This window comes from Constrictibacter sp. MBR-5, assembly GCF_040549485.1.
Lineage (GTDB): Bacteria > Pseudomonadota > Alphaproteobacteria > JAJUGE01 > JAJUGE01 > Constrictibacter.
In genome coordinates this window covers 109,646-164,678 of sequence record NZ_JBEPTK010000012.1, presented here as the reverse complement: position 1 = coordinate 164,678, position 55,033 = coordinate 109,646, and the positions used below count along the sequence as shown (strand labels likewise).

Annotated in this window: 53 protein-coding genes (2 of these 53 cut by a window edge); 21 read left to right on the top strand and 32 right to left on the bottom strand. The window is 70.2% G+C overall.

From position 1 onward, the window contains the following. Window positions 1-811, bottom strand: partial view of a TRAP transporter substrate-binding protein gene (locus tag ABIE65_RS21275; RefSeq protein WP_354080509.1) — the 5' portion only. It extends 242 nt beyond the left edge of the window; only the first 811 of its 1,053 coding nucleotides appear in the window; the start codon lies at window positions 809-811; the stop codon falls past the left edge of the window. 166 nt (window positions 812-977) lie between these two features. Here ABIE65_RS21275 and ABIE65_RS21270 point away from each other — a divergent pair, with 166 nt between their 5' ends. From ABIE65_RS21270 to ABIE65_RS21260, 3 genes are all read left to right on the top strand, one after another. Further along, the gene (locus ABIE65_RS21270) at window positions 978-2,231 is read left to right on the top strand and encodes a tetratricopeptide repeat protein (RefSeq protein ID WP_354080508.1); all 1,254 of its coding nucleotides are present in this window, start codon (window positions 978-980) and stop codon (window positions 2,229-2,231) included. Window positions 2,232-2,305: 74 nt separating this feature from the next. Beyond that, on the top strand, window positions 2,306-3,220 hold the full coding sequence (locus ABIE65_RS21265) for a dihydroneopterin aldolase (RefSeq protein WP_354080507.1): 915 nt from the start codon (window positions 2,306-2,308) through the stop codon (window positions 3,218-3,220). A gap of 284 nt (window positions 3,221-3,504) precedes the next feature. Next, entirely contained in the window at window positions 3,505-4,173 is a 669-nt protein-coding gene (locus ABIE65_RS21260; RefSeq protein WP_354080506.1) for an extensin-like domain-containing protein, read from the top strand. A 25-nt stretch (window positions 4,174-4,198) separates the two neighbouring features. Here the strand turns inward: ABIE65_RS21260 and ABIE65_RS21255 are convergent, their stop codons facing one another. Together ABIE65_RS21255 and ABIE65_RS21250 are read right to left on the bottom strand one after the other, a co-directional pair. Next, window positions 4,199-5,380: a vWA domain-containing protein gene (locus ABIE65_RS21255; protein ID WP_354080505.1), complete on the bottom strand. Its 1,182-nt coding sequence runs from the start codon at window positions 5,378-5,380 to the stop codon at window positions 4,199-4,201. A gap of 89 nt (window positions 5,381-5,469) precedes the next feature. After that, on the bottom strand, window positions 5,470-6,315 hold the full coding sequence (locus ABIE65_RS21250; RefSeq protein ID WP_354080504.1) for an AAA family ATPase: 846 nt from the start codon (window positions 6,313-6,315) through the stop codon (window positions 5,470-5,472). 91 nt (window positions 6,316-6,406) lie between these two features. Between ABIE65_RS21250 and ABIE65_RS21245 the strand changes: the two genes are divergently transcribed. From ABIE65_RS21245 to ABIE65_RS21230, 4 genes are all read left to right on the top strand, one after another. Then, a complete protein-coding gene (locus ABIE65_RS21245) occupies window positions 6,407-7,174 on the top strand; it encodes an SDR family NAD(P)-dependent oxidoreductase (RefSeq protein ID WP_354080502.1) in 768 nt (255 codons plus the stop codon). A 17-nt stretch (window positions 7,175-7,191) separates the two neighbouring features. After that, window positions 7,192-7,806, top strand: a complete 615-nt coding sequence (locus tag ABIE65_RS21240; RefSeq protein WP_354080501.1) for a glutathione S-transferase N-terminal domain-containing protein — start codon at window positions 7,192-7,194, stop codon at window positions 7,804-7,806. A 61-nt stretch (window positions 7,807-7,867) separates the two neighbouring features. Beyond that, window positions 7,868-8,695, top strand: a complete 828-nt coding sequence (locus ABIE65_RS21235) for a hypothetical protein (protein WP_354080500.1) — start codon at window positions 7,868-7,870, stop codon at window positions 8,693-8,695. A 90-nt stretch (window positions 8,696-8,785) separates the two neighbouring features. Next, on the top strand, window positions 8,786-9,370 hold the full coding sequence (locus ABIE65_RS21230; protein WP_354080499.1) for a YceI family protein: 585 nt from the start codon (window positions 8,786-8,788) through the stop codon (window positions 9,368-9,370). Between the two features lie 88 nt (window positions 9,371-9,458). Here ABIE65_RS21230 and ABIE65_RS21225 read toward each other — a convergent pair whose 3' ends face one another. Continuing rightward, the gene (locus tag ABIE65_RS21225) at window positions 9,459-10,001 is read right to left on the bottom strand and encodes a hypothetical protein (RefSeq protein WP_354080498.1); all 543 of its coding nucleotides are present in this window, start codon (window positions 9,999-10,001) and stop codon (window positions 9,459-9,461) included. Window positions 10,002-10,236: 235 nt separating this feature from the next. Here ABIE65_RS21225 and ABIE65_RS21220 point away from each other — a divergent pair, with 235 nt between their 5' ends. The 3 genes from ABIE65_RS21220 (at window position 10,237) to hydA (ending at window position 13,075) form a co-directional block, all read left to right on the top strand. After that, the gene (locus ABIE65_RS21220; RefSeq protein ID WP_354080497.1) at window positions 10,237-11,076 is read left to right on the top strand and encodes an SDR family oxidoreductase; all 840 of its coding nucleotides are present in this window, start codon (window positions 10,237-10,239) and stop codon (window positions 11,074-11,076) included. 21 nt (window positions 11,077-11,097) lie between these two features. Then, complete coding sequence (locus ABIE65_RS21215; RefSeq protein ID WP_354080495.1) at window positions 11,098-11,559, top strand: dihydroneopterin aldolase; 462 nt, start codon at window positions 11,098-11,100, stop codon at window positions 11,557-11,559. A gap of 61 nt (window positions 11,560-11,620) precedes the next feature. Beyond that, window positions 11,621-13,075 (top strand): dihydropyrimidinase, encoded by a 1,455-nt coding sequence (hydA, locus tag ABIE65_RS21210; RefSeq protein WP_354080494.1) that lies wholly within the window; start codon window positions 11,621-11,623, stop codon window positions 13,073-13,075. Window positions 13,076-13,214: 139 nt separating this feature from the next. Here the strand turns inward: hydA and ABIE65_RS21205 are convergent, their stop codons facing one another. The 6 genes from ABIE65_RS21205 to ABIE65_RS21180 form a co-directional block, all read right to left on the bottom strand. Then, window positions 13,215-13,718: a F0F1 ATP synthase subunit B family protein gene (locus ABIE65_RS21205; RefSeq protein ID WP_354080493.1), complete on the bottom strand. Its 504-nt coding sequence runs from the start codon at window positions 13,716-13,718 to the stop codon at window positions 13,215-13,217. Beyond that, on the bottom strand, window positions 13,718-14,314 hold the full coding sequence (locus ABIE65_RS21200; RefSeq protein WP_354080492.1) for a F0F1 ATP synthase subunit B family protein: 597 nt from the start codon (window positions 14,312-14,314) through the stop codon (window positions 13,718-13,720). The genes ABIE65_RS21205 and ABIE65_RS21200 overlap by 1 nt, the downstream gene beginning before the upstream one ends. Window positions 14,315-14,355: 41 nt before the next feature. Beyond that, complete coding sequence (locus ABIE65_RS21195; RefSeq protein WP_354080491.1) at window positions 14,356-14,589, bottom strand: ATP synthase subunit C family protein; 234 nt, start codon at window positions 14,587-14,589, stop codon at window positions 14,356-14,358. 65 nt (window positions 14,590-14,654) lie between these two features. Then, window positions 14,655-15,377: a F0F1 ATP synthase subunit A gene (locus ABIE65_RS21190; protein ID WP_354080490.1), complete on the bottom strand. Its 723-nt coding sequence runs from the start codon at window positions 15,375-15,377 to the stop codon at window positions 14,655-14,657. Between the two features lie 46 nt (window positions 15,378-15,423). Then, window positions 15,424-15,744: an AtpZ/AtpI family protein gene (locus ABIE65_RS21185; protein WP_354080489.1), complete on the bottom strand. Its 321-nt coding sequence runs from the start codon at window positions 15,742-15,744 to the stop codon at window positions 15,424-15,426. A gap of 151 nt (window positions 15,745-15,895) precedes the next feature. Beyond that, window positions 15,896-16,486 carry an NAD(P)H-dependent oxidoreductase gene (locus ABIE65_RS21180; protein ID WP_354080488.1) on the bottom strand — a complete coding sequence of 197 codons (591 nt, stop codon included), beginning with the start codon at window positions 16,484-16,486 and terminating at the stop codon, window positions 15,896-15,898. A gap of 96 nt (window positions 16,487-16,582) precedes the next feature. Here ABIE65_RS21180 and ABIE65_RS21175 point away from each other — a divergent pair, with 96 nt between their 5' ends. Beyond that, a complete protein-coding gene (locus tag ABIE65_RS21175; RefSeq protein ID WP_354080487.1) occupies window positions 16,583-17,812 on the top strand; it encodes an adenylate/guanylate cyclase domain-containing protein in 1,230 nt (409 codons plus the stop codon). 6 nt (window positions 17,813-17,818) lie between these two features. On the opposite strand, the gene ABIE65_RS21170 is transcribed toward ABIE65_RS21175, so the two are convergent. Beyond that, a complete protein-coding gene (locus ABIE65_RS21170) occupies window positions 17,819-19,303 on the bottom strand; it encodes a pyruvate kinase (protein ID WP_354080485.1) in 1,485 nt (494 codons plus the stop codon). Between the two features lie 142 nt (window positions 19,304-19,445). Next, the gene (locus tag ABIE65_RS21165; protein ID WP_354080484.1) at window positions 19,446-21,038 is read right to left on the bottom strand and encodes a winged helix-turn-helix domain-containing tetratricopeptide repeat protein; all 1,593 of its coding nucleotides are present in this window, start codon (window positions 21,036-21,038) and stop codon (window positions 19,446-19,448) included. A gap of 213 nt (window positions 21,039-21,251) precedes the next feature. Here ABIE65_RS21165 and ABIE65_RS21160 point away from each other — a divergent pair, with 213 nt between their 5' ends. Further along, on the top strand, window positions 21,252-21,473 hold the full coding sequence (locus tag ABIE65_RS21160) for a tautomerase family protein (protein WP_354080483.1): 222 nt from the start codon (window positions 21,252-21,254) through the stop codon (window positions 21,471-21,473). A 55-nt stretch (window positions 21,474-21,528) separates the two neighbouring features. Here the strand turns inward: ABIE65_RS21160 and ABIE65_RS21155 are convergent, their stop codons facing one another. The 4 genes from ABIE65_RS21155 to ABIE65_RS21140 form a co-directional block, all read right to left on the bottom strand. After that, the gene (locus ABIE65_RS21155; protein WP_354080482.1) at window positions 21,529-22,491 is read right to left on the bottom strand and encodes a 2-hydroxyacid dehydrogenase; all 963 of its coding nucleotides are present in this window, start codon (window positions 22,489-22,491) and stop codon (window positions 21,529-21,531) included. 33 nt (window positions 22,492-22,524) lie between these two features. After that, window positions 22,525-22,845, bottom strand: a complete 321-nt coding sequence (locus ABIE65_RS21150; RefSeq protein ID WP_354080481.1) for a hypothetical protein — start codon at window positions 22,843-22,845, stop codon at window positions 22,525-22,527. A gap of 147 nt (window positions 22,846-22,992) precedes the next feature. Continuing rightward, entirely contained in the window at window positions 22,993-23,853 is an 861-nt protein-coding gene (locus ABIE65_RS21145; protein WP_354080479.1) for an HTD2 family dehydratase, read from the bottom strand. Next, window positions 23,850-24,977, bottom strand: coding sequence for a CaiB/BaiF CoA transferase family protein (locus ABIE65_RS21140; RefSeq protein WP_354080478.1), 1,128 nt, complete (start codon window positions 24,975-24,977; stop codon window positions 23,850-23,852). The genes ABIE65_RS21145 and ABIE65_RS21140 overlap by 4 nt, the downstream gene beginning before the upstream one ends. A 306-nt stretch (window positions 24,978-25,283) precedes the next feature. On the opposite strand from ABIE65_RS21140, the gene acnA reads away from it, so the two are divergent. Continuing rightward, window positions 25,284-27,956, top strand: coding sequence for an aconitate hydratase AcnA (gene acnA, locus ABIE65_RS21135; RefSeq protein WP_354080477.1), 2,673 nt, complete (start codon window positions 25,284-25,286; stop codon window positions 27,954-27,956). Between the two features lie 79 nt (window positions 27,957-28,035). On the opposite strand, the gene scpB is transcribed toward acnA, so the two are convergent. From scpB to recA, 9 genes are all read right to left on the bottom strand, one after another. Continuing rightward, window positions 28,036-28,701 (bottom strand): SMC-Scp complex subunit ScpB, encoded by a 666-nt coding sequence (gene scpB, locus ABIE65_RS21130; RefSeq protein WP_354080476.1) that lies wholly within the window; start codon window positions 28,699-28,701, stop codon window positions 28,036-28,038. 3 nt (window positions 28,702-28,704) lie between these two features. Then, window positions 28,705-29,595: a segregation and condensation protein A gene (locus ABIE65_RS21125; protein ID WP_354080475.1), complete on the bottom strand. Its 891-nt coding sequence runs from the start codon at window positions 29,593-29,595 to the stop codon at window positions 28,705-28,707. Continuing rightward, window positions 29,592-30,290: a site-2 protease family protein gene (locus tag ABIE65_RS21120; RefSeq protein WP_354080473.1), complete on the bottom strand. Its 699-nt coding sequence runs from the start codon at window positions 30,288-30,290 to the stop codon at window positions 29,592-29,594. The genes ABIE65_RS21125 and ABIE65_RS21120 overlap by 4 nt, the downstream gene beginning before the upstream one ends. After that, the gene (gene nagZ, locus ABIE65_RS21115; protein ID WP_354080471.1) at window positions 30,287-31,378 is read right to left on the bottom strand and encodes a beta-N-acetylhexosaminidase; all 1,092 of its coding nucleotides are present in this window, start codon (window positions 31,376-31,378) and stop codon (window positions 30,287-30,289) included. Before nagZ ends, ABIE65_RS21120 begins: the two co-directional genes overlap by 4 nt. Continuing rightward, window positions 31,350-32,183, bottom strand: a complete 834-nt coding sequence (locus ABIE65_RS21110; RefSeq protein WP_354080470.1) for an SPOR domain-containing protein — start codon at window positions 32,181-32,183, stop codon at window positions 31,350-31,352. Before ABIE65_RS21110 ends, nagZ begins: the two co-directional genes overlap by 29 nt. Beyond that, the gene (gene argS, locus ABIE65_RS21105; RefSeq protein WP_354080469.1) at window positions 32,183-33,937 is read right to left on the bottom strand and encodes an arginine--tRNA ligase; all 1,755 of its coding nucleotides are present in this window, start codon (window positions 33,935-33,937) and stop codon (window positions 32,183-32,185) included. Before argS ends, ABIE65_RS21110 begins: the two co-directional genes overlap by 1 nt. Then, window positions 33,937-35,121, bottom strand: coding sequence for a deoxyguanosinetriphosphate triphosphohydrolase (locus tag ABIE65_RS21100; protein WP_354080529.1), 1,185 nt, complete (start codon window positions 35,119-35,121; stop codon window positions 33,937-33,939). Before ABIE65_RS21100 ends, argS begins: the two co-directional genes overlap by 1 nt. 71 nt (window positions 35,122-35,192) lie before the next feature. Then, window positions 35,193-35,996, bottom strand: coding sequence for an SDR family NAD(P)-dependent oxidoreductase (locus ABIE65_RS21095; RefSeq protein WP_354080468.1), 804 nt, complete (start codon window positions 35,994-35,996; stop codon window positions 35,193-35,195). 98 nt (window positions 35,997-36,094) lie between these two features. Beyond that, window positions 36,095-37,162 (bottom strand): recombinase RecA, encoded by a 1,068-nt coding sequence (recA, locus tag ABIE65_RS21090; RefSeq protein ID WP_354080467.1) that lies wholly within the window; start codon window positions 37,160-37,162, stop codon window positions 36,095-36,097. 337 nt (window positions 37,163-37,499) lie between these two features. Here recA and ABIE65_RS21085 point away from each other — a divergent pair, with 337 nt between their 5' ends. Together ABIE65_RS21085 and ABIE65_RS21080 are read left to right on the top strand one after the other, a co-directional pair. Beyond that, window positions 37,500-38,669 carry a pyridoxal-phosphate-dependent aminotransferase family protein gene (locus ABIE65_RS21085; protein ID WP_354080466.1) on the top strand — a complete coding sequence of 390 codons (1,170 nt, stop codon included), beginning with the start codon at window positions 37,500-37,502 and terminating at the stop codon, window positions 38,667-38,669. Between the two features lie 151 nt (window positions 38,670-38,820). After that, window positions 38,821-40,680, top strand: a complete 1,860-nt coding sequence (locus tag ABIE65_RS21080; protein WP_354080464.1) for a glycoside hydrolase family 15 protein — start codon at window positions 38,821-38,823, stop codon at window positions 40,678-40,680. A gap of 22 nt (window positions 40,681-40,702) precedes the next feature. Here the strand turns inward: ABIE65_RS21080 and ABIE65_RS21075 are convergent, their stop codons facing one another. After that, window positions 40,703-44,122 (bottom strand): carboxyl transferase domain-containing protein, encoded by a 3,420-nt coding sequence (locus ABIE65_RS21075; RefSeq protein ID WP_354080463.1) that lies wholly within the window; start codon window positions 44,120-44,122, stop codon window positions 40,703-40,705. Window positions 44,123-44,242: 120 nt separating this feature from the next. Beyond that, window positions 44,243-45,382 (bottom strand): AI-2E family transporter, encoded by a 1,140-nt coding sequence (locus tag ABIE65_RS21070; protein ID WP_354080461.1) that lies wholly within the window; start codon window positions 45,380-45,382, stop codon window positions 44,243-44,245. Window positions 45,383-45,572: 190 nt separating this feature from the next. On the opposite strand from ABIE65_RS21070, the gene ABIE65_RS21065 reads away from it, so the two are divergent. From ABIE65_RS21065 to ABIE65_RS21055, 3 genes are all read left to right on the top strand, one after another. Then, entirely contained in the window at window positions 45,573-46,865 is a 1,293-nt protein-coding gene (locus ABIE65_RS21065) for an aspartate aminotransferase family protein (RefSeq protein WP_354080460.1), read from the top strand. Window positions 46,866-46,980: 115 nt separating this feature from the next. Next, window positions 46,981-47,787, top strand: a complete 807-nt coding sequence (locus tag ABIE65_RS21060) for a TIGR02587 family membrane protein (RefSeq protein ID WP_354080459.1) — start codon at window positions 46,981-46,983, stop codon at window positions 47,785-47,787. Window positions 47,788-47,794: 7 nt separating this feature from the next. Next, a complete protein-coding gene (locus ABIE65_RS21055) occupies window positions 47,795-48,244 on the top strand; it encodes a TIGR02588 family protein (RefSeq protein ID WP_354080458.1) in 450 nt (149 codons plus the stop codon). On the opposite strand, the gene ABIE65_RS21050 is transcribed toward ABIE65_RS21055, so the two are convergent. Both ABIE65_RS21050 and ABIE65_RS21045 read right to left on the bottom strand, forming a co-directional pair. Next, a complete protein-coding gene (locus tag ABIE65_RS21050; RefSeq protein WP_354080457.1) occupies window positions 48,241-49,320 on the bottom strand; it encodes an amidohydrolase family protein in 1,080 nt (359 codons plus the stop codon). The genes ABIE65_RS21055 and ABIE65_RS21050 overlap by 4 nt on opposite strands. Window positions 49,321-49,336: 16 nt before the next feature. Further along, window positions 49,337-50,218, bottom strand: a complete 882-nt coding sequence (locus ABIE65_RS21045) for a TauD/TfdA dioxygenase family protein (RefSeq protein ID WP_354080455.1) — start codon at window positions 50,216-50,218, stop codon at window positions 49,337-49,339. A 177-nt stretch (window positions 50,219-50,395) separates the two neighbouring features. On the opposite strand from ABIE65_RS21045, the gene ABIE65_RS21040 reads away from it, so the two are divergent. Then, entirely contained in the window at window positions 50,396-50,911 is a 516-nt protein-coding gene (locus ABIE65_RS21040; protein WP_354080454.1) for a DUF421 domain-containing protein, read from the top strand. 25 nt (window positions 50,912-50,936) lie between these two features. Here ABIE65_RS21040 and ABIE65_RS21035 read toward each other — a convergent pair whose 3' ends face one another. Then, entirely contained in the window at window positions 50,937-51,566 is a 630-nt protein-coding gene (locus ABIE65_RS21035; protein WP_354080453.1) for a TIGR04282 family arsenosugar biosynthesis glycosyltransferase, read from the bottom strand. Then, on the bottom strand, window positions 51,559-52,248 hold the full coding sequence (locus ABIE65_RS21030; RefSeq protein WP_354080451.1) for a TIGR04283 family arsenosugar biosynthesis glycosyltransferase: 690 nt from the start codon (window positions 52,246-52,248) through the stop codon (window positions 51,559-51,561). Before ABIE65_RS21030 ends, ABIE65_RS21035 begins: the two co-directional genes overlap by 8 nt. A gap of 121 nt (window positions 52,249-52,369) precedes the next feature. On the opposite strand from ABIE65_RS21030, the gene ABIE65_RS21025 reads away from it, so the two are divergent. Continuing rightward, entirely contained in the window at window positions 52,370-53,338 is a 969-nt protein-coding gene (locus ABIE65_RS21025) for a radical SAM protein (RefSeq protein ID WP_354080450.1), read from the top strand. Window positions 53,339-53,366: 28 nt separating this feature from the next. Here the strand turns inward: ABIE65_RS21025 and ABIE65_RS21020 are convergent, their stop codons facing one another. Beyond that, window positions 53,367-53,729: a response regulator transcription factor gene (locus tag ABIE65_RS21020; protein WP_354080449.1), complete on the bottom strand. Its 363-nt coding sequence runs from the start codon at window positions 53,727-53,729 to the stop codon at window positions 53,367-53,369. Window positions 53,730-54,057: 328 nt separating this feature from the next. On the opposite strand from ABIE65_RS21020, the gene ABIE65_RS21015 reads away from it, so the two are divergent. After that, window positions 54,058-55,033, top strand: the 5' portion of a protein-coding gene (locus ABIE65_RS21015; RefSeq protein ID WP_354080448.1) for a PAS domain S-box protein. Its footprint extends 2,297 nt past the window's final position; the window shows 976 of its 3,273 coding nt (coding positions 1-976); the start codon lies at window positions 54,058-54,060; its stop codon lies beyond the right edge, outside the window.

Sequence of the window (55,033 nt, the reverse complement as noted above, 5' to 3'; positions counted from 1 at the left end):
AGCCCTTGTCCTCGAACTCCTTCGAGGCCTTCAGCAGGGCCTGCTGCTGCTTCTCGCTCAGCTTCTTCCAGCTGTTCTCGTTGATCGCCGTGAAGGTGATCGTATAGCCGACCGGCAGGGCGAAGAGGTGGGTCGCGACCTCGTACCACTTCGCCTTATAGCCCGGCATGGTGCCGGTGATGCCGCAGTCGACGACGCCCTTCTGCATGGCGGGCACCACCTCGGCGAACGCGATGGTGACGGGCGAACCGCCGACCGCTTCGACGAAATCGCCCTGGCTGGCGCCCTGCACGCGGATCTTCTTGCCCTTCAGGTCGCCGATGCCGGTGATCGGCGACTTGCAGTAGAAGACCTGGGCCGGGAACGGATAGTGGTTGAGCAGTCGGGCGCCGTAGTTCTTCTGCAGCGCCTCGGCGAGAACGTCGCGATAGGCGTCGGCCACGGCGCGCGACGTCTTGAAGTCGGATGCGACGCCGGCGAGGTCGATGCCCTCGATCACCGCGTCCTCGGCGACGTAGATCGGCAGGGCGTGCGCCACGTCGAAGACGCCGAGCTTCAGCAGGCGCATGACCTCGAAGCCCTTGACGCCCAGTTCCGTCTGCGGCTTGGCCTCGCCCGTCAGGATGCCGCCGCTCGACGCGGCGAGCTCGGTCTCCCAGAACGGCTTCTCGAGCTTCTGCCAGTTGGAGAGATTGCCCCAGGTGCCGACAGCCTTGAGCTGAACCGGCTTGTCCTGCGCCCCCGCAGGACCGGTCGCGAGCATCGCCGCGGCCGCAAGAGCGAGAATGGTCGCCTTACCGTAATCCCTCATGAACCCCACCTCCCGTTATGCATTGCCGCGCAAGATACAGGGAGCGGGGGCCGCGGGCAAATGCGATGGCGGCGACCGTGCCCGTGCCCGTGCCCGTGCTGAACCCTTCGTTAACCCTCCGGGCTCTATCCTTGCGGTTGAAGACGCGCGGAGGAACAGCAGCCCCATGTCGCACAAGCCGGGATACAGCCGTCGGTCACGCATGCTCGCCCTCGCACTGGCGCTGCCTGTGGTGGCGGGCGGATGCAGCACGCTCGGTGCGGGCAAGGAAGCGGCGGCGCCGTCTTCCGTGGGGCCCGTCGCGGCGGCGAGCGCCCGGTCCGACAACCTGATGCGCATCGCGCGCAGCACCGAGGCGGCCGGCGACGCCGCCACGGCGGCGGGGCTCTACCAGCGCGCGCACCAGATGGATCCCGCGCAGACCGAGCCGCTGATCGCGCTGGCCGGGGCGCTGCGCAGCCAGGGCATGAACGTCGAGGCGGCGGAAGCCTATCGCGGTGCGCTGGCGCTCGACGCCAACAACCTGCCGGCGCTGCACGGCCTCGGGCTGGCGCTGATCGGCGCGGGCCAGCCGTCGGCGGCGCTCGACATCTTCGACACGGCACTGCACATCGACAGCCGCGACGCCAAGCTGTGGAACGGCCGCGGCGTCGCCCTCGACATGCTGGGCCAGCACGGCGCGGCGCAGACCGCCTATCGCACCGGCATCGACATCGCCCCGCACGACACGGGGCTGCGCAACAATCTCGGCCTGTCGCTGGCCCTCGCCGGCAACAGCCAGGATGCCATCACCGTGCTGGAGCAGATCGCCGAAAGCCCGGAGGCGTCGGCCCGCAATCGCCAGAACCTGGCGCTGGCCTACGGCCTCGCCGGCCAGTCGGGCCGTGCCGGCGTGATCGCGCAGCGCGACCTGCCCCCCGAGGCGGTGCGCAGCAACCTGTCCTATTACAACGAACTTCGCGGCCGGAAGGGCGACCTGACGAAGCTGGTCTCCGTCGAGGTCGCCAAGCCGGTGCCGCCGGCCATGTCGCTGGCGACGGTGTCGGCCGAACGCCGCTCGCAGATGTCCGAGGTCAGGACCGCCGAGGCGATGGCCGCGACGACTGCGGCCGTCCGCCCGGCGAGGCCCGGTGCCGCGAGCACCTCGATCGCTTCGGCACTGGGCATGGCGCCCACGTCCGCTTCGCCGATCCGGCCGCGCCGGATGTCCGACGAAGAGGCGCTGAAGGCGGCGGTGCCGGCGATGCCGATCCGCCCGATGCCGCAGCCGGCCGTCGTCGACGTACCGGTGGCCTCCGTGGTCGTCCCCGCGGCGGAGCTGCCGCCGCGCCCGGCGCCGACCCAGATCAGTCTCGGTAGGAACGCCGCGGCGGCTCCCGCGCCCGCATCCGCGGGCGGCTGGACGCTGGTCGGGCGCTGACCCAGCCGCCGGACCGGTAACAGCGGCATCCCCCGCGGCTTGCCGTCCCCGCCGCCGCCCGCCATCTTTGGGCGATGGATACAGCGACAGCCTCCGCCCCCGATCGGATCGTCGACGACATCGACCGGCAGATCGAGTTCCGGGGCGGGCATCATCCGTCGGCCGCCGCCGTCCGGCGGGCGCTGACGGCCATCGCGCCCGGGGACCGGACGGCCGGCGCAGACCAGGCCGCCTTTCCCGCGATCGTCGACGCCACGCCGCTGGCCGCCGCGGATGCGGACCGCGCGCTTCAGGCGCTCGGCGATGCCGCCGGGCTGCTCGGCACCGCACCTGTCGGGGCCGGCGGGCCGGGAAGCGTCGTCTTCCTGCTGCCGGCCGCGGTCGACGGACCGGGCGCCGCGGCCGCGGTACGGCGGCTGGCACGCCAGGCGGCACCGCACTGGCGGCTGAACGCGGTGCGCATCGGCCGCTCGGCCGAGGATGCGGCACGCACCGTCGCCTTCGCTCTCTCCTGCCGGTCCTTCACCGGGCAGCTCGTCGCCCTCGACCAGCCGCTCCAGGCGTCGATTCCGGCGCAGCCCGACCTGCGGCCTTCGGGTCCGGGAGCCGGCGCGGCGGCGCGGGAGGTGGCGACCCGCGAGGTAATGATCCGCGACCTCGTCCTGCCCTGCCGCGTCGGGGTGCGCCGGCACGAGCGCGACGCGCCGCAGCGCGTGCGCGTCAACCTGAAGCTGGTCGTCGACGAAACGCCGCTGCACGACCGTCTGGAGGACGTCGTCTGCTACGACGAGATCGTCGACCACATCCGCCGGATCGCCACCGGCGGTCACGTCAACCTGGTCGAGACGCTGGCCCAGCGGATCGCCGACGGCTGTTTCGACGACCGCCGCGTACGCTCGGCGCGGGTGGCCGTGGAGAAGCTCGACGTCTATTCCGACGCGACCGCGGCGGGTGTGAGAATCATCCGGCATCGTCCTGATTCGCCTTGACGAACCGCTTCGGTATGGCCGGCCGTGCGAGTTTTGCACAATCGGCACCCCGAATCCGGCCGGACTCCCGCGAATCCCTGTCGAGAGGAACTTATCCCGGTTGACGGGAATGTTACATCGGAAAATCAGTAGGTTAGCTAGGTTGCCTATTTTTTAGGCATAGCGGCGGGACTCTAGGGAAGCTAATGGACTCCGGCTTCTGTCTCCGGTTTGTCGACAGGTTTATCCACAGGGTTGGGGGATTATCGACAAGTGGCGTTGTCGTCGTGGTGCAGAGTCCGGACATGACCGCGCGCGGCATCGACAGGAGCCCGCGACCGCGGCGGATTCCACTGCTCCTGCCGGCGGCGATGCTCGTGGCGTCACTCTGTGGAGGCGGCCAGGCTACGGCCGGAACGGGCGCGGGGACGGGGCGCGACGAACTGTCCTGCCGGGCGGGACTGGCGGCGCGCGGGGCGAGGACGGCGGCGCTGCCGGCGATCGCCGACGGCGATTGCGGCAGCGCGCTGCCCCTGCGCCTGACGGGGGTGCGGGGCGTGGCGATCCGGCGCCCGGCGACGACGACCTGCGCCATGGCGGACGCGCTGGACCGCTGGACCTTGGAGGTGGTGGTGCCGGAGGCCAGGCGCTTCCTGGGGGCGGTCCCCGAGGCCGTCCTCGTCGGCACGTCCTACCAGTGCCGCACGCGCAACCGCATCGCGGGGGCGCAGCTGAGCGAGCACGCCTATGCCAACGCGGTCGACGTGCACGGCTTCGTCTTCGCCGGCCGCGGCGAGGTGGCGATGAAGCCGCACCGGCGCGGCTCGCCCGAGGCGCTCTTCCTGGCCGCGGTGCGGCGCAGGGCCTGCGATTATTTTACGACGGTGCTGGGCCCCGGCACGGATGCGACGCACGCCGACCATCTGCACCTGGACATGCGCGCGCGGTCGGGCGGCTACCGCATCTGCCAGTAGGCGCGGGCGGGCCGGGCTCGGCCGGTCAGCCCTGCAGCCGGCGCAGGCCGCGGTCGAGGCCGTCGACCGACAGCGGGTACATCCGGTTGGCCATGATGTCCTTGATGATCTTGGTCGAGGGCGTGTGCTCCCAGCGCTGTTCCGGGCGCGGGTTCAGCCAGATCGCGCTCGGCCAGTGGTCGAGCATCCGGTTCAGCCAGACGGTCGCCGGCTCCTCGTTCCAGTGCTCGACCGAGCCGCCCTTGTAGGTGACCTCGTAGGGGCTCATGAAGGCGTCGCCGACGAAGATCGCCTTGTAGTCGGGGCCGTAGGTGTTGATGACGTCGAAGGTCGACGTCTTCTCGTTATGGCGCCGGCTGTTGTCCTTCCACAGGCCTTCGTAGATGCAGTTGTGGAAGTAGAAGAACTCCAGGTGTTTGAACTCCAGCCGGGCGGCGGAGAACAGCTCCTCGCAGACGCGGATGTGGTCGTCCATCGACCCGCCGACGTCGAAGAACATCAGGACCTTGATGCGGTTGCGGCGCTCCGGCCGCATGACGATGTCGAGCATTCCGCCATTGTGGGCGGTCTGCCGGATGGTGCCGTCCAGGTCCAGTTCGTCGGCCTCGCCCTGGCGCGCGAACTCGCGCAGCCGGCGCAGGCCGATCTGGATGTTGCGGATGCCGATCTGCAGGTTGTCGTCGTAGTTCTTGTATTCGCGCTTGTCCCAGACCTTCAGCGCGCGGCCCTGGCGGCGGCGGCGCTGGCCGATCGCCACACCCTCGGGATTGTAGCCGCCGGTGCCGAACGGCGAGGTGCCGTTGGTGCCGATCCACTTGTTGCCGCCCTGGTGCCGCTCCTTCTGCTCCTCGAGGCGCTTCTTCAGCTCCTCCATGACCTTTTCCCAGCCGCCCATGGCCTCGATCTGCTTGCGCTCCTCGTCGGAGAAGAAGCGCTCGGCCTGCTGGCGCAGCCACTCCTCGGGGATCTCCTGCCCGAAGAGCTTGTCGGACATCTCCTGCACGCCCTTGAAGTAGGCGCCGAAGACGCGGTCGAAGCGGTCGAAATGCTTTTCGTCCTTCACCAGGCAGGCGCGTGAGAGATAGTAGAAGTCGTCCAGGCCGAAGACGACCAGCCGCTTCTGCAGCGCCTCTAGCAGCATGAGATATTCCCGGATCGTCGCCGGGATCTTGGCCGCCTTCACCTGGAAGAAGAAGTCGATCAGCATGTGCGCGCTCTCAGAAAGCGGGCGGGGCGAGCCCCGCCCCTACGGTAGGCGGGTCGGCCGGGCCGGAACGGGCCCGGCCCGGACCGGCGTCAGGTGCGGCCTTCGCGCCGCGCCATGAACACCAGCCGCTCGAACAGGTGGACGTCCTGCTCGTTCTTCAGCAGGGCGCCGTAGAGCGGCGGGATCGAGGCCTTGCCGTCGCCCTTCAGCGCCTCCGGCGGGATGTCCTCGGCCATCAGAAGCTTCAGCCAGTCGAGGAGTTCCGAGGTCGACGGCTTCTTCTTGATTCCCGGCACCTCGCGGATCTGGAAGAAGACCTCCATGGCCTCCTTGATCAGCTCCTTCTTCAGGCCCGGGAAGTGGACGTCGACGATGTCCTGCATCGTCTCCTTGTCCGGGAACTTGATGAAGTGGAAGAAGCAGCGGCGCAGGAAGGCGTCCGGCAGCTCCTTCTCATTGTTCGAGGTGATGATGACGATCGGGCGCACCTTCGCCTTCACGCGCTCACCGGTCTCGTAGACGAAGAACTCCATGCGGTCGAGTTCGAGCAGCAGGTCGTTCGGGAACTCGATATCGGCCTTGTCGATCTCGTCGATCAGCAGGACCAGCTTGCCGTCGGCCGTGAAGGCCTCCCACAGCTTGCCCTTCTCGATGTAGTTGCGGATGTCGCGCACCTTCTCGTCGCCGAGCTGGCTGTCGCGCAGGCGCGAGACCGCGTCGTACTCGTAGAGGCCGTGCTGGGCCTTGGTCGTCGACTTGATGTGCCAGCTGATGATCTCGAGCCCGAGCGCACGCGCCACTTCCTCGGCCAGCATGGTCTTGCCGGTGCCGGGCTCCCCCTTGACGAGAAGGGGACGTTCCAGCGTGATGGCCGCGTTGACGGCGAGCATGAGGTCGTCGGTCGCGACGTACTTGTCCGTGCCGGTGAATTTCATGGGTGTCGGGCCGTTCTCGTTCTTGGATGAAGGACGAAGCTGCGGCACGTTACCGGCGGCGCATGGGCTAAGCAAGCGAGGTTGACCGGACATGGATCCGAAGGGTATGGCGGCGGTGGTCACCGGCGGGGCTTCCGGCCTCGGCCGGGCGACGGCGATAAAGCTGATCGAGGCGGGCGCCAAGGTGGCGCTGTTCGACCGGAATGTGGAACTCGCCGAGAAGACGGCGAAGGAGATCGGCGCGCTCGCGGTGGAGTGCGAGGTGACCAGCGAGGAGAGCGCGGTTGCCGCCTTCGCCAAGGCCCGCGATGCGCACGGCATCGCGCGCATCTGCATCAACTGCGCCGGCCTGGGCGGCTCCCGTCGCATCGTCGACAAGGAGCACAAGCCGATGGTGCTCGAGCATTTCCGGCGGGTCGTCGAGATTTGCCTGATCGGCACGTTCAACACGCTGCGGCTGGCGGCGGCCGACATGTCGACGCTGGAGCCGGTGAACGACGAGGGCCAGCGCGGCGTGGTGGTCAATACCGCGTCGGTGGCCGGCTACGAGGGCCAGATCGGCCAGTCGCCCTATGCCTCGGCCAAGGGCGGCGTGATCGGCCTGACCCTGCCGGCGGCGCGCGACCTCGCCTCCTGGGGCATCCGCGTCTGCACCATAGCACCGGGCATCTTCTACACGCCGCTGCTGATGGGCCTGCCGCAGGACACGCTCGACATGCTGGGCAAGCAGGTGCCGTTCCCCAAGCGGACGGGCCACGACTACGAATTCGGCTCGCTGGCGCTGGAGATCGTGCGCAACGACTATCTCAACGGCGAGACCATCCGCCTCGACGGCGCCATCCGCATGGGACCGCGCTGAACCAGGAGCCTGCCACGATGAAGCTGCATTATTCCAAGACCTCGCCCTATGTGCGCAAGGTGATGGTCGTCGCGACGGAGAAGGGGCTGGCCGACCGGTTCGAGAAGATCGAGGGACCGGTCACGCCGATCAGCGTCAACGACGAGGTCAACCAGGACAATCCGCTCGGCAAGGTACCCTGCCTCGTCACCGACGACGGCATGGCGCTGTTCGATTCGCGGGTGATCTGCGAGTACCTGGACAGCATCGGCAGCGGCCCCACGCTGTTCCCGGCGTCGGGTGCGGCGCGCTGGACCGCGCTGCGCCGCCAGGCGCAGGGCGACGGCCTGCTCGACGCGGCCCTGCTCGCCCGCTACGAGACGGCGATGCGGCCGGCCGACAAGCTGTGGCCGGAATGGCGGGACGGCCAGAAGGCCAAGATGGCGCGCGCGCTCGACGCCTTCGAAGCCGAAGCGGATAAGCTGGGCGACACGCTCGACATCGGCACGATCGCCGTCGCCTGTGCCCTCGGCTACATGGACTTCCGCTACGACGCCGATGGCTGGCGCAGCACGCGGCCGAAGCTGGCGGCGTGGTTCGAGACCTTCGCCAAGCGGCCGTCGATGACGTCGACCGAACCGCCGAAGGGATGAGGCGGACGGACTGCCCCGGCGGCGCGACCGCCGGGGGGGCGGACGGGGCAGCGGACGGCGCATGAACGCCCTTCTGCAGGATCCCATCGTCCGCGGCGTCGGGCTGCCCTTCGTCGCGGCGCTGATCGTCGCGCTCGCTGGGAGGATGGCGGGTGCGACGGCGTCCCGGCATGCGGCACTCGGCGTGCCGCTCGCCTTTCTGGCGACCTACATCCTGCTGCTGGGTTGGCCGCCGTTTCCGCCTGTCTCCGCCGCCCAGAAGATTTCGTACGGCGTCGCGGGGCTGGCCCTGGCGGGGCTGCTCGCCGACGGCCGTCTGGGCCGTCCCTGGGCGCTGGCGCTGGCGGGCGGTGCCGCCCTGGCGGCGGCGCTCGGCTGGCTCGCCCTGCGGCCGCTCTCGACAGGCTCGACCGCCGCCTTGACCCTCGGCGGTGCCGTGCTGGCGGGCGGCACAGCGGCGTTCCTGGCTCTGGCGCGCGAGCGGGCGCGGCCCGCCGTGGCCGGTGCCGCGCTGACGGCCGCGGCACTCGGCCTGGGCGGGATCGCGCTCACCGGCGCGTCCGCCTCCATCGCCCAGGCGGCGATCGCGCTGGCGGCCGCCGCCGGCGGCTTCGCCGTCGCCACCTGGTTCCGGCCGCTGGTGCCGTTAGGTGCCGCGGGAATAATCGGCGGGGCCGGGGCGTTGGCGTTGCTGGCGGGGCAGGCTGCCTTCTTCACGCGGCTCGACCGGACGGCGCTGGCGCTGCTCGCGGCGTCCATCCCGATGCTGCTGATCGTCGGCCGGCTGCGCGCCGGGCGCGGCCCGGGGCTGCTGGCACCGGTCGTCGCCGGTCTCGCGGCCGGCATCCCCGCGGCGGCGGCCGTCGGCTACGTCACGTTCCTGAAGTAGTCCGCCGCGAGGTATTCCGCCGTCCAGTCGTCCAAGGTGCGCCGGCCGGCGTAGCAGACCGAACGATCACATATCCGAGGAGACCGCGACATGCGTCAGAGCCTAGCGATCGCCGCCGCCTTCCTCTCGATCGGTGCCGCTGCACCGGCCGCCGCAGCCGACTTCAAGCTCGATCCCGACCACACCATGGCGGTGTTCGTGGTCAACCATCTCGGCTATTCGAACATGATCGGCCGGTTCAACGACGTCTCGGGGACCTTCAGCTTCGATCCGGCGACCCCGGAGAAGGCGAAGATCAGCATGGCGATCGACACCGCGTCGGTCGACACGGATCACAAGCGGCGCGACGACCATCTGCGCGGTCCCGACTTCTTCAACGCTCAGGAGTTCCCGCAGATGACCTTCGAGAGCACGAAGGTCGAGGTGACCGGGGAACGGACCGGCAAGGTGACCGGCGACCTGACCCTGCTGGGCGTGACCAAGCCGGTGACCCTGGACGTCACCTTCAACAAGATGGAGCCGCATCCCTTGCCGCCCTACAACAAGGTCCTGACCGCCGGCTTCTCTGTGCGCGGGACGATCAAGCGGTCGGATTTCGGCATGACCTACTTCCTGCCGGCGGTCGGCGACGAGATCCAGCTGATGCTGGAGGTCGAGGGCGCCGAGACGAAGTAGCGGCTGCCGCCCGGCTCGCCCGCAACGAAAAGGGGCCGGCGGCTGATGCCGCCGGCCCCGATTCCGAGGGCCGAAACGATGCCGCGGATCAGGCGTTGCCGCCGCGGGCGAAGCGCCGTGCGCCGCGTGCCCAGCGGTCGCGCTCCAGGCGGTCGCGCTCGACGGGGCGCGGATCGTCCGGATAAGGCACGTATTCGCCGTGGCCGCGCGACTGGCCCATGCCGGCGAGGCCGGGCGCCGGATGGCCGGGGGGGCTGCCGTGGGGCGCGGGCTGGCGCGGGGCACGGAAGTTCGCCGCCACCGGCGCACGCTGGTCGAGGTCGTCCGGGAAGAGCGTGGCCGGCGCCGTGTTGTCCCAGGCGGGCTCGGGCTGCTGCACCGGCTGGGTGCCGGCGGTGCGGCGGGCGAGAAGTTCGTTGGTGCGGCGCAGTTCGCCGATGAGCAGTTCCGTCTGCTGGCGCTGCGCGTTCTCGATGGCGTCCAGTCGCCGCTTCACACCGAAGACCGCGAACGGCAGGATGCACCACAGGATGCCCACCAGGATGATGGCGCACATCAGGGTGAAGCCGGTCCAGCTGAGATTGGAGGCGGTATTGCCGAGAACGGTGCCGAGATCCACCGCCTGGTTCATAGCGTACACTCCTGCCGAGGCCGTCCGGCCCATGATGCGATCGTAGGAGACATATTCGACACCTTCTTGTAAAGGCGGATTTAATGCGATTGGTAAACGGCCGGTTAGGACTGTCGGCGCCGCAGTTTCGCCGCACCGGGAGGATAGATTTGCAGTTGCGACGACTTTGGACCCGGCGCCGATTCGGAGGCTGGATGAGTGTGGGCACGACGCGCGGGCAGGGGGCCGCCGCCCGGTGACGGCACGGGCGGCACTGGTCACCGGCGCCGGCCGGCGAGTCGGCCGGGCGATCGCCGAGGCGCTCGCGGCCGACGGATGGTTCGTCTGCGTCCACTACAATGGATCCGGCGACGAGGCCGAATCGCTCGTCCGGTCGTTGCGCGCGCGGGGCGCGTCGGCGGCCGCGCTTCAGGCCGACCTCGGCGACACCGCGGCGACGGAAGGCCTGATCGACGCGGCCGCCGCGGCCGCCGGCGGCCTCGGCTGTCTGGTCAACAACGCGTCCCTGTTCGAGTACGACGATCCCGCCGCGATGACCGCCGGGTCCTGGGACCGCAACATGGCGGTGAACCTGCGGGCACCGGCACTGCTGTCGCGCGACTTCGCCCGCCTGCTCGCCGACGGGGCGGGGGATGATGCGAGGGGATGCATCGTCAACCTGCTCGACCAGAAGCTCTGGAACCTGAACCCCGACTTCCTCTCCTACACCGTGGCCAAGGCGGGGCTGCAGGCGCTGACCGAGATGCTGGCCATGGCGCTGGCGCCGCGCATCCGGGTCTGCGGCATCGCGCCCGGCCTGCTGCTGCCGAGCGGCAAGATGACCCAGGAGGGCTTCGAGCGGGCCCACACGCGCACGCCGCTCGGCTATGGCCCGTCGGTGCCGGAGATCGTGGCGGCGCTGCGCCTGATCCTGGCGACGCCGAGCCTGACCGGGCAGACGCTGATCGTCGACGCCGGCGAGAGCCTGCAGCGGCGGGCGAAGGACGTGCAGTTCGATGGCTGGCCGCCGGATCCGGCGGCGGGCCACGCGGCGCCCGGCGGAACGCCCGGGAGCGGGCCGACGGAAGGCGTGTGATTCGAATGCCGCGTGATTCCAATGTCTCGTGAGTCGGGGGCCGGCCTGGCGTCCGACGCCCTGCGGCAGCTCCTGCTGCTGGCGGGCCTGAGACGCATCTTCCTGCACCGCTACGCGCTGAGCTGCTCGATCGGCATCCACGCCTTCGAGCGGCGCGGGCCGCAGCGCCTGTTCGTCGACATCGACCTCTACGTGCGGCCGCGGCCGGCCGGCGACGCCGACGCCATCGATACGGTCCTGGACTACGACTTCCTGCGCGCCGAGATCGCGGAACTGGCCGCCTCGCGCCATTTCGAGCTGCAGGAGACACTGCTGGAGGCGATAGCCGGCATATGCCTTGCAAAGCCGCAGGTGCTCGCCGCGCGCGTCTCGACGGAAAAGCCGGACGTCTATCCGGACTGCGCGGCGGTCGGCGTCGAACTGTTCGTGGCCCGGGATGACCTCGGGCTGCCGGCGGCGCTATTCTCCAACGGTCCCGGCTGAAATCTCCCGGCGAAGCGCCCGCCACCCCGCGGGCCCGGGCCATACGAAGGCGGAAAGCGCTATGAGCATGTACGATCTGGTGATCCGTAACGGCACGGTCGCGACGGCCGACGCCGTGGTGAAGTGCGACATCGGCGTCAGCGGCGGACGGGTCGTCGCCCTGGCGCGCGACCTGGGCAAGGGCGAGCGCGAGGTGGACGCCACGGGGCGCATCGTCATGCCGGGCGGCGTCGACAGCCACTGCCACATCGAGCAGCGCAGTTCGTCCACCGAGTCGCAGAACGCCGACACCTGGTTCAGCGGCACGACCTCGGCGGCCTGCGGCGGCACCACGACGGTCATCGCCTTCTCGCCGACGCGCAAGGGCGGCACCGTCGCCAAGGAGGCGGCGGCCTATCACGAGCTGGCGAAGAAGGCCGTCATCGACTACGGCCTGCACATCATCGTCAACGACGCCAACGACGCGGTGATGGCCGAACTGCCCGGCCTGATCGAGCAGGGCCATCGCTCGATCAAGATGTTCATGACCTACGACAGCAACTTCGTCGACGACGCGGCGGTGCTGAAGGTCCTGGCGACGGCGCGCGAGCACGAGGCCTTCGTCTGCGTCCACGCCGAGAACCACGAGGCGATCAAGTGGATGACGGCGCGGCTGCTCGAGGCCGGCCTCAAGGATGCCAAGTACCACGCCTGGGCGAAGCCGCCGGTGGTGGAGCGCGAGGCGACGCACCGCATCATCGCGCTCGCCGAAATGCTCGACCAGCCGATCCAGGTGTTCCACGTGACCTGCGGCGAGGCAGCCGAGGAGATTCACCGTGCCCAGCAGCGCGGCCTGAAGGTGTGGGGCGAGACCTGCCCGCAATATCTGGTGCTGACCGCCGACGACATGGACCGGCCGGACTTCGAGGGCGCCAAATATGTGTGCAGTCCGGCGCCCCGGACGGTGGCCGAGCAGGAGGCCCTCTGGGGCTACCTGAAGACCGGCGTGCTGGACGTGATCACGTCGGACCACGCGCCCTATAATTTCAAGGGCCCGGCGAGCAAGTCCGCCGGCGGCACCGACGTGCCCTTCACCAAGATCCCGAACGGCCTGCCGGGCGTGGAGACGCGCCTGCCGGTGGTCTTCTCCGAGGGCGTGTCGAAGGGGCGGATCGACCTGCAGACCTTCGTTGCGCTGACCTCGGCCAACTCGGCCAAGCTGTTCGGCCTCTTCCCGAAGAAGGGCACGATCGCCGTCGGCTCCGACGCCGACTTCGCGATCTGGGATCCCGAGCGCGAGGTGACGATCACCCACGACCTGCTCCACTCGGCGACGGACTACACGCCGTATGAGGGCTTCAAGGTGAAGGGCTGGCCGGTGATGACCTTCAGCCGCGGCCGGCTGGTCTGCGAGGAGTTCGAGGCGAAGACCGAGGAGGGCTGGGGCCAGTTCCTGCCGCGCGGTCCCTATCCCTACGTCAAGCCGAACGGCCGGTTCACCACGCCGTTCGACCCGATCGCGAAGAAGGTCGGCTGAGCCGCAGGTCGGTCGAGACGTCGGCGGGGCGGCCCAAGCCGTCCCGTCGTCTCTGCTCCGGACCGGACAGCAAAAACCCCCGCAGCGGCTGCTGCGGGGGTTTTCGTTCGGCTGCCGGACCGTCGGCGGAAGCGGACCCTTAGTGGAAGCGCTTGGGCAGGTCCGCCACGGAGCGGTCGATCAGCGCATCGCCGTTCGGTCCGGAGAGGTCCTCGGCGATGACCTTGCGGGCGGCGGCGATGGCGATGTCGCCCGCCTGGCGGCGAACCTCGCGGACGGCGTCCGCTTCGGCCTGGGCAATCTTCTCGAGCGCCTGCTCGCGGCGCCGTGCCAGCATGCCCTCGACCGCCTCGGCGGCGGCGGTGCGATGCCGCTCGGCCTCGCGGCGGGCGTGCGCCACGATCTCCTCGGCCTCGCGCGCGGCGTCGCGCTGCTGCTTGCGGATCTCGGCGAGGCGCGTCTGCGCCTCCTCGCGCAGCGCCCGCGCCTCCTCGATCTGGTTGCGGATCGTCGTCGCGCGGTTGTCGAGGATGCCGCCGACGACGGCCCCGACCTTGCGGGCGACCGCCAGGACGAAGATGACGAAGGCGACGAGGACCCAGAACTCGACGCTCTCGTAGAAGGGGATGTCGTGCTCTGCCATCAGCGACGCTCCTGCATGGCCGAGTCGACCGCCGTCTCGATGCGGCCGTGGTCCGCCGCGTCGCCCGTCAGTCGCGCCGTCACGGACTCTGCGACCTCGATGGCGACGGTGCGGAGATCCTGGAGAGCGGCCTGCTTCGCCGCGGCGATACGCGACTCGGCAGCCTCGCCCTGTGCGGCGATCTCGGCGGCGACGGCGGCCTGGGCCTCGGCATTCGCCTGGGCCAAGCCGGCTTCCATCTCCCGCAGGAGCATGACGGCGTCGGTCCGGGCGTCGGCGAGCGCCTTCTCATACTGAGCGTGGGCCGCCTCGGCCTCGGCATTCAGCTGGGCGGCCTTGTCGAGATCCTCGCCGATCCGCTCGCCCCGCTCCTCGATGACGGCGGCGACGCGCGGCAGCGCGACCTTCGACATCAGGATGTAGAGCGTGACGAAGGCGACCGCGCCCCAGAAGAGCTGGGTCGGGAAGGTCTCGGGGTTCAGCTGCGGCAGCCCGCCACCGCCGGCCGGTTCGGCGGCGTGGGCGGCGCCGAGGCCGAAGGCTATGCCTCCGGCCAGGAGCGCCGACGGCACGCGCCGCGCAAGTTGCTTGATCACGGGAAGTATCCCCATCGCCGCGGAGCCTCCGCGGGCGCCGATCAGGTGAACAGGATGAGGAACGCGATCAGCAGCGCGAACAGCGCGATGGCTTCCGTCAGCGCGAAGCCCAGAATGCCGATGCCGAAGACCTGGTCGCGGGCGGCCGGGTTGCGGGCGATCGCGGTGATCAGGTTGGAGAAGATGTTGCCGACGCCGATGCCGACGCCCCACAGCGCGAGCACGGCGATGCCGGCACCGATCATCTTCGCGGCCTGGACGATTTCGAGTTCCATGGATGACTTCCTTCAGTATCAGCGTTCTGGAGAGATGAAGCCCGCCCGCCTCGGGGCGGCCCGGCTCAGTGCAGATGGACCGCGTCGTGCAGGTAGAGGCAGGTGAGGATGGTGAAGACGTACGCCTGAAGCACGGCCACCAGGAATTCGAAGCCGGTGAGTGCCACGTTGACGATCAGGGGCGCGATGCCGAGGAAGCCCAGCATCACGGTGAACATCGCGAACACCTTCAGCATCGTGTGTCCGGCCATCATGTTGGCGAACAGACGGACGGAGAGGCTGATCGGGCGCGACAGGTAGGAGATCAGTTCGATCGGTATGATGATCGGCGCTAGCGCCATGGGCACGCCCTTGGGCATGAACAGGCTGAAGAAGTGCAGCCCGTGCCGCGCCAGACCGATGACCGTCACGGCGATGAACACCGTCATCGCCAGGCCGAACGTCACGATGATGTGGCTGGTGAAGGTGAAGCTGTACGGGATCATGCCAAGCAGATTGCCGAACAGCACGAACATGAACAGGCTGAAGACGAACGGAAAATACTTCCGGCCTTCCTTGCCCACATTGTCGCGCACCATGTGCGCGATGAACTCGTAGGTCATCTCGGTGGCGGCCTGCCAGCGGCCGGGGACCGCGGCGCGGCGCTGCATGCCGCCGACGATGAATGCCGTCGCGCCGGCGACGGCGATCGCCATCCACAGCGCGGAATTCGTGAACGACAGATCGAGACCGGCGACCTCGATGGGCACGATCGGCTTGATCTGAAACTGTTCCAGCGGTCCGGCCACGCCTGCGCCACCCTCTTGCATCGTTAGGCCGGAGACCGGCCCGAATTCATCCGTCGCCGGACGAGCGCCCGATTTTGTCGACGGTCCGCCAGACATTCATCACGCCGGCGCCCGCGCCGAGCATGAAGAACAGTATGAACAGCCACGGCGTCGTTCCCAGCCAGCTGTCGAGCAGCCAACCGATCCCGATGCCGACGATCAGCGCGGCCACGAGTTCCACGCCGATCCGGAAGGCGAGCCCGAGAGCCCGCCCGCGCGGCGCACGATCGGGGCCCACATGCGAATGCGGACCCTCCCGACGCGCCTGCGCCGCCTTGAGCCGTTCCGCGAAGCGATCCGATGAAGGCGGACCTTGGTCTTCAGACATCGGTGCCGCCTGCCGAAACCCTTGAAAACTCTAGGCCCCGCGCCGAAAGCGCGCGCACCTTACGGAGGCCCCCCCGAGGTGTCAAGAGAGCAGGGCCGGTGCGACGCCGCACCGCATGGTCGCGACGCGGCACCACACAGGCAATACCCTATCATGCCGCACGCCGTCCCGCCTCCCGCATCTGCGCCAGCCAGTGCTGCCGGCGCGCGGGGGCCGCCGCCTCGACGCTGCCGAACAGGGTGCGCCGCATCGGACGGATGCCGGTGAAGCCCAGTATGCTGCGTTGGAGTGCCCAGAGGGCATGCGACCCATAGACCCACCGGTAGAGCAGGGCGGGCATGCCCATCGTCACGATGGCGTGCGCGCTGCGGCCGGCGAGCCGCTTCTTCGGAAAGCTGCCCTTGCCGTAGTCGAAGGCGAAGCCGGGGCGCAGCACCTGCTCCAGGAACCCCTTGAGCAGGGCCGGCGGTTCGCCGAGCCACAGCGGGAAGACGATCACGACATGCTGCGCCCAGGCGATCGCGGCCTGGGCCTCGACCAGCGCTTCCGGCACCGCCCCGGTTTCGAAATCGGCCTTCGACCGCAGCAGCGGGAAGTCCAGTTCCGCCACGCCGACCCGCCGCACCGTATGGCCGGCGCCGGCGGCGCCCTCGGCATAGGCGTCGGCCAGGGCATGGCACAGCCGGCCGCCGGCGGGGTCGGGGTGGCCCTGGAGGATCAGGATGCGGCGCGGCGCGGACATGGGGCGATCATACCGCGAAACGGCATCGAACGGTGCGGTCGCGAGATTCGCTCAGCGGTATTCGCTTCGTCGGTGTCGCGGGGCAGAATGACGGTCATGGAAGAATGTGACCTGCAGGACATCACGGCCTGGCTGATCCGCCAGGGGCTGGCCGGCGTTCCCGAGACGATGCTCCTGCAGGGCTTCTGCGACCGGTGCCGGGCGCTGGGCGTGCCGGTGGACCGCGCGGTGGTGCTGATCGATACGCTGCACCCGGTGCACGAGGGCGACGCCTTCTTCTGGCGCAGCGACGGCCAGGAGCGCGAGCCGACCCAGTACGGCCGGACGGATCGGGGCGAAGCGGCGGCCAACTGGCGCCGCACGGCGTTTTTCAAGCTGCTCGAGGAGGGCGGGGAGGACCTGCGCGTCCGCCTCGACGGCGACGTCGTGCCGGATCTGTTCCTGCTCGAGGATTTCGCCGCCGAGGGCCAGACGGATTACTTTGCGTGCGTCCACCGCTTCGCGCAGGGCGCGGACCGGCCGGCGGCCGGTGCCATCGGCGAGATGGACTGCGTCTATTCGCACTGGACGACGGAACGGCCCGGCGGCTTCGCCGACGGCGATCTGGCGGCGCTGCGCCGGCTGGTGCCGCCGCTGGCGCTGGCGGTGAAGGCGACGGCGCTCGGGCGGGTCGCGGCGAACCTGGCCGAGGTCTATCTGGGCAACGACGCGGCGCGGCGCGTGCTGAGCGGGCGGATCGAGCGCGGCGTACCGGAGCGTATCGGCGCGGTGCTCTGGTTCTCCGACCTGCGCGGCTACACGACCATCAGCGACACCGCCCCGCCGGAAGCGATCATCCCGCTCCTGAACGACTATGCGGACGCCGTCGTGACCGCCATCCACGAGGCGAGCGGCGACGTACTGAAGCTGATCGGCGACGCCGTCCTGGCCGTCTTCCACGGCGACGACGCGGCGGACGGCTGCCGGCGCGCGCTGCGGGCGGAGGCGGCGATGCGCGCCAAGGTGGCCGACCTGAACGCGCGCCGCGCGGCGGCGGGAGAGCCGGTGACCGGCGTCTATCTGGGCCTGCACCTGGGCGAGGTGCTCTACGGCAACATCGGCAGCCAATACCGGCTGGACTTCACGGTCGTCGGGCCGGCGGTGAACGAGGTCGCCCGCATCGCCTCGATGTGCCGCTCGGTCGACCGCGCGCTCCTGGTGTCGCAGGATTTTCGGGCGGCCACCCCGGTGCCGGAATGCGAGACGCTGGTCAACGTCGGCCGCTTCGCCCTGCGCGGCGTCGGGCGGGCGCAGGAACTGTTCACCCTGGATCCCGCGCTCGGCTAGCGCGGTTCACCAGGACCGCAGCGCGCGCAGGCGGGTGGTCTTCTTGAACTGGTGCTCGCCCATCCGGAGCATCAGGCCGTCCAGGAGATGGAGGGCGCGGGCGGCGAACGGGCCCTTGTTCAGCATGATGCATTCGGCGCGCGCCGCCATGGCGGCGTCGGTCATCTCGCCGCGCGAGGGCACGCCCTTCTTCACATATCCCTCCAGCACCTGGGTCGCCCAGATCACCGGGATCTGCGCCGCCTCGCAGAGCCAGAGCATCTCCTCCTGCATCTCCGCCATGCGCTCGAAGCCGAGTTCGACGGCGAGGTCGCCGCGGGCGATCATCACGCCGAAGGGCTGTCGTCCCGCGGCGGCGACGATGATCTCCGGCAGCCGCCGCACGCCCTGGCGCGTCTCGATCTTCGCGACCAGGCCGAGGCGCTGCCAGTCGTCGGGCCGGTGCCGGGCGAGTTCCGTCTGGAGCAGGCGCACGTCGGCGGCCGATTGGACGAAGGAATAGCCGATCATGTCGGCGTGGCGGGCGGCGAAGGCGAGGTCCTCGCGGTCCTTGTCGGTCAGGGCGGAGACGGCGATGTCGGTGCCGGGAAAGTTGACGCCCTTCTCCGGCCGCACGCGGAAGCCCTTCGGCCGCACGTGGCGGACGCGCAGCACCGCATCGTCGCCGTCGCGCTGCTCCACCGTGCAGCCGAGCTTGCCGTCGTCGAACCAGACCTCGGCGCCGTCCGCGACGGCGGCCACGGCCTCCGGGATGCCGATGCGGATCTGCACCGGCCATTCGGTGACGGGACGGAAGGCATTGCGGACCAGGAGGAGCGCGTCGCCCTCGAACACCCGGTCGCCGTCGGGGCGGGTCTGCACCTCCTCGATCCGCGCCTTGGGGCCGGCGACGTCCATCAGGATCCCGACGTGACGGCCGTCGGCGGCCGCGGCGGCGCGGATCGCGCCGATCGCCTCGGCCCAGGCCGCCGCATCGTCGTGCGCGCAGTTGATCCGGGCGACGTCCATGCCGTTGCGCACGCAGCCGGGCAGGAAGTCGGGATCGCTCGCCGCGTTGGCGGGCATCGTCACCATCAGCCTGCCGCGCCGGCCCGGCGGCGGCGGGCCGAACAGCGCGTCCGTGGCGGCGGCGAGCCGCGTCTCCCCCTCGGCATAGGCGTCGGCGTCGAGGAAGCCGTGCTCAGCGACGCCTTGGCCGGCCAGCGCCGTCAGCGCGCCGGCGACGGCGTCGAGGTTAGTGAGGACGCGCCCCTCGAGCCGGCCGAGCGACGATAGGCCGAACGGCGCCAGCGCACGCTGGAGCGGCCTGAGATCGCGATGCCGCAGGGCGATGTAGCAGGCGAGATTGTGGGCGCTCGGCAGGAATTCCTCGCGCTGGATCGCGGCGCGCCAGGGAGCGCAGGCCGCGTCCGCCTCGGCGGCGACCTCCCGCCGCAGCGCGCGGATCTCGGCGAGGAGGGCGGCGGCGCGGGTTCGCGTATCGGACGGCATGCGGGCGATCCTGCCTTGCGGGAGCGGCGTGGCGCATGGTCTAGCGGGGCGGCGTTACACCTTCGTGGCGCCATAGTGTCATAGTGTACGGCCCATGGCGTGCAGTCCGTGGCTTCCCGTCGGCGGCGTCCGGGGAAGGCGATCACTCGCGCAGCCCGGCCTTCCGCAGGCCGTCCAGGATGTGTTCGGCATCCGCGGGTGCGGCGTTCCACTTGCGCAGTTCGGCGGTGGCGGCGAAGTCCGGCTTCAGGGCGTAGAGACGCCGAAGCGCCGCCGCGGCGTCCGGACGGCCGAGCTGGCCCAGTGCCGCCGCTTGCAGGAGATGCGTCCAGTAGAACTCCGGCATGGCGATCCGCTCGACGTCGGCCAGCACCTCGTCATACGCCCGCTCGCCATAGTGCCGGCGCGCGAAGCTGAAATGATACCAGCCCGGATGCAGCGGGTTCAGCGCCTGCGCGCGGCGGGATAGGGCGACGCCGCGGTCGAACGCGCCGAGGAAGGCGAGATAGTGGCCGATGTCGGCGAGCGTCTCCGGATCGTTCGGATTGAGGGCGATGGCACGCTGCGCCTCCGCCTCGAACTTCTCGTTCTCGCCGCGAAAGAAATGCACGATCGCCAACCAGCACCGGGCGTAGGCGTTCTGCGGATCCAGCCGCGTCGCCGCCTCGGCCATCGTCAGCGCCCGCGCCACCGGGTCCGGGCGCGGGTTCGTCCCGAAGCGATGCTCGGCGAGATAGACGTTGGCGAGGAGGGCGTGCGCGTCGGCGCTGGCCGGGTCGAGTGCGACCGCCTTCTCCAGCAGGTCGCGCGCCTCGGCATGCGCCTCGCGCGTCAGCGAGGCGGTGTAGCGGCGCGCGCGCAGGACGCAGTCGTAGGCATCGAGTTCGGCGAGGCTCTTTCTCAGGGCGCGCTGCAGCCCGGCATCCTGGATCCTGACGCCCAGGGTCGCCGCGATGGTGCGCGTGACGTCGTCCTGGACGGCGAAGAGGTCTGCCATCTCGCGGTCGTAGTGGTCGGCCCACAGGTGCAGGCCGGTACCGGCGTCGATCAGCCGGGCGGTGACGCGCACGCGGCCGCCGGCCCGTCGGACACTGCCCTGGACGACATAGCCGGCGCCCAGTTCGGCGCTGAGCTCCCGCAGATCGATCCGGCGTCCCTTGAAGCGGAAGGTGGAGGTGCGGGCGATGACCAGCAGGTCGCGAAAACGCGACAGGTTGGTGATGATGTCCTCGGTCAGGCCGTCGGCGAAATAGGCGTCGACCTCGGCGCTGAGGTTGTCGAACGGCAGGACGGCGAGCACCGGCTTGGTCTGCGCCGCCGGGGAACCGGTCGGGGCGACGACGGGCGGGACGGGTGCCGAGCCGGGCGCCGGGACAGCCAGGGAACCGGCTTCGGGCCTTCCCGCAGGGTCGCGCCTGCGGACGTCGCCGACGAAGCGGAAGCCGCGGCCGTGCACCGTCCGGATCAGGCTCTGCGTGCGGCCGTCGTCGCCGATCGCCTGGCGCGCCGACTTGAGGCAGGTGGAGATCGTCGCCTCGGTTACGGCGCGGCCGCCCCAGATCGCCTCGACGATCTCGTCGCGGCTGACCATCCGGTCGTTGTGGCGCAGCAGGAAGTGCAGCAGGTCGAAAACCTGCGGCTCGACCTTGTAGGGTCGGCCGTCCTGCCGGAGCTCGTAGAGCTCCGTGTCGAGTTCCCTGTCGCCGAACGCGAAGATCATCGAGGTCCGCACCATTCGCCCCTCGGGGGCCGCCCGCAGGACGCCACGCAGACGTCTCCGGGTGCCCGGGCCGATCATAGCCGTTCGGGCGTATCGCGCGGCGCTCGATTTTTCAGGCGATCCTCAGGAATTTCTCAGCGCGCCGTCAAGCCCGGCGCCGGGCGTGGTGGCAGGATCGCTCACAGGCCGCGGGGCGGACCCGCGACGACGACCGAGAAGGAGCACGTCATGCCGCTCGTCGACATTCAGCTGATCGAAGGCGTTTTCACGGCCGACCAGAAGAAGAGCATGATCGAGAAGGTGACCGACGTCATGGTCGGGATCGAGGGCGAGGCGATGCGCGGCGTCACCTGGGTCCGGGTGATGGAGGTGCCCAGCGGCGCCTGGGGCATCGGCGGCAAGGGCCTGACCGCCGAGGACGTGAAGGCGCTTCAGGCGTCCGGCGCCTGACCGCGGCATCGTCCGCGCCGGGAGGAACGGGAGCGGGCGACCGCTCCCGTCGATCTCAGTCCAGTTCGGGGATCACCCAGAGCGGCGGTTCGCCGCGGGCGACGCGCTGGACATTGTCGAAGGCGTTGCGCAGGCGGGTGCGGTTGCTGTCCCAGGTCGGGCCGGCGAGGTGCGCGGTCAGCACCACGTTGTCGAGGCCGAGCAGCGGGTTGTCGGGCTTCGGCGGCTCCTCGGCGAAGACGTCGAGTCCGGCGCCGGCGATCTTGCCGGACGAGAGCGCGGCATGCAACGCGGGCTCGTCGACGACTGGGCCACGGGCGGTGTTGACCAGGATCGCCGACGGCTTCATCAGCGCCAGTTCGGCCGCTCCGATCATGCCCGCGGTCGACGGGTTCAGCGGCGTGTGCAGCGAGACGATGTCGGACTCGCGCAGCAGTTCGCCGAACAGGCGGAAGCGCACGTCCAGCGCATCCTCGCGGTCCTCGGGCAGGCGGTCGATGTCGTAATAGATGACGCGCATGCCGAACGCCTGGGCCAGGCGCGCGGTCTTCTTGCCGATCGTGCCGAGGCCGACGATGCCGAGCGTGCGGCCGCGCATCTCGTAGACGCGCGGCATGGAATTGCCGCGCCAGCGGCCGGCGGCGACGTTGTTGTGCTGCCAGACCAGCCGGCGCGAGACGGCCAGCATCAGCAGGATGGCGTGCTCGGAGACGGCGGTGGAATTGGCGCCGCCATTGTTGGCGACCGGCACCCGCGCCTTCACGGCTGCGGCGAGGTCGGCGCGGTCATAGCCGGCGTTGAGCAGCTGGATCAGCTTCAGCTTCGGCGCCGCCTTGTAGAGTGCCTCGCGGATCTGCCCGTCCACATAGCCCACGAGATAGTCGGCGTCGGCGAGGGCGGCGAAGAACTCCGGCGTGCCGGCGCTGGTCATGACCGTCTCGAAGCCGGCCGGTGCCATCTCCATGGCCAGGGCGTCGTTGTCGGCAGAATATTTGGTGAGGACGATCTTGCCGCTCATGCGGGGCTGCTCCGGGGCTGTTGGGCGCTGATGTCAGGCAGGAAGAAAACCGGCGATCTCGATCATCTCGCGCGAGCGGGTGACGCGGTCGCCCCAGACGCGGTCGAACTCGGCGACGAGTTGGTTCAGCGTCTCGGGGCCGGTCGCGGCGCGCATCGCGGCGGCGTCGGCAAAGTCGTAGATCGCGTAGTGCACCGACGGGTCGGTCAGGCTCCAGCCGCGGCGGGCCGAGCGCGCGCCGAACATCCGCACCGCGTCGGGCAGGTGCTCGTCGGCGTACCATTTGTCGAAGGCGGCGCGGTCGGCCTCCGCGGCCACCACCGCGCGGACCATGAAACAGGCACCTGGATTCATCGGGGTTCCTCCGCCGCGCGATCTGGCGTCGCGTCGGCTCGTCAGCCTAGCGCGTGCCGTGGCGACGCGGAAGAAGGGGGCCGGGCCCGCGCGCTTCGAGGCGCGCCCTGCGGGCGCTCCTTAGCACGAGGGCCCTTTGTCCCGGAGTCAGCCGAAGCGCGCGGTGGCCAGCGTGCCGAGGTTGCCCTCGGGCGTGATCGACCAGAGCTCGACGGTGTTCGCGTCGGCGCCCGGCTTGCCGGCGACCTTGAAGGGTGCCGTATCGAACAGCGGCGCGCGGGCCTGAAAGTCGAAGCCGGTCAGGGTGCGGCCCGGCATGTTCTTCAGGGCCAGTTCCTGCAGGAAGGTCGCCGTCAGCGGCCCGTGCACGATCAGGCCCGGATAGCCCTCGACCTCGGTCACGTACTTGCGGTCGTAATGGATGCGGTGGCCGTTGAAGGTGACCGCCGAGTAGCGGAACAGCATCACCGGGTTCGGCTCGACCGTCTCGATCCACGTGTGGTCGGACGGCGCCGGGTTGGTCTTGCCGCTGTTGCCGGCGGGCGCGTTCGGCGGGGGATTGTCGCGGTAGACGATGTCCCACTGCTCGGTCATCGCCAGGCCGTCGGCGCCGAAGAAGTCGTTGTCGACGGTGCAGATGACCAGCGTGCCGGTGCGGCCCGGCTTGATCTGCACGTCGGCGATCCTGGAGACGCGGCGCATCGCCTCGCCGACGCGCAGCGGCTTGATGTATTTCGTGCGCGCGCCGCCGAACATGCGCCGTGGCAGCGGCACCGGCGGCATGAAGCCGCCGCGCGCCGGATGGCCGTCCGGGCCGATCTGCGAGGCCGGGACGCGCGGCTGGAAGAAGCACCAGTGCGCCATCGGCGGGATCGGATCGCCCTCCTTCGGCACGTCGGGCTTGTCGAGCAGGGCGTAGAGGCCGTGCACCATCTGAGCGGCGGCGCGCTCCTCGACCTCCTCGGTGCGGCCGATCCAGTCGCGCAGGTGATTGAGGTCCTGAGTCATGCCGCGAATTCCTTCCTGATCGCTTCGCCTTGCTGGTCGAGATCGGGGACGGCGCCGCCGACCGGCGCCTCGCCCGCATAATAGGTCGCCGGTGCGGTGACGCTGACCGGGCCGGCCGAGGTGTCGACGGTGACGCGGCGCAGGGCCGGGTGCTTCGACAGGTCGGCGACCGAATTGACGCTGCCGAACGGCACGTCGCCGGTGCGCAGCCGGTCGTGCAGTTCCTGGCGGGTCAGCGTGCCGGTGATGCCCTCGATGACGCCCTCGACGAAGGGCCGGTTGTCGACGCGCGCCACCGTCGTCGCCGAGCGCGGATCGGTCTTCAGGTCGGGGCGCAGCAGCACGTGGTCGCAGAAGCGTTCCCACTCGCGCTGGTTCTGCACCGCGATCAGGGTCTTGGCGCCATCCTTCGACGAGAAGGCGCCGTAGGGCACCAGCAGCGGATGACCCAGCGCAATGCGTGGCCAGGGCCGGTTGCCGTATTCGTGGTGCAGCAGCGGTCCCGCCATCCAGTCGGCCATCGAGGAGAAGAGCGAGGCCTTCACGCCCTTGCCCTTGCCGGTCTTCTCGCGCTCGTAGAGTGCCTGGAGCACGGCGGCGTGGGCGAACATGCCGGTCGCCACGTCGCAGGCCGAGACGCCGATGCGGCACTGTTCCTCCGGCGTGCCGGTGACCGAGCAGATGCCGCTCTCGGCCTGGATCAGCATGTCGTAGGCCTTCATCTGGCTGTAGGGCTCGCCCACCTCGCCATAGCCGCTGATGTCGACGGTGATCAGGCGGGGGTAGCGGGCCCGCAGCGCCTCCGAGCCGAAGCCGGCGCGGTCGATGGCGCCCGGCGCCAGGTTCTGAATCCAGACGTCGGCCTTGGCCAGCAGCCGGTGCAGCAGATCCTGGTCCGCCTGCGCCTTGATGTCGATGACCAGCGATTCCTTGCCGCGGTTCAGCCAGACGAAATAGGAGGACTGGCCGTGCACGAAATTGTCGTAGGCGCGGGCGAAGTCGCCGCCGGACCGCTCCAGCTTGATGACCCGCGCACCGCCGTCGGCGAGGCGGCAGGACAGGAAGGGGGCGGCGACCGCCTGTTCGAGGCTGACGACGAGGAGTCCGTCGAGGGGACCGGGCATAGAGGAACTGTCTCCCGTGCTGACCCCCGGCGCGATGGCGGCCGGCAAATGTCCGTGCCTTCCGGGGCCGGCCGGACTTCGCAACATCCCGGCCGGCCGGTCAAGGGGGAAGCGGCGCGCGACGAAGCCACTCGGTGTAGAGAAGGAGTTCGGCGCGGTGGCGCGTGCGGCTTGATTAGTGCCGGGAACCTTCCCGCAGATTGCGTTTCCTCCCGTAAGTGCTTAATCAGAGCCTCATACCGCGCCAGCGATTCCAGATCGTTCCGCACCCGGCATAGCCGCACGGCCGACCGAAGGAGAGACCCCGTGTCAGTGACAGGCCAGGACACCCTCAAGACCCGCCGTACGCTCAAGGCCGGCGGCAAGAGCTACGACTATTTCAGCATCGAGGAGGCGTCCAAGACCCTCGGCGACGTGTCGCGCCTGCCCTTCTCGCTGAAGGTGCTGCTCGAGAACCTGCTGCGCTACGAGGACGGCCGTACGGTCAAGGTCGACGACCTGAAGCAGTTCGCGGCTTGGCTCGGCGAGCGCAAGTCGAACGCCGAGATCGCCTACCGTCCGGCGCGCGTGCTGATGCAGGACTTCACCGGCGTCCCCGCCGTGGTCGATCTCGCCGCCATGCGCGACGCGATGCAGGCCCTGGGCGGCAGCGCCCAGCGCATCAATCCGCTGGTGCCGGTCGACCTCGTCATCGACCACTCGGTGATGGTCGACGCCTTCGGCAACGACAAGGCGTTCGTCGCCAACGTCGAGAACGAGTTCGAGCGCAACCGCGAGCGCTACGAGTTCCTGCGCTGGGGCGCGTCGGCCTTCCACAATTTCCGCGTGGTCCCGCCGGGCACCGGCATCTGCCATCAGGTCAACCTGGAATATCTGGCCCAGGTGGTCTGGACGGCGACCGAGGACGGCAAGGAGATCGCCTATCCCGACACGCTGGTCGGCACCGACAGTCACACGACGATGGTCAACGGCCTCGCCGTTCTGGGCTGGGGCGTCGGCGGCATCGAAGCCGAAGCCGCGATGCTCGGCCAGCCGGTCTCCATGGTCATCCCCGAGGTCATCGGCTTCAAGCTGACCGGCGCGCTGCGCGAGGGCACCACGGCGACCGACCTCGTGCTCCGCGTCACCGAGATGCTCCGCAAGAAGGGCGTCGTCGGCAAGTTCGTCGAGTTCTACGGCCCCGGCCTCGATTCCATGACGCTGGCCGACCGCGCCACCATCGGCAACATGGCCCCCGAGTACGGCGCCACCTGCGGCTTCTTCCCGATCGACAAGGAAGTGCTGAACTACATGCGCCTGACCGGCCGCGACGAGGGCCGCGTGGCGCTGGTCGAGGCGTACGCCAAGGCGCAGGGCATGTGGCGCGACGCGAACACGCCCGATCCCGTCTTCACCGACAGCCTGGAACTCGACATCGGCACGGTCGAGCCGGCGCTCGCCGGCCCGAAGCGTCCGCAGGACCGGGTGCTGCTGTCCGGCGTCGCACCGCAGATCAAGAAGATGCTCGACGACGCCGGGACCAACCGCTCGGTCCAGGTCGAGGGCGAGAACTACCAGATCTCCGACGGCGACGTGGTCATCGCGGCCATCACCAGCTGCACCAACACCTCCAACCCCAGCGTCATGCTGGCGGCCGGCCTGCTCGCCCGCAACGCGGTCGCCAAGGGCCTGAAGGTGAAGCCCTGGGTGAAGACGTCGCTGGCGCCGGGCAGCCAGGTGGTGACCGACTACTACAACGCGGCGGGCCTGACGGACTCGCTCGACGCGTTGGGCTTCAACCTCGTCGGCTACGGTTGCACGACCTGCATCGGCAACTCCGGCCCGCTGAACGAGCCGATCGCCAACGCGATCGATTCCGCGGACCTGACCGTCGGCGCCGTGCTCTCCGGCAACCGCAACTTCGAGGGCCGCGTCCATCCGCAGGTGAAGGCCAACTACCTGGCATCGCCGCCGCTGGTGGTGGCCTATGCGCTGGCCGGCAGCCTGAAGATGAACCTGACCGAGGAGCCGCTGGGCAAGGGCTCGGACGGGCAGGACGTCTATCTGCGCGACATCTGGCCGTCGAACCAGGAAGTGGCCGACACCATCCGCCAGTTCGTCACGCCGGAGATGTTCCGCGAGCGCTACGGCAACGTGTTCGAGGGCCCGAAGGAGTGGCGCGACCTCGCCACCACCAACAGCGAGGTCTATCGCTGGAACGGCGGCAGCACCTATGTGAAGAACCCGCCCTATTTCGAGGACATGCCGCGCGAGCCGGGTGCGGTCAGTGACGTGACCGGCGGGCGCATCCTCACCCTGCTGGCGGACAGCATCACGACCGACCACATCTCGCCCGCCGGCTCGATCAAGCGCGACGGACCGGCCGGCGAGTACCTGCTGGAGCATCAGGTTCGCCCCGGCGACTTCAACTCCTACGGTGCCCGCCGCGGCAACCATGAAGTCATGATGCGCGGCACCTTCGCCAACATCCGCATCAAGAACGAGACGGCCCCCGGCACCGAGGGCGGCGTGACCAAGTACGCGCCGACCGGCGAGGTGATGCCGATCTACGACGCCGCCATGCGCTACATGGCCGACGGCGTGCCGCTGATCGCCATCGCCGGCAAGGAGTACGGCACGGGCTCGTCGCGCGACTGGGCGGCGAAGGGTACGCGCCTGCTAGGCATCAAGGCCGTCATCGCCGAGAGCTTCGAGCGCATCCATCGCTCGAACCTGGTCGGGATGGGCGTCCTGCCGCTGGAGTTCAAGGATGGCCAGACGCGCAAGACCCTGGGTCTGGACGGCAGCGAAGTCATCGACATCGTCGGCGTCGAGCAGGGCCTGAAGCCGCGCATGGACCTGACCTGCCGCATCCACCGCGCCGACGGCAAGGTGGACGAGATCCAGCTGCGCTGCCGGATCGATACGCTGGACGAGGTCGACTACTACAAGCACGGCGGCATCCTGCCCTACGTGCTGCGCAGCCTGATGGCGGCCTGATCCGGCGGGCCACGGCCTGCCTCGGCAGGCCGTGTGGACGGCGTTCGAGAAGGGTGCAATTCGGGAAGGGCGGGGCGGCCTAAGGGTCGCTCCGCCCGTTTTCGTTCGGGGGCTCGTCCTGCGGCTCGTCGAGTGCCTCGGCGGCCTGTTCGTCTTCCGTCTGGAAGGCTTCCGGCAAAGCGGCGTCGTCGGGGCGGCCGATCGCCGTGGCGGCGGGCCGGGCGTCGAGCAGGCCGGAGGCGCGCATCTCCTCCAGCCCCGGCAGGTCGGCGATGGCGTTCAGCGAGAAATGCTCGAGGAAGGCGTCGGTGGTGATCCAGGTCAACGGCCTGCCGGGGGCTTCGCGCCGCTTGCCCGGCGCCACCCAGCCCGCCTCCAGCAGCACGTCGAGGGTGCCCTTACCGAGGGACACGCCGCGCACCTCCTCGATCTCGGGGCGGGTGACCGGCTGGTGGTAGGCGATGACCGCCAGCGTCTCCATCGCCGCGCGCGACAGGCGCTTCGGCTGCGGCCGCTCGACCCGCAGGGTGGGCGCGATGTCGGCGGCGGTGCGGAAGGTCCAGCCGCCGGAGACGGCGGTGAGCTCGACGCCGCGGCCGCGGTAGTGCTCGGTCAGTTCGGCCAGCAGCGCCCGCACGTCGGTACCCTCCGGCAGGCGTGCGGCCAGTTCCGCCTCCGGCACGGGCTGCTCGGCCGCGAAGATCACGGCCTCGGCGATGCGGATCAGGCTGAAGTCGGCTTCCATGCTTCAGTCTTCGGGATCTGCGCCGTCTTCGGCAACCGTTTCGTCGCCCGCTTCGTCCTCGTCGTCGCCCATGCGCGGCGGCGCCGGCCGCAGCAGCAGCGGGCCGAAGGCCGCGTCCTGGCGCAGCTCGACCCGGCCGGCCTTAGCCATCTCTAGGGTGGCCGAGAAGGTGGCGGCGATGGCGGAGCGGCGGTAGACGCCGCTGCGCAGGTTCGCCGGCAGGAAGCTCGACAGCGCCTGCCAGTCCGCGGCGCCGGGCGGCATGCGGCCGAGCATCCGCTCCAGCCGCTCGAACGCGTCGTCGAGGGAGTAGAGATCGGGCGCGGTCAGCACGAACTGGCCCTGGGCGCCGCGCCGACGCAGCGCGGTGTAGGTGCGCAGCAGGTCGAACAGGCTGGCGCTCCACTGCGGCCGGCCGATGAAGGTGATGCCCTCCGGGGCCCCGCGCGCGAACACCTCCTCGCCCAGTTTCGGCCGGGCGAACAGCCGCACCGCGCCCTCCTGCATCGCCTCCAGCCGGCGCAGCTGGAAGGCCAGCGCCTCGGCCATCTGCTCGGCGGTCGGCGGCGTCGTATCGGCGTGCGGCGGTGGCAGCAGCAGGCGGCTCTTGAGGTAGGCGAGCCAGGCGGCCATCACGAGATAGTCGGCGGCCAGTTCCAGGCGCAGGTTCTGCGCGCGCGCGACGAAATCGAGATACTGGTCGGCCAGCTTCAGGATCGAGATGCGTGCGAGGTCGACCTTCTGGTCGCGCGCCAGCGACAGGAGCAGGTCGATCGGCCCTTCGAACGTGCCGAGGTCGACGACGAGCGCCTCGTTCTCGCGCGGCACGGGCGCCGCCTCGAACGCGTCCCCGGTCGTCTGCCCGGTCGTCTGGTCAGTGGTCTGGCCGGTCATCCGGCGAATCCCGCGACCGTCAGGACCAGCACCGCCAGGGCATAGGCCGTGCCGAGGATGACGCTGGAGAAGAGGTCGAGATCCATGCCGATCCGGTTGCCGAGGAAGGGCAGGAGGAAGACGAGGCCGAGGACGATCAGCAGGCCCCAGCGTTCCAGCCGGGCGAAGGGCACGGCGAGGCGGTAGGGCAGCAGGCCGGTCACGATCCGGCCACCGTCGAGCGGCGGCAGCGGCATCATGTTGAAGACAGCGATCACGAGGTTGAAGAGGATCGCGTTCTCCAGGTTGCGCCCCGCCCATTCGAGCGCGAAGGACGGCAGGTAGGGCAGGGTGTGGAGCAGCAGCGCCGCCACGAACGCGATCAGCAGGTTGGCGGCCGGGCCGGCCGCGGCGACCAGGACCATGTGCCAGCGCGGATTGCGCAGCCGCTCGACGGCGACCGGGACCGGCTTGGCGTAGCCCAGCATGAAGCGGCCGCCGGACAGCAGCAGGATCATCGCCGGCAGGACGACCGTGCCGAAGGGGTCGACATGGCGCAGCGGGTTGAAGCTGACGCGCCCGAGCCGCCGGGCCGTGTCGTCGCCGAGTTTCCAGGCGGCCCAGCCGTGCGCCGCCTCGTGCAGGGTGATCGCGAGCAGGACGGGCAGGGCCCAGACCGAGACCGCGCGGGCGAGATCGGCGATATCGGGGATCAAGCGTCCGACCCGGTGCCCGTGCCGGTACCCGCCTCGGCGCGTGCCCGCAGCGCCGCGAGGCGCGTCCAGCCGGCCTCGGCGTCGAACGGGGCGGGCCTGCGCAGGTGCGACCGGGCGGAGCGCCAGCGGCGCAGGCCGTCGGCGTCGAGCCGCCCGGCCGACGCGGCGACCGCCTCCATCTCCACCATGCGGCCGTTGCAGTGCAGTGCTACATCGCAACCGGCGGCACGCGATGCCGCGGTGCGCTCCGCCAGCGTGCCCTGCAGCGCCGCCATCGACAGGTCATCGCTCATCAGCAGGCCGTCGAAGCCGATGCGCCGGCGGATCACCGTGTCGATCACGGTGGGCGACAGGGTGGCGCAGCGGTCGGCGTCCCAGGCGGGATAGAGGATGTGGGCCGTCATCGCCATCGGCACCCCGGAAAGGGCCTTGAACGGGGCGAGGTCGAAGCCGTCGAGTTCGGCGTCGGACGCCGTCACGACAGGCAGCGCGACATGGCTGTCGGCGTCGGCGCGGCCATGCCCGGGGATGTGCTTGGCGACCGGCAGCACGCCGCCTTCCATCAGGCCGCGGGCGTAGACGGCACCCAGGTCGGCGACGACGGCGGGGTCGCCGGAAAAGGCGCGGTCGCCGACGATCGGGTCGCGGGCGTCCGGATGCAGCACGTCCAGCACCGGCGCGCAGTTCACCGTGATGCCCAGGGGATGCAGCATGTCGGCGGTCAGGCGGGCAATTAGGAAGGCCGCTTCCCGCCCCGCCTCGCGTTCGTCGGCGTAGAGCGCGCCCGCGATCGCGGCCGGCGGCAGCCTGCGCCAGAACGGCGGCTGCAGGCGGGCGACGCGGCCGCCCTCCTGGTCGATCAGCACCGGCGCGTCTGCGCGGCCGACGGCGGTACGCAGGTCGTCGACGAGGGCGCGGACCTGGTCCGGTGCCGTGCAGTTGCGGCGGAACAGGATGAAGCCGAGCGGATCGGCGTCGGCGAAGAAGCGCCGTTCGGCCGCGGTCAGCGATTCCCCGGAACAGCCGAGGATGGCGGCGCCCGGCGCCGCGGGCCGGTCTTCAGGGCGCGACGACGATGCAACCGACATTGCGGGCCTTCAATTGGCTGCACAGCATGTCCGCCAGGGTCTTCTCCGGCAGCGGCCCCGCCTGCACGCGGTGATAGACGCCGCGGCTGCCGAGGTCGACGCGCTCGTAACTGGCCTCCAGCCGGCCGAGCAGGTCGGAATTGGCCTTGCGCGCACGCTCCCACGCGGTGCGCGCCTCCGCCTCGCTGCGCAGCGAGGCGATCTGCACGCGGTAGCCGCCGCCACGCGACGGCTGCGGCGCCCGTGCCGTCTCGGCCGGCTGAGCCGGCGGTGCCGTCTCGGCCGGCTGGGTGGGCGGTGCCGGCGGCTGTGCCGGGGTGGGGGCGGGCGTCGGCACCGGCAAGGCCTCCGCCGGCCTTTCCTCCGGCGCCGGCGCCGGCGTGCGCTCCTCCGGCCGCGGCAGCGGCGAGACCGTCACGCCTTCGGACGGCACAGGCGGCGCCTCAGGTTCGGCCGGCATCGGCGGCGGCCGGTCCACCGGCTCCTCCGGCCGCGGCAGCAGGGTGGCGTCTTTCGGCGACGGCGGCGGCGCGTCGGACAGCAGCTGTTCGTAGACCAGCTTGTCGCGGAAGGGCACCTGCATCCCGCCGGGGTCGTCCGGCTCGGTGCGGAGGGGATCGGTGCGGGCGGTGATTAGCGGCACCTCGCTGTCCACCATGGCACTCTTGCCCATGGTGTAGGCGTACCAGATCGCCCCGCCGAAGGCGGCCAGCACGACCACGGCGCCGACGACCGGCAGGCGCCGGCGTGCCCGCACCGGCAGGCCCGGCGTGCCGCGGTCGCGCCTCCTGTCGACGGGCGGCATCAGCGCATCTCCTCGGCGGCTGCGATGCCGAAGACCTGCAGGCCCGAGGCGACGACCGTGGCCACGCCCTTCAGCAGCGCCATGCGGGCCATGGTGGTCTCCGGCGCCTCCGGCAGGATAAATCGCAGGCTCGGGTCCTCGCGGCCCTTGTTCCACAGGGCGTGGAACAGGAAGGCGAGCTCGGACAGGTAGAAGGCGAGGCGGTGCGGCTCGTGCGCCTGGGCCGCACCCTCGACGATGCGCGGCCACGCCGCCAGCGCCTTGATGACCGCCAGTTCGTCGGGATCGGTCAGGCGGTCGAGCGGCGCGTCGGCGAGCGCTGCGGCCGACAGGTCGACGCCCGGCATCGCCTCCGCAGCGTTGCGGAAGACCGAGCAGGCGCGGGCATGGGCGTACTGGACGTAGAAGACCGGGTTGTCGCGCGACTGCTCGACCACCTTTACCAGGTCGAAGTCGAGCGCGGCGTCGTTCTTGCGCGTCAGCATGATGAAGCGGACGACGTCCTTGCCGACCTCGTCGACCACCTCGCGCAGGGAGACGAAATCGCCCGAGCGCTTCGACATGCGCACCAGTTCGCCGCCGCGCAGGATGCGCACCAGCTGGCAGAGCTTCACGTCGATCTCGGCCTTGCCGCCGGTCAGCGCCTGGACCGCGGCGTTGACCCGCTTCACGTAGCCGCCGTGGTCGGCGCCCCAGACGTCGATCAGGGTCTGGAAGCCGCGGTTCACCTTGTCGAAGTGATAGGCGATGTCGCTGGCGAAATAGGTCCAGCTGCCGTCGGACTTCTGCAGCGGCCGGTCGACATCGTCGCCGAAGGCGCTGGAGCGGAACAGCAGCTGCGGCCGCGGCTCCCAGTCCTCGATCATCTTGCCCTTCGGCGGCTCCAGCACGCCGCGATAGACGTGGCCGCCGTCCTCCAGCGTCTTCACCGCCGCGTCAACCTTGCCGCCCGCCACCAGGGCGCGCTCGGAGGCGAACAGGTCGTGGCGGATGCCGACGGCCTCCAGGTCCTCGCGGATCAGCGCCATCATGGCGTCGATGGCGGCGTCGCGGACGACCGGCAGCCAGGCGCTCTCGTCCTGGTCGCGCAGCGCCGTGCCGTGCCGCTCGGCCAGCATGTGCCCGACGGGCACGAGATAGTCGCCGGGGTACAGCCCCTCGGGCACGTCGCCGAGCGTCTCGCCCAGCGCCTCGCGGTAGCGGTGGAAGGCGGAGCGCGCCAGCACGTCGACCTGGGCGCCGGCGTCGTTCACGTAGTATTCCCGCGCGACGTCGTAGCCGGCCTTGGTCAGCAGGGAAGCGAGGACGTCGCCGAAGACGGCGCCGCGGCCGTGGCCGACATGCAGCGGGCCGGTCGGGTTGGCCGAGACGTATTCGACGTTGACGCGCGTGCCGGCACCGACGGTCGAGTCGCCGTAGGCGAGGCCGTCGCGCAGCACCTCGCGCAGGCGGTCGCGCCAGAAGGCGTCGGACAGGCGCAGGTTGATGAAGCCGGGCCCGGCGACCTCCACCGCGGCGACGTCGGGATGCTCGCGCAGGCGCGCGGCAACCCGCTCGGCCAGGTCGCGCGGCTTCATGCCGGCGGGTTTGGCCAGCACCATGGCGGCGTTGGTGGCGACGTCGCCGTGCGTCGGGTCGCGCGGCGGCTCGGCCGAGATGCGGTCGAGGTCGAGCCCGGCCGGCAGCGTGCCCGCGGCGGCGAGATCGCGCAGGATGTCGGCGGTGACGGCTTGGAAGCGGCTGAAGACGTTCATCAAGTCTTGCTGTAGCGGTCGAACAGTCGGAAATGCTCGTCGAGCGCGAACCGATCCGTCATCCCGGCGATATAGTCGGCGGCGACCCTGGCCGTCCGGGCGGTACCCGGTGCGTCCGCGAGCGCCCGCCATTCGTCGGGCAACGTGTTCGGCTCCGCGTGGAAGAGCGCGAAGAGGTCCTTTACCACACGACGCGCCTTGCTGGTCATCCGGTTGACCCGCCAGTGCCTGTACATGTGGGTCCAGAGGAACTGCTTCAACGCGCGGTCGTGCGCCTGCATCTCGTCGGAAAAGGCGACGAGCGGCGCCGGCAGCCCGCGCACCGCCTCGGCCGAAGCCGGCTGCGCGGCCGCGATGCGCCGCCGCGTCTCTGCGAGCACGTCGGTGATCATGACGTCGATCATGCGTCGGACGACCTCGTGGGCGAGGCGCGGCCGGTCGAGGTCGCCCCAGCGGTCCCGCACGGCACCGATCAGCGGCCCGACCAGCGGCAGGCCGGCGAGGTCGGCCTCGTCGAACAGGCCGGCGCGCAGGCCGTCGTCGACGTCGTGGCTGTTGTAGGCGATGTCGTCGGCCAGTGCGGCGACCTGGGCCTCGGGACCAGGGAAGGTATCGAGGTCGAGCGGGTGGCGCGCGTCGTAGGCGGCGATCGCCTCGGCCGGCACGGCGCCGGCGGCCGCGTGCGGGCCGGCGGCATAGGGTCCCCTGAGCGGGCCGTTGTGCTTGACCACGCCCTCCAGCGTCTCCCAGGTCAGGTTCAGGCCGTCGAAGGCGGCATAGCGGCGTTCCAGCCGCGTCAGGATGCGCAGCGTCTGGACGTTGTGGTCGAAGCCGCCGTAGGCGGCGAGGCCGTCCTGCAGCGCGCGCTCGCCGGCATGGCCGAAGGGCGTGTGGCCGAGGTCGTGGGCGAGCGCCAGGGCTTCGGCCAGATCCTCGTCGAGGCCGAGGCTGCGCGACAGGGACCGCGCGATCTGCGCCACCTCCAGCGAGTGGGTGAGGCGGGTCCGGTAGTGGTCGCCCTCGTGATAGATGAAGACCTGGGTCTTGTACTGCAGGCGCCGGAAGGCGGTCGCATGGATGATGCGGTCGCGGTCGCGCTGGAACGGCGTCCGGTTGGCCGATTCGGATTCGGGCACGAGCCGGCCGCGCGTCCGGTCGGCGCGGGTGGCGAAGGGGGCGCGCATGGCGCGGACACTATAGGCCGCGGCGTCGCCCGACAATTGTGCTGGTGCGGCGGGCGGTGCCGGCGCGCCGGTCAGTTCATCAGGCGCCCGCCGTTCACGTCGAGCGTCGTGCCGGTGATGTAGCTGGCGTCGTCCGAGGCGAGGAAGAGGATGGCCGCCGCGATCTCCTCCGGTCGGGCGGCGCGGCCCAGCGGGATCGCCGCCATCCGCGCCGCCTGATCCGCCGGGTCGAGCGCCTCGTAGCGGCTGCGCACGCGGTCGGTGAAGACCGTGCCGGGGGCCACCGCATTGACCGCCACGCCGTTCGCCGCTTCCTCGAACGCCAGCTTGCGGGTGAAGCCGATGACCGCGGCCTTGGCGGTCGAATAGTGCAGGTTGGAGATCTCGCTGATGCCGCGGCCGGCGATCGAGGCGAGGTTCACGATGCGGCCGTAGCGCCGTGCCCGCATGCCCGGCAGAACGGCGCGGGTCATCAGAAAGGCGCTGGTCAGGTTGATCGCCAGGAACCGGTCCCATTCGTCGCGTCCCAGGTCCTCGATCGGCCGCGGATTGGCGCCGAATCCCACATTGTTGATCAGGATGTCGGCGGGGCCGAGGCCGGCTTCGGCCGTGTCCGCCGCCGCCCGCACCTGCGCCTCGTCCGTCGCGTCGCCGGTGACGTAGAGGAGGCGGTTGCCGCCGTCGCCTGCGTCGCGGCGCAGTGCCGCGGCGAAGTCTCCGTCCTCCGGCTCCATGTCGATCACCGCGAGGCGGCCGCCTTCGGCGAGGAAGCGCAGGGCGGTGGCGCGGCCGATGCCCTTGGCGCCGCCGGTCAGGATGGCGGTGCGGCCCTCGAAGCGCCGGCCGTGTGCGAAAGCGTCGGAAGACTGGTCCACGGGCTGTTCCTCCTCGCAGTGTTTTCCGCAGTGTCGCACGCGGAAAACACTGCGCGAAGGTGCCCCCCAAGGGTGGAAGGGAGGCCGCTCCGCCCGGCCTACTCGTCCGAGGGTTCGCTGTCGGGGCCGGTGATCATCGCCTCGGCGACGAGGCCCGCATTGGCGCGGATCGCCTTCTCGATGGCGTCGGCGACGTCCGGGTGCTCGCGCAGATAGGTCTTGGCGTTCTCGCGGCCCTGGCCGACCCGGTCGCCGTTGTAGGAGAACCAGGCGCCCGACTTCTCGACGATGTTCGCCTGCACGCCGAGGTCGAGCAGCTCACCCGTCTTCGACACGCCCTGGCCGTACATGATGTCGAATTCGACCACCCGGAACGGCGGCGCCATCTTGTTCTTGACGACCTTGACGCGGGTCTGGTTGCCGGTGACGACGTCGCGCTCCTTGATCGCGCCGATGCGGCGGATGTCGAGGCGGACCGAGGCGTAGAATTTCAGCGCGTTGCCGCCCGTCGTCGTCTCCGGGTTGCCGAACATGACGCCGATCTTCATGCGGATCTGGTTGATGAAGATGACGATCGTGCGCGACTTGGAGATGGAGGCGGTCAGCTTGCGCAGCGCCTGGCTCATCAGGCGGGCCTGCAGGCCGGGCAGCGAATCGCCCATTTCGCCCTCGATCTCGGCGCGTGGCACGAGGGCCGCGACGCTGTCGACGACCAGGACGTCGAGGGCGCCCGAGCGCACCAGCGTGTCGACGATCTCCAGCGCCTGCTCGCCGGTGTCCGGCTGCGAGATCAGCAGTTCGTCGAGGTTGACGCCGAGCTTCTTGGCGTAGGACGGGTCGAGCGCGTGTTCGGCGTCGACGAAACCGCAGACGCCGCCCTTCTTCTGCGCCTCGGCGACGACGTGCAGCGCCAGGGTCGTCTTGCCCGAACTCTCCGGCCCGTAGATCTCGATGACGCGGCCGCGCGGCAGGCCGCCGATGCCGAGCGCGATGTCGAGCCCGAGCGAGCCCGTCGACACCACGTCCGCCTCGACCGGCGCCTCGCGCTGACCGAGCCGCATGATCGAGCCCTTGCCGAACGCCTTCTCGATCTGGCCGAGAGCGGCGTCGAGCGCCTTCTGCTTGTCCATGCTGTCCTTTTCGACGAGGCGAAGTGCGGTCGACATGTGCGAGGGCTCCCTTATTCCACAGCGTCCGCGTCCTGCGCAACGAAAGGGCGGCGGACGGATTTCGACAGCGCCCGATGCGGCGTCCTTGATGCGCAATGTACGCGGTTTGTTCCTGTTCCGCAAACGTTCTTTTGCCCGATTCACGGCGGCGGAGGTCGTCGTATGCAACCGGCGTTTGCAACATATTTTAAGTCCCGTGTTCGAGCCTCCGCCTGGGCAGGCGCCGAGGGCCGTTGCGCGACGGAGCTTGCCGCGGCCCGTGACCGACAGCCTTTCCGTTTGCGCCGATATTCCGCACGGCGATAATGCGCGACCGAACGGAGAGGACCTTCCCATGGCGGTACAACGCGGCCGGCACTTCCTGCAGATCCCCGGGCCGAGCAACGTGCCCGACCGCATCCTGCGGGCGATCGACAATCCGACCATGGACCATCGCGGTCCGGCGTTCGGCGTCATGTCGCGCGAGATCCTGCAGGGCCTGCACGGCGTCTTCGGCTGTGCCGGGCCGGTGATCATCTACCCGGCCTCCGGCACGGGTGCCTGGGAGGCGGCGCTGGTCAACACGCTCTCCGCCGGCGACCGCGTTCTGATGTACGAGACAGGTTGGTTCGCGACGCTCTGGCGCGAGCTGGCCGGCAAGCTGGGGCTCGAGGCGGAGTTCCTGTCGGGCGACTGGCGGCACGGCGCCGACCCGGCGGCGATGGAGGCGCGTCTGCGCGAGGATCGTGACCACGCGATCAAGGCCGTCTGCGTCGTCCACAACGAGACCTCGACCGGCGTCACCAGCCGCGTCGCCGAGGTGCGCGCCGCGATCGACCGCGCCGGCCATCCGGCGCTGCTGATGGTCGACACGATCTCGTCGCTGGGGTCGATGGACTACCGCCACGACGACTGGGGCGTCGACGTCACGGTGGCCGGCTCGCAGAAGGGCCTGATGCTGCCGCCGGGCCTGTCCTTCAACGCGATCAGCCAGAAGGCGCTCGCCGCGTCGAAGTCGGCGCGGCTGCCGCGGGCCTTCTGGGACTGGGAGGCGATGCTGAAGGCGAACGCCACCGGCTATTTTCCCTACACGCCGGCGACCAACCTGCTCTACGGCCTGCGCGAGGCGATCGCCATGCTGGAGGAGGAGGGCATGGCGAACGTCTTCGCCCGCCACCACCGGCTGGCCGAGGCGACGCGGCGCGCCGTGCGCGCCTGGGGCCTGGAGGTGCTGTGCCAGGAGCCGCAGGAGTACAGCAGCGTGCTGACCGCCGTCCTGCTGCCCGAGGGGCACGACGCCGACGTCTTCCGCCGCATCACCCTGGAGAAGTTCAACATGTCGCTCGGCAACGGCCTGGGCAAGCTGCAGGGGCGGGTCTTCCGCATCGGCCATCTGGGCGACATGAACGAACTGATGCTGTGCGGCACCCTGGCGGGAGTCGAAATGGGCCTCGCCGCCGCAGGCGTTCCGCACGCCAAGGGCGGCGTGCAGGCGGCGATGGACTATCTGAACGGCAACGCCTGAGGCCCACCGCGCGCCCCGCGGCATTCCGCTTCGGAACATCCACGGCGTCATCCCGTTGTCATCACGTCGTTTTCGGAGCGGCGGGGTGTCGCGCGGCCGGCGCACGCCGGGGCCTCCCGGCTCCCGCTCCGGCCTGAGGAGAGACGGGCTGATGGAGACATACCTGCCGCTGCCGATCGAGGGCTACGCCCTGATCGGCAACACCTTCACCAGCGCGCTCGTCGGCAGGAACGGCTCGATCGACTGGCTGTGCATGCCGCATTTCGACTCGGCCGCCTGCTTCGCCGCACTGCTCGGCACGAGCGACAACGGGCGCTGGCTGATCGCGCCGCAGGCGGCGGCCCGCAGCGTCACGCGGCGCTATCAGGGCGACACGCTGATCCTGGAGACGGTGTTCACGACCGACGAGGGCGAGGTCGCGGTCATCGACTTCATGCCGGTGCCACCCGACGATAGCCGGATGGACCTGATCCGCATCGTCGAGGGGCGGCGCGGGCGGGTCGCCATGTGCATGGACCTCGCCCTGCGCTTCGACTACGGCCGGGTGAAGCCGTGGGTGCGGCGGATGCCGAACGGCATCAACGCCATCGCCGGCCCCGACGCGGTTCAGCTGACTGCGCCGGTGGACATGCGCGGCGAGGCCTTCCACACCGTCGCGGACTTCACTGTGGCGGCGGGCGAACGGGTGCCCTTCTCACTCACCTGGCGCCGCTCGCATCTGGCGCCCTGCCTGCCGATGGATGCCGAGCGGGCGCTGGACGTGATCCGCGAACTGTCCCGGAGCTGGATCGAGCGCAACACCTATCGCGGCAAGTGGGACGCCGAGGTCAAGCGCTCGCTGCTGACCCTGAAGGCGCTGACCTTCTCGCCGACCGGGGCGATCGTGGCGGCGCCCACCACCTCGCTGCCCGAGCATCTGGGCGGCGTGCGCAATTGGGACTATCGCTATTGCTGGCTGCGCGACGCGACGCTGACGCTCTACTCGCTGCTGACCTGCGGCTATCGCGACGAGGCGGCGGCGTGGCGGGCCTGGCTGCTGCGGGCGATCGCCGGCGACCCGTCGGAACTGCAGATCATGTACGGCCTGGCGGGCGAGCGGCGCCTGCTGGAGCACGAGCTCGACTGGCTGCCCGGCTATCACGGCAGCAAGCCGGTGCGGATCGGCAACGCCGCCTTCGACCAGTTCCAGCTCGACGTCTACGGCGAGGTGATGGACGCGCTGCACGCCGCGCGGCGCTTCGGGCTAGAGCCGGACGACGACGCGTGGCGCATGCAGCAGACGATGCTGCACTATCTCGAGGACCGGTGGGACCGCGAGGACGAGGGCATCTGGGAGGTGCGCGGGCCGCGGCGGCACTTCACCCATTCGAACATGATGGCTTGGGTGGCGTTCGACCGTGCCGTGAAGGCCGTCGAGGAGTCCGGCCGAGACGGGCCGGTCGAGCGCTGGCGCGCGGTGCGCGACCGCATCCACGCCGACGTCTGCGCACGCGGCTACAGCGAGGAACGCGGCACCTTCGTGCAGTATTACGGCGGCGACGCGCTCGACGCGGCCCTGCTGATGATCCCCCTGGTGGGCTTCCTGCCTGCGGAGGACCCGCGCGTCCGCCGCACCATAGAGGCGATCGAGCGCGAGCTGACGGTCGATGGGCTGGTGCTCCGCTACCACTCCGAGGAGGTCGCCGACGGACTGCCGCCGGGCGAGGGCGCGTTCCTGGCGTGCAGCTTCTGGCTCTGCGACGCGCTGGCGATGATCGGCCGCCGCGACGAGGCGGTCAACCGGTTCGAGAAGCTGCTGGCGATGTGCAACGACGTCGGCCTGCTCGCAGAGGAGTACGACCCGAAGGGGAGGCGCCAGCTCGGCAACTTCCCCCAGGCCTTCTCGCACATCGCCCTGATCAACACGGCGCACAACCTGAACCCGTCGGCCGAGCCGGGGCCCGGCGTGCGCCATGCCGGCGGCGAGCCCGACCGCGCCGCCCGCAGCCACCAGCAGGGGCAGGCGGACTGACGTCCGGCGCGGACCTTACCACCTACCAGGTGTCGATGTTCGGCCGCTTCTTGCCGGCGCGCGGCGGGATCGGCGGCAGGGAGCGCAGGCCGGACATGATCCAGCGCCGCGTGTCGGCCGGGTCGATCACGTCGTCCAGCTCGAAGAAGCTGGCGATCGACAGCGCCTTGCCCTGCTCGTACATGCCGGCGACGCGCCTGTCGTAGGCGGCCTTGCGCTCGGCCGGGTCCTCGATCTTCGCCAGCTCGTCGCGATAGCCCAGCTTCACGGCACCCTCCAGCCCCATGCCGCCGAACTCGCCGGTCGGCCAGGAGATGGTCATGAAGGGCGCGTGGAAGCCGCCGCCGGCCATGCCCTGGGCGCCCAGGCCGTAGCCCTTGCGCAGCACCACCGTGAAGACCGGCACGGTGATGTTGGCGGCGATCACGAACATGCGGCAGCAGTGGCGGACGAGGCCGGTGCGCTCGTATTCCGGGCCGACCATGTTGCCCGGCGTGTCGCACAGCGACAGGATCGGGATGTCGAAGGCGTCGCAGAGCTGCATGAAGCGGGCGGCCTTGTCCGAGGCGTCGCTGTCGATGGCGCCGCCCAGGTGCATCGGGTTGTTGGCGATGACGCCGAGCGGCCGGCCCTCGACGCGGATGAAGGCGGTGACGATGCCGTGGCCGAAGCCGCGCCGCACCTCCAGTACCGAGCCGGCGTCGGCCAGCGTGTCGATCACCCGGCGCACGTCGTAGACGCGCAGCCGGTTCTCCGGGATGGCGCGGCGCAGCAGGCGCTGGTCGGCGCAGTCCCAGTCGGCGACGGGGCCCTGGAAATAGGACAGGTATTTCTTCGCGACCGCGACGGCCTCTTCCTCGTCGGCGACGGCGATGTCGACCACGCCGTTCGGCACCTGTACCGACATCGGGCCGACTTCCTCGGGCTTGAACACGCCCAGGCCGCCGCCCTCGATCATGGCGGGGCCGCCCATGCCGATGGTCGAATTGGCGGTCGCGATAATCACGTCGCAGCAGCCGAGCAGCACGGCGTTGCCGGCGAAGCAGCGGCCGGACGTGATGCCGACCAGCGGCACCAGGCCCGACAGCTTGCCGAAGCGCTGGAACGCCTCGGTCTGCAGGTTGGCGCCGAACATCACGTCGGTGTCGCCAGGCCGGCCGCCGCCGCCCTCGGCGAACAGGACCAGCGGCAGGCGCCATTCGTGCGCCAGCTCGAACATCCGGTCCTTCTTCTGGTGGTTCTTCTTGCCCTGGGTGCCGGCGAGGACGGTGTAGTCGTAGGCGACCACCATCGTGCGCGCCGCCTCGTCCGGGAAGCGGTCGCCGTTGACGCGGCCGATGCCGCAGACCAGGCCGTCGGCCGGCGTGCGGTCGATCAGGTCCTGCATCGCCATACGCTGGCGCCGGGCGGCAAGGGTCAGGGCGCCGTACTCGATGAAGCTGTCGGGATCGACCAGATCGTCGACATTCTCGCGCACGGTGCGCTGGCCGGTCTTGCGCCGGCGTGCGACGGCGTCGGGCCGGGCGGGGTCGAGCGTCTTCGCCTTGCGCGCCAGCACCTCGGCGAGGTCGGGCCGGATCGCGTCCAGGTCTATCTCCTCGTCGGCCGCGGCCTCGCCCGCGCCGACGTCGGCCTCCTCGATGAAGGCGAGCGGATGGTCCTCCAGCACCGTGTCGCCGCGCTCCACGGTGATCCGGCGGACGATGCCGGAGACCTGGGCGGCGATGACGTGCTCCATCTTCATCGCCTCCATGACCAGCACCTGCTCGCCCTGGCGCACGGCCGCACCTTCGCCCACGGTGACGCTGACGATGGTGCCCTGCATCGGGGCGGGCAGCGGCACGGTGTTCTCCGGCCCGGTCACGTCGGACGGCGACGCCGTGTCATAGGCGGACGGCATCGCCTCGGCCACCACGTCGGCGCCGCCGTCCTTGCCGTAGGCCAGCACGGCGAGCGGATCGGCCGCGTCGACGCGGGCGCCGACGCGTCGCGTCGCGGCGGCGGGCTCGAAATAGAGGCGCTGGTGCGCCGCCGGGTCGGTCCCGATCAGCGCCGGCCGCTCCTCAATGAAGCCGGTATGCACGCGGCCGGCGAGGAAGTCGGGATCGCGCAGCACGTTCTGCAGGAAGGGCGCGTTGGTCGGGGCGCCGGCGATGCGGAACTCGGACAGGGCGCGATAGGCCTTGGCCGCGGCGCGTTCCAGGCCGCCGTGCGCGCCGTCGCCGGCGGCGTGGACGATCACCTTGGCGAGCAGCGAGTCGAAGCGCGGGTTGGTACGGTAGCCGGGATAGCCGTAGCCGTCGACGCGCACGCCGGGGCCGGCGGGCGGTTCGTAGGCGGTGAGGGTGCCGCCGGCCGGCTTGGCCATGCCGCCTTCGCCCATCGTCTCCAGATTGACGCGCAGCTGGATGGCGGTGCCGCGCGGCGCCGGCACGCGGTCGCGGCCGAGGCCCAGCGCGGCCAGGGTCCCGCCGCCGGCGATCTCCAGCTGTAGGCGGACGATGTCGAGACCGGTCACCTCCTCGGTGACGGTGTGCTCGACCTGCAGGCGGGCGTTCGTCTCGATGAAGGCGAAGGGCGCGTCCTCGCCCTCCCGACTGGCGTCGAGCAGGAACTCCACCGTGCCGGCGTTGCGGTAGCGCACGGCCTCGGCGAGGTTCAGCGCGGCACCGAGGATCCGCTCGCGCACGGAAGGCGACAGGTTCGGCGCCGGCGCGATCTCGACGATCTTCTGGCGCTGGCGCTGGACGCTGCACTCGCGCTCCCACAGGTGGCAGACATCGCCGGTGCCGTCGCCCAGGATCTGCACCTCGATGTGCCGGGCCTTGGGGAACAGGCGCTCGGCGTAGAGGTCGCCGTTGCCGAAGGCGGCGCGCGCTTCCGACGCGCAGCGCTCGTACGCTTCGGGGAGGTCCTCCGCCCGGCGCACCGGGCGCATGCCGCGTCCGCCGCCGCCGGCGGCGGCCTTTAGCATGACCGCGCCGTTCGGGCCGAGCGAGGCGAAGAAGGCCTTCACCTGCTCCAGCGTGCTGACACCCGCGGTGCCCTCCAGCACGGGCACGCCGCAGCGCTGCGCCAGGGTCCGGGCGCTGGTCTTGTCGCCGAACAGGTCCAGTGCGTCCGGATCCGGTCCGACGAAGATGATGCCGGCCTCGGCGCAGGCGCGCGCGAAGCCGGCATTCTCGGCGAGGAAGCCGTAGCCGGGGTGGATGGCGTCGCAGCCCGCCTCCCGTGCCACGCCGATGATGCGCGCCGCGTCCAGGTAGGCGGCGACACCGGTGCCCGGCAGCGGCCGCGCCTCGTCCGCCTTGCGGACGTGCAGCGACGTGGCATCGTCCTCGGAGAAGACGGCGACGCTGCGGATGTCGAGTTCGGCCGCGGCGCGGGCGATGCGGATGGCGATCTCGCCGCGATTGGCGATCAGGAGCGAACGGATTGGCACGGGGGACGGGCTCTCGTCTGTAGCGGCGCTTTGTCCGTACAGGTTAGCAGGCGGCAGCGGGCGAGAGCCAGGGGCGGCGTGGCCGCCCGCTGCCGTGCCCAACTCGGCCGTTCTCATCCCTCAGTCGTCGTCGTCGTCCGGCGTGTCGCGAGCCGCGAGGAACTCGCCGAGGCCGTGCATGCCGTCGACATGGTCGGCGAAGACCTTCATGACGACCAGCATCGGTACGGCGATGATCGCGCCAACGATGCCCCACAGCCAGCCCCAGAAGGCGACGGCGAGGAAGACCGCGACGGAGTTCATCTCCAGCCGGCGGCCGACCAGCATCGGCGTGATGATCTGCCCCTCCAGGATCGTGCAGACGGCATAGACGGCCGGGGGCAGGAGGATGGCGCCGGGCGTGTCGAACGTGACGAGGCCGATCGCCCCGACCAGCAGGATGCCGATGCCGGCGCCGATATAGGGGACGAAGTTCAGCAGCGCCGCGACGATACCCCACAGGGCCGGATTGGGCAGGCCGACCGCCCACATGCCGATGCCGATCGCCACGCCCAGGCCGGCGTTGATCAGCGAGATGGTCAGCAGGTAGCGCGAGACCTCGCGCTGCACGGTCCGCGCGATGCGTATCCCGCGCTTCTTGTCGGACAGGGTGGGCAGCGTCTTCACCAGCTTTTCGAAGAACATGTCTCCGGAGGCCAGCAGGAAGAGCAGCAGGACGAGCGTGAGGCCGACCTTGGCCAGCACCTCCGGCACGCCGGTTGCGGCGCGCGACAGCAGGCCTGGCTCGGCGAGGACGACGCGCTGCGCCCTCGGGTCGCCGTTCTCCGCCATCTTCTCGACGCGGTTCGAGGCCTCGACCACGGCGTCGACGGGGCGGCGCAGGGTGGCGATCTTGCGCTGTACGTCGCGGGCGACGGTCGGAGCCTCGGCGATCCACTGGGTCACCGGGCCGCTCAGCCCATAGGCGGCGGAGCCGATGCCGAGCAACACGGCGACCACCAGGGCGACGGCGGTGATGCCTTCGGGCACGCCACGCCGTGCCAGGCCGCGCACGATCGGGCTCAGCACCAGCGCCAGCAGGAACGCCAGGCAGACGGGCAGCAGGAAGTCCTTGCCGAAGAACAGGGCACCGAGCAGCAGGAGCAGGAAGGTGCCGACCACGGCCGCGCGCAGCGTCTTGTCGACCGGCTGCGGGGCGGCGGCATGTGCGGTATCGCCCGGCGCCGCCACGGCGGCCGTTGCCTCGCTGTGTTCCTGCATTCGTTGGATCTCCCCCGGACATCGCACTAACCGCGCCGCGCGGCGCGCGTTCCGCGCCGTCGGGCCGGCGGCGCACGATTCTTGCTAGTCGATGCCGGACTGGACGGGAGACGTCGCCTCGGCCTTGTCTCGCCGGCCGTCCCGCAAGATGATCCCGTCCACAGCCCGACACCGAACGGAGCCGACCCCAATGTCCAAGCTTGTCCGCAGCGATGCAGAGCGCGACCTCGTCGACACGGCGCGCCGTGTCCTTCCGGGCGGCACGTTCGGCAACTTTCCCGGCGACATCGTCATCCGCTCCGGCAATGCCGGCCGCGTGACCGACGTCAGCGGCAACGAGTATGTCGACTACCTGCTGGGCTCCGGCCCGATGTTCGTCGGCCACAACCATCCCGAGGTGAACGCGGCGGTGCAGGAGCAGCTCGGCCGCGGCTCGACCTTCTTCGCGAACAACGAGTACGGCATCCGGCTCGCCGAGGCGATCGTCGACGCCATGGCCTGCGCCGAGCAGGTGCGCTTCGGCAGCAGCGGCACCGAGGCCGACTTCTATGCGATGCGTCTGGTCCGCGCCTATCGCAAGCGCGACAAGATCCTGAAGTTCGAGGGCGGCTATCACGGCATGAGCGACTACGGGCTGATGAGCCTGTGGCCGAAGCGCCCCGGCAACTTCCCGGTCGCCGCACCCGATTCCGCCGGCATTCCCGATGCGATCCGCCAGGAGATGATCGTCGCGCCCTACAACGACCTGGAAGCGGCAACGGCGCTGATCCGCGAGCATCACGACGAGCTGGCCGGCGTCATCATGGAGCCGTTCCAGCGCCTCGTACCGCCGAAGCCCGGCTTCCTGGAGGGCATGCGCGCGATCACCGAGGAATACGGCATCCCCCTGATCTTCGACGAGGTCGTGACCGGCTTCCGCTTCGCCTATGGCGGCGCACAGGAACTGTACGGCGTCGTGCCGGACGTCTGTACCCTGGGCAAGATCATCGGCGGCGGCTATCCGCTGTCGGCGGTCGCCGGCAAGGCGGAGATCATGAAGCATTTCGACAAGGCCGCCGTGGGCGACGACGCCTTCATGCCGCAGATCGGCACGCTGAGCGGCAATCCGGTCGCCGCCGTGGCCGGCCTCGCGACGCTGGAGATCCTGAAGCGGCCGGGCGCCTATGACGGCGTCTACCAGACCGGCCGGACGCTGATGGAGGGGCTGCAGGGGGCGCTCGACAATGCCGGCATCGCGGCCCGGGTGGTGGGATCGCCGGTCATGTTCGACGCGATCTTCGCCGCGGGCGAGGTGCACGACTATCGCGGCATGCTCGCCGGCGACCCGGCCAAGGCGAAGACCTTCAACCAGGCGATGCGCGAAAACGGCGTATTCAAGGGCGAGGGCAAGACCTACCTCTCGACCGCCCACGACGCGGCCGACGTGAAGGTGACTCTGGCGGCGTACGAGGAAGCCGCGAAGGCCGTCGCCGCGATGGGCTGACCGCCGGCCGGCACGCGCCGACCCGCCACCAGCCGGAACGCTGCCGCCGTCGCGGCGTTGGTCTGCCACCGGGGACACCCCGTCCCGGGCGGGCTGACGATCGTGCGAGGCTGCCGTGAAGGCGTTGGTCGGACTTGCCCGCGGTTTCGGCGGCGCGCTGATCTTCGCGCTGCCGATGCTGATGACCTCGGAGATGTGGGCGCTGGGCTTCCATATGGATCGGTGGCGGCTCGCGCTGCTCCTCGTCCTGAACATCCCGCTGCTGACGATGCTGTCGTTCCACGCCGGCTTCGAGGAGACCTTCGACTTCGGCGAAGACCTGCGCGACGCCTGCATCGCATACGGCATCGGCATCGTCGCGAGCGCCCTGTTCCTCGCCCTGTTCGGCATCGTCGAGCCGGGCCAGCCGGTCGGCGAGATCGTGGGCAAGATCGCGGTGCAGTCGGTTCCGGCGAGCATCGGCGCTCTGCTCGGCCGCAGCCAGCTCGGCGGCGGCCGCGCCTACCAGCCCCGCGGCGGCCGGACGCCCGGCTATCTCAGCGAACTGTTCCTCATGGCGATCGGCGCCCTCTTCCTGGGCCTCAACGTCGCGCCGACGGAGGAGATGGTGCTGATCTCCTACAAGATGACGGAGTGGCACATCCTGGCGCTGATCGGCCTGTCGCTGCTGCTGATGCACGGCTTCGTTTATGCCGTCGAGTTCCGCGGCGGCGAGGTCGCGGTGGCGTCGCAGCGCCTTTCGGGGCGGGCGTTCGTGCGGTTCACGCTGGTCGGCTACGCGATCGCGCTGCTCATCAGCTTCTACGTCCTCTGGAGCTTCGGCCGGACGGAGGACATGTCATTCACCCAGATGGTGATGGCGGTTTCGGTGCTCGGCTTCCCGGCGGCGATCGGCGCCGCCGCCGCCCGGCTCATCCTCTGAGGGTACCATGGGACGACCGCAGGACGGCGACCGGCAAGGCGCGGATGCGGAGCAGGAGCGGCAGGACGTCGCCGAGGATCCGGGCTCGACCCTGGTGGAGCGGATTGCGGCGTTCTTCTCGGCGCTGCTCATCGCGGCAATGATCGGCCTGGTGCTCTACCAGGCGATCACGGGGGCTGGTGCACGCCACCCCGACCTCGTCACCACCGTCGAGGAGGTGTTGCCCCAGGCCGGAGGCTTCCATGTCGTCTACCGTGTCGAAAACCGGGGCGGCGTGACGGCCGCCGCCGTGCGCGTCGAAGGCACCCTGTCCCACGGCGACGCGATCGCCGACATGGCAGAGGCGGAGATCGACTATGTCGCCGCCCATTCCAGCCATCGGGGCGGACTGATCTTCCGCGACGATCCGGCTGACTACGACCTGCGGCTGCACGTCACCGGCTATCGGCGCCCCTAGCGGCCGGCGGCCTGCGGCAGGTCGAGCCGGTAGAAGCGTGCAGCCGTCCCGTTGAACAGGGCCGTCTTCTCCGCGGCGCTCGCGCCCTTCGCCAGGAGCTTGCAGGCGTTCCAGAAGACGCCGTAGCCGTAGGAGCCTTTGTCGACGGGGAAGTTGCTCTCGAACATGCAGCGGTCGGCGCCGAAGGCCTCGATGCAGGTCTCGATATAGGGCCGCCACGCGTCGGCGAGACGTTCCGACGAGGGCGGGTCGTCGTGCTCGTGGAAGTCGAAGCCGTTGATGCGCATGCCGATGCCGCCGAGCTTCACATGCACGTTGGGCCGCTGCGCGAGGCGGCGGATCGCCGCGGACCAGTCGGCGAAGACCGCATCGCGCCGCCCGGCATAGGCGCCGATGCCGATCGGCCCGCCCACATGGTCGAGCACGATCCCGGTGTCCGGGAAGGCGGCGGCGAGGTCGGTCAGGTCGTCGATCTGCGGGTGGTAGAGCCAGGCATCGAACGTCAGGCCAAGCTTGCCCAACTCGGCGAAACCGGCGCGGAAGGCCGGGTCGGCCAGCAGGTAGCGCGGCGGGCTGTAGCCCGGGTTCATCAGCGACGCATCGGCGTCCCAGGCGGTGATGTGGCGGATGCCGCGGAAGCGCCCGCCGCCGGCCGCGACATGCGCCTCCAGCACCGGGCGAACGCCCTCGCCCAGGCGCAGGTCGGCGTGGCCGACGATGCCGGCGCAGACCCTGGTCGGGCCGTAGATGCCGCTCTCGCTCATCGCGGCGACGCCGGCGACGAATTCGGTCTCGCCGACGGGGCGCATCGCCTCCGGCCCGCCGGCGCGGTGGAAGGCCCGGCACTGGACGAAGACGGTGGCGACGATGTCGTGGCCTTGCCGCGTGTCTGCCAGCAGGTCGTCGAGCATGTAACGCCAGTGCGGCCGGTCCCACAGGTGATGGTGCGGGTCGACGATCGGCAGGTCGGGCTCCAGCGCCGGCTCGCTGCGGCGGGCGAGCCAGTCGTCGCGGACGGCGAGATAGGGGCTCGCGGCAGCGGGAGAGGGGGCGGCAGCGGGGGCGGTTGCGCTCATCGTGACCTCGCGCGGTTCAGGCGACCAGCGCCTGTTCGACCGTTGGGCCGTCGCCGGCGACGGTGGTGCGGCGCATATCGCGCGGTTCGGCCGGATCGAACGGGCGCGCGCGGTGCAGCGTGCAGCGATTGTCCCAGACGACGAGGTCGTCCTTGCGCCATTTGTGCGCATGGACGAATTCCGGCCGCGTCGCGATGTCCATCAGGTCGAGCAGCATCATGCGGCCCTCGGGCACCGGCATGCCGACGATCTCGCTGGCGTGCGAGGCGATGTAGAGCGACTTGCGGCCGGAACCGGGATGCGTGCGAACGAGCCGCTGCTGCACCGGCGGCAGGCCGGCGCGCTCCTCGGCCGTGAAGTCGGTGAAGCCGATGGTGGCGCGCGAATGGAAGATCGAGTGGACGGCGATCATGTCCTCGATCTGCGCCTTGGTCTTCTCGGGCAGCGAATCGTAGACGGCTCGCATATCGGAAAACTCGGTGTCGCCGCCCGCGCTCGGGACGACGCGGCCCGACAGCATCGAGTATTTCGCGGGCACCCGCTTGAACGAGCTGTCGGTGTGCCAGAGCCGGTTCGCGAGGCCGCTCATGCGCCGATAGTCGCTCCCCTCCATCACCTTGTTGTTCTCGTCGAGGTTGGAGACGTCCGACATGTGCTGGTTGATGCGCAGCTTGGCCCCGGGCCGCAGCGTCGCGCGCGAGATCTCGAGCTCGCCGAACAGGCGCGAGAAGGCGAGCTGCTGCTCGTCGTCGATCGGCTGGTCGTGGAAGACGACGACGCCGTAGCGGTCGAGTGCCGCGACGATCTGCGACAGCGTGTCGGCGTCGACCGGCCGGCGCAGGTCGACGCCCTCGATCTCGGCGACGAATTCCGGGTGCAGCGGTTTCACTGCGAGCATGGCGCGTCCCTCGATGTCCGTACTTTTCGCCAGTATGCGACCGTCGTCCGGCGGAGGGCAACGGGGGGATGCGGCGGAAACCGGGCCGGACCGATGAACTGTCGACGGCGCGGACGCGTTAGGCGCGCGACGCCGCGGCAAACTCCGAGGTTCACGAAACGAAGAAGGCTCCCCCCGATGTTCTTCGACAGCTGGTCCGACCTGTTTCGCGTGGTCGTCGTCGGCTCGCTCGCTTATGTGGCGCTGGTGGCGTTCCTGCGGGTGACGGGCAAGCGCACGCTGTCCAAGCTGAACGCCTTCGACCTGGTGGTCACCGTGGCGCTCGGTTCGACCCTGGCGACGGTCCTGCTCAACGCAGACGTGTCGCTGTCCGAGGGGGTACTCGCCTTCGCGCTGCTGATCGGCCTGCAATACGGCATCACATGGCTTTCCGTCCGCTCCGAGCGGTTCCAGGGGATGATCAAGGCCGAGCCGACGCTGCTGCTCTATCGCGGGCGCTACCTGCGCGATGCGATGCGCCGGCAGCGGGTGACCACGGAGGAGATATTGTCGGTGCTCCGGACGGAAGGCGTAACGCGGGTCGAGGATGCCGGTGCGGTCGTGCTCGAAACCGACGGGTCGATCAGCGTGCTGTCCGACCTGGGCGCGGAAACGGCGACCGTTCTGGCGACCACGAACGTGCCCGAGCGTTAGGGTGGGCCGCTGCCAGACGTCGCCACTAAATCAGCCCGAGGGCGCGGCAGCGGTCGAGGTCGGCGATCGCGTCCACGTCCCACAGCGTCGCCGGCTCCGTCCACGAGAGGCGCAGATCGCGCAGGCGGGCGCGCGTCTCCGCCATCACCGTGGCCGTGCTCCAGGTCATGCCGGCGAAGATGCCGGGTGCCGGCCGGCGCAGGCCGACGAGGACGTAGCCGCCGTCCTCGACCGGAAGGAAGACGGCATCATGATCCCGGAGTGCCGCTGCGCAGGCCCGCAGGTGTTCCGGCGTGAGGACGGGGCAATCGGTGCCGACCAGCAGCAGCGGCCCCGGTGCGGCCTCGAACGCGGCCGCCATGCGTGCGCCGAGGTCGCCCTCCGCCTGGCGGCGCAGCGCCACCGTGCCGCGGAGCGCCGCGAAGGCCGGATGCGTGCCGTCGGGCGCGCACCAGAGCGTGACGGGACCGAGCCCGGCCGCGAGCGCCGTCGCCACCGTTCGCGCGATGAAGCGGCCCTGCAGGGCCGCCGCCCCCTCGGCGCCGAGGGCGGGGATCAGCCGGGTCTTGGCGTAGCCGGGGACGGGCGCCTTGGCGAAGACGGCGATGCCGACGGGTTCAGGGCCGACGCGTTGGGGGCCGACGGGTTCAGCCATCGCGCGGCACGTAGCCGTAGCGCCGGGCGAGGGCGGCCGGGTCGGCGCCGAGCGCATAGGCGAGCCGCAGCCGCCACATCAGCAGGATCGTGCCCAGCGCGCCGTTCTTGTCCCAGCGCCGGCCGGACGTCGTCACGCGCTGCCGCAGGCACACGGGGCGCGCCATGCGCCGCAGGCGGGCGGACAGTGCGATATCCTCCATCAGCGGGATGTCCGGAAAGCGGCCGGCGGCGTCGAACGCCGCCCGCCGGACGAAGATCGCCTGGTCGCCGGTCGCGATGCCGGTCAGGCGCGACCGCAGGTTCATCATGGCGGCGACCAGCGGCAGCGCCGGATGGCGGCCTTCGATCGTCACGTCGAAGCGGCCCCAGAGCGCTGCAGGGTCGGCCAGCGCGGCGGCGATCGTCGCCTCTGCGTCGCCGGGCAGCCGCGTGTCGGCATGCAGGAAGAGCAGGATGTCGCCACGTGCGGCTGCGGCGCCCGCATTCATCTGCGAGGCCCGGCCGCGCGGGGCGGTGACCACCCGGTCGCAGTGCGGCGCGGCGATCCCGGGGGTGCCGTCGCGGCTGCCGCCGTCGGCGACGATCACGTCGCAGCCGTTCCGCCGCAACGCCGCCAGCCTGCCCAGGGCGGCTTCGATGGTCGCCGCCTCGTCGAGGGCCGGGACGATGATGGACAGCATCGGCGCACAGCGCCTCCCGTTGAACGCCCGTTGACGACAGGGTGATCGCCTGCCGCGCGAGTCCCGTACCATATCGGCATGCTAAACTCGTACGACGATCCCGCCAGCCGAAGGCCGCTCGATGCTGCACGCCACCGCCTCCGCGATCGACGCGTCGCTCCTCACCCGCGAGGCGGCGAAGTTCCGCGACCCCCTGCGCACCGCCGACGGGCAGGAGCGGGCGGAGGTCGCGCTGCGCCGGCTCGATACGCTCTGGTTCAACACCGGTACGCTCTGCAACATCACCTGCGCCCACTGCTACATCGAATCGAGCCCGCGCAACGACCGCCTCGTCTACATCACGCGGGCGGAGGTGGCGGCCTACCTGGACGAGATCGACGCGGACGGCTTGGGGACGCGTGAGATCGGCTTCACCGGCGGCGAGCCGTTCATGAATCCCGAGATGCCGGCGATGATGGAAGAGTGTCTGTCGCGCGGCTACCGCACGCTGGTGCTGACCAACGCCATGCGGCCGATGGCGCGGCTGAAGCGGCAACTGCTCGACCTCAACCAGCGCTTCGGCGCGCGGCTGACGATCCGCGTCTCGCTCGACCACCATACCCCGGAGCGGCACGAGGAGGAGCGCGGGCCGCGGACCTGGCAGCCGACGCTCGACGGGCTGATCTGGCTGTCGCGGAACGGGTTCGACCTGAGCGTCGCCGCCCGCACCCTCTGGGGAGAGAGCGAGGAGGCCGAGCGCGCCGGCTTCGCCCGTCTGTTCGCCGCGCACGGGATCCCGGTGGACGCGAGCGATCCGTCGCGGCTGGTCCTGTTTCCGGAGATGGATCCGGCGGCCGTGGTGCCCGAGATCACGACCGCCTGCTGGGGCATCCTCGGCAAGTCGCCGAACGACGTGATGTGCGCCGGATCGCGCATGGTGGTGAAGCGCAAGGGCGCCGACGCGCCGGCCGTCGTCGCATGCACGCTGCTGCCTTACGACTCCGCGTTCGAACTCGGCCGCACGCTGGCCGAGGCGTCGGGGCCGGTGCGGCTGAACCACCGCCACTGCGCCAAGTTCTGCGTGCTGGGCGGCGCCAGCTGCAGCGCGTGACGCCGGGCGGGACCGCCCGGCGAGGCCGTCAGGCCGAGCCGGTCACCAGGCCGATCGTTTCCTGACAGAGCGGCTTCTGGAAGCAGGCATCGGCGCCGAGCGATCGGGCCACCGGCAGCAGGTCGAGTTTCACCCGCTTCCCACCCGCCGACATTGCGACGATGCGCAGCCGGGGCCTGAGTTTGCGCGCCGCCTGGATCAGTTCGAGCCCGTCCATTTCGGGCATCAGGACGTCGGTGACCAGCGTGCCGATCTCCGCATCGTGCATGAGCATCCGCAGCGCCTCCCGGCCGTTGCAGGCTTCCGCCACGATCTCGCCGGCGCGGCCGAGAAGATGCACCGCGATCATCCGGGTCAGCTGGTCGTCGTCCACCACCAGGATCTTCGTCATCGATCCTGTCCCAGCCGATGTGAGGCCTCGGGGCGGGCGCTTCGCGCCTGCCCGCGATGGGCGGACAGCGTAAAGATCTGGGCCGTCATCTGCGTGTCTCCGGTGAGAGGTTCATCCTCTGTCCGCAAGCGCAGTGCCAGCCTGCAAATCCACGGTCTGCGCCGTTCCGGCGCCCGGCCGGCGGCGCAGAATGCGAGTGGCGGACAAACTGTCCGGTCGATTCGGCCATCGCCCCGGTGCCCTCGCAGGCAATCGTTCACGTTTGGGTGAGAGGGTCGAGCCTCGGGATCCCAATGGCTGTAGAGGAACGGGCCGGATGCGCTCGAAAGTGCGTTGGACACAGGGGCTGATCTGCGCGACGGGCCTGCTGCTCCTGGCGCTGTTCTGGATCGGCACGACCGTTCATTTCAGCCTGCGCACCGATGCCGCCGTCTCGCAGGCCCGGCGCGACGCCGGCAATCTGGCGATGGCGCTGGAGAAGCAGACCGAGCGCGCCATCAAGGGTCTCGACCAGACGATCCTGTTCATCAAGGCGGACTACGAGAAGAGCGGCGGCGATTTCGACCTGAACGCCTGGACCAGAAAGGCGCCCCTGCTCAACCCGCTTGCCCTGCAGGTCGCGATCATCGATTCGGACGGCATGCTGAAGGATACCAGCCTCGGCGTGCCGGCGAAGCCGATCGACCTCAGCGACCGCGAGCATTTTCGGATGCATACCGATCGGGACACCGGCCTGTTCATCAGCAAGCCGGTCCTAGGGCGCGTTTCCGGCCAGTGGTCGGTCCAGCTCAGCCGCCGCCTCGAAAAGGCGGACGGGAGCTTCGACGGCGTTCTCGTGGTTTCGGCCAGTCCCAACTACATCGCCCGCTTCCTCGCCTCGGTCGATATCGGACGCGACGGCGCGGTGACCCTGATCGGGCGGGACGGTTACATCCGTGCCCATGCAACCGGAATGGGGGAACTCTACGGACGTCGGATCGCAGACAGTCCGCTCTTCGACGAATTGAAGCACTCGGCGACGGGCATGTACCGGGCGCGCAGCGTCATCGACGGCGTCGAGCGGATCTACGCCTATCGTGCCGTCGACGAGACCTCGCTCGTCGTTTCGGTCGGCATCTCCGTCGAAGAGCTGCTCGCCCCGATCCGCGGCGACACGGTGGCGTTCCATACCTATGGCGGCATCGGAACGATCTGCTTCATCGGGCTGCTGGTCCTCCTCGTGCGCGAACTCGGCAGCCGCGCCAGGCGCGAAGCCGAAATCTTCGAGAAGAAGCAGAGGCTGGCGAGCGCGAACCAGGCGCTCG

Excerpts from the sequence above, each read along its gene's own strand:
- ABIE65_RS21175 (WP_354080487.1), top strand. The coding sequence starts at position 16,583 with ATGGAAGAATGTGACCTGCAGGACATCACGGCCTGGCTGATCCGCCAG.
- ABIE65_RS21255 (WP_354080505.1), bottom strand. The coding sequence starts at position 5,380 with ATGCTGATCGACTTCTTCTTCCAGGTGAAGGCGGCCAAGATCCCGGCG.
- recA (WP_354080467.1), bottom strand. The coding sequence starts at position 37,162 with ATGTCGACCGCACTTCGCCTCGTCGAAAAGGACAGCATGGACAAGCAG.
- ABIE65_RS21165 (WP_354080484.1), bottom strand. The coding sequence starts at position 21,038 with ATGGTGCGGACCTCGATGATCTTCGCGTTCGGCGACAGGGAACTCGAC.
- scpB (WP_354080476.1), bottom strand. The coding sequence starts at position 28,701 with ATGGAAGCCGACTTCAGCCTGATCCGCATCGCCGAGGCCGTGATCTTC.
- ABIE65_RS21270 (WP_354080508.1), top strand. The coding sequence starts at position 978 with ATGTCGCACAAGCCGGGATACAGCCGTCGGTCACGCATGCTCGCCCTC.
- ABIE65_RS21160 (WP_354080483.1), top strand. The coding sequence starts at position 21,252 with ATGCCGCTCGTCGACATTCAGCTGATCGAAGGCGTTTTCACGGCCGAC.
- ABIE65_RS21235 (WP_354080500.1), top strand. The coding sequence starts at position 7,868 with ATGAACGCCCTTCTGCAGGATCCCATCGTCCGCGGCGTCGGGCTGCCC.
- ABIE65_RS21025 (WP_354080450.1), top strand. The coding sequence starts at position 52,370 with ATGCTGCACGCCACCGCCTCCGCGATCGACGCGTCGCTCCTCACCCGC.
- ABIE65_RS21055 (WP_354080458.1), top strand. The coding sequence starts at position 47,795 with ATGGGACGACCGCAGGACGGCGACCGGCAAGGCGCGGATGCGGAGCAG.
- ABIE65_RS21250 (WP_354080504.1), bottom strand. The coding sequence starts at position 6,315 with ATGAAATTCACCGGCACGGACAAGTACGTCGCGACCGACGACCTCATG.
- ABIE65_RS21240 (WP_354080501.1), top strand. The coding sequence starts at position 7,192 with ATGAAGCTGCATTATTCCAAGACCTCGCCCTATGTGCGCAAGGTGATG.
- ABIE65_RS21185 (WP_354080489.1), bottom strand. The coding sequence starts at position 15,744 with ATGTCTGAAGACCAAGGTCCGCCTTCATCGGATCGCTTCGCGGAACGG.
- ABIE65_RS21265 (WP_354080507.1), top strand. The coding sequence starts at position 2,306 with ATGGATACAGCGACAGCCTCCGCCCCCGATCGGATCGTCGACGACATC.
- hydA (WP_354080494.1), top strand. The coding sequence starts at position 11,621 with ATGAGCATGTACGATCTGGTGATCCGTAACGGCACGGTCGCGACGGCC.
- ABIE65_RS21260 (WP_354080506.1), top strand. The coding sequence starts at position 3,505 with ATGACCGCGCGCGGCATCGACAGGAGCCCGCGACCGCGGCGGATTCCA.
- ABIE65_RS21230 (WP_354080499.1), top strand. The coding sequence starts at position 8,786 with ATGCGTCAGAGCCTAGCGATCGCCGCCGCCTTCCTCTCGATCGGTGCC.
- ABIE65_RS21080 (WP_354080464.1), top strand. The coding sequence starts at position 38,821 with ATGGAGACATACCTGCCGCTGCCGATCGAGGGCTACGCCCTGATCGGC.
- ABIE65_RS21030 (WP_354080451.1), bottom strand. The coding sequence starts at position 52,248 with ATGCTGTCCATCATCGTCCCGGCCCTCGACGAGGCGGCGACCATCGAA.
- ABIE65_RS21155 (WP_354080482.1), bottom strand. The coding sequence starts at position 22,491 with ATGAGCGGCAAGATCGTCCTCACCAAATATTCTGCCGACAACGACGCC.
- ABIE65_RS21225 (WP_354080498.1), bottom strand. The coding sequence starts at position 10,001 with ATGAACCAGGCGGTGGATCTCGGCACCGTTCTCGGCAATACCGCCTCC.
- ABIE65_RS21110 (WP_354080470.1), bottom strand. The coding sequence starts at position 32,183 with ATGCCGCCCGTCGACAGGAGGCGCGACCGCGGCACGCCGGGCCTGCCG.
- ABIE65_RS21035 (WP_354080453.1), bottom strand. The coding sequence starts at position 51,566 with ATGGCTGAACCCGTCGGCCCCCAACGCGTCGGCCCTGAACCCGTCGGC.
- ABIE65_RS21180 (WP_354080488.1), bottom strand. The coding sequence starts at position 16,486 with ATGTCCGCGCCGCGCCGCATCCTGATCCTCCAGGGCCACCCCGACCCC.
- ABIE65_RS21020 (WP_354080449.1), bottom strand. The coding sequence starts at position 53,729 with ATGACGAAGATCCTGGTGGTGGACGACGACCAGCTGACCCGGATGATC.
- ABIE65_RS21040 (WP_354080454.1), top strand. The coding sequence starts at position 50,396 with ATGTTCTTCGACAGCTGGTCCGACCTGTTTCGCGTGGTCGTCGTCGGC.
- ABIE65_RS21050 (WP_354080457.1), bottom strand. The coding sequence starts at position 49,320 with ATGAGCGCAACCGCCCCCGCTGCCGCCCCCTCTCCCGCTGCCGCGAGC.
- ABIE65_RS21205 (WP_354080493.1), bottom strand. The coding sequence starts at position 13,718 with ATGGCAGAGCACGACATCCCCTTCTACGAGAGCGTCGAGTTCTGGGTC.
- ABIE65_RS21140 (WP_354080478.1), bottom strand. The coding sequence starts at position 24,977 with ATGCCCGGTCCCCTCGACGGACTCCTCGTCGTCAGCCTCGAACAGGCG.
- ABIE65_RS21245 (WP_354080502.1), top strand. The coding sequence starts at position 6,407 with ATGGATCCGAAGGGTATGGCGGCGGTGGTCACCGGCGGGGCTTCCGGC.
- ABIE65_RS21195 (WP_354080491.1), bottom strand. The coding sequence starts at position 14,589 with ATGGAACTCGAAATCGTCCAGGCCGCGAAGATGATCGGTGCCGGCATC.
- ABIE65_RS21215 (WP_354080495.1), top strand. The coding sequence starts at position 11,098 with ATGTCTCGTGAGTCGGGGGCCGGCCTGGCGTCCGACGCCCTGCGGCAG.
- argS (WP_354080469.1), bottom strand. The coding sequence starts at position 33,937 with ATGAACGTCTTCAGCCGCTTCCAAGCCGTCACCGCCGACATCCTGCGC.
- ABIE65_RS21125 (WP_354080475.1), bottom strand. The coding sequence starts at position 29,595 with ATGACCGGCCAGACCACTGACCAGACGACCGGGCAGACGACCGGGGAC.
- ABIE65_RS21045 (WP_354080455.1), bottom strand. The coding sequence starts at position 50,218 with ATGCTCGCAGTGAAACCGCTGCACCCGGAATTCGTCGCCGAGATCGAG.
- ABIE65_RS21065 (WP_354080460.1), top strand. The coding sequence starts at position 45,573 with ATGTCCAAGCTTGTCCGCAGCGATGCAGAGCGCGACCTCGTCGACACG.
- nagZ (WP_354080471.1), bottom strand. The coding sequence starts at position 31,378 with ATGTCGGTTGCATCGTCGTCGCGCCCTGAAGACCGGCCCGCGGCGCCG.
- ABIE65_RS21145 (WP_354080479.1), bottom strand. The coding sequence starts at position 23,853 with ATGACTCAGGACCTCAATCACCTGCGCGACTGGATCGGCCGCACCGAG.
- ABIE65_RS21085 (WP_354080466.1), top strand. The coding sequence starts at position 37,500 with ATGGCGGTACAACGCGGCCGGCACTTCCTGCAGATCCCCGGGCCGAGC.
- ABIE65_RS21100 (WP_354080529.1), bottom strand. The coding sequence starts at position 35,121 with ATGCGCGCCCCCTTCGCCACCCGCGCCGACCGGACGCGCGGCCGGCTC.
- ABIE65_RS21170 (WP_354080485.1), bottom strand. The coding sequence starts at position 19,303 with ATGCCGTCCGATACGCGAACCCGCGCCGCCGCCCTCCTCGCCGAGATC.
- ABIE65_RS21070 (WP_354080461.1), bottom strand. The coding sequence starts at position 45,382 with ATGCAGGAACACAGCGAGGCAACGGCCGCCGTGGCGGCGCCGGGCGAT.
- ABIE65_RS21150 (WP_354080481.1), bottom strand. The coding sequence starts at position 22,845 with ATGAATCCAGGTGCCTGTTTCATGGTCCGCGCGGTGGTGGCCGCGGAG.